The 54,084-nt window shown below is 67.0% G+C and carries 58 protein-coding genes and 1 pseudogene (1 of these 59 only partly in view); 27 read left to right on the forward strand and 32 right to left on the reverse strand.

Going from position 1 to position 54,084, the window contains the following annotated elements; genetic code table 11:
• Nucleotides 1-175: 175 nt before the first annotated feature.
• The 8 genes from BMX29_RS15310 to BMX29_RS15345 all read right to left on the reverse strand — a co-directional run bounded on the left by BMX29_RS15310 (nt 176) and on the right by BMX29_RS15345 (nt 5,352).
• Complete coding sequence (locus tag BMX29_RS15310; protein WP_092814478.1) at nt 176-628, reverse strand: thioredoxin domain-containing protein; 453 nt, start codon at nt 626-628, stop codon at nt 176-178.
• Nucleotides 629-723: 95 nt separating this feature from the next.
• Nucleotides 724-1,473, reverse strand: coding sequence for a VIT1/CCC1 transporter family protein (locus BMX29_RS15315; protein WP_092814480.1), 750 nt, complete (start codon nt 1,471-1,473; stop codon nt 724-726).
• Nucleotides 1,470-1,886 carry a c-type cytochrome gene (locus BMX29_RS15320; protein ID WP_092814482.1) on the reverse strand — a complete coding sequence of 139 codons (417 nt, stop codon included), beginning with the start codon at nt 1,884-1,886 and terminating at the stop codon, nt 1,470-1,472. The genes BMX29_RS15315 and BMX29_RS15320 overlap by 4 nt, the downstream gene beginning before the upstream one ends.
• A 43-nt stretch (nt 1,887-1,929) precedes the next feature.
• On the reverse strand, nt 1,930-2,223 hold the full coding sequence (locus tag BMX29_RS15325) for a hypothetical protein (protein WP_092814485.1): 294 nt from the start codon (nt 2,221-2,223) through the stop codon (nt 1,930-1,932).
• A gap of 37 nt (nt 2,224-2,260) precedes the next feature.
• Nucleotides 2,261-3,094: a universal stress protein gene (locus tag BMX29_RS15330; protein ID WP_175471207.1), complete on the reverse strand. Its 834-nt coding sequence runs from the start codon at nt 3,092-3,094 to the stop codon at nt 2,261-2,263.
• A 94-nt stretch (nt 3,095-3,188) separates the two neighbouring features.
• Entirely contained in the window at nt 3,189-4,022 is an 834-nt protein-coding gene (locus BMX29_RS15335; protein ID WP_092814491.1) for a universal stress protein, read from the reverse strand.
• 108 nt (nt 4,023-4,130) lie between these two features.
• A complete protein-coding gene (locus BMX29_RS15340) occupies nt 4,131-4,706 on the reverse strand; it encodes an NAD(P)H-dependent oxidoreductase (protein ID WP_092814494.1) in 576 nt (191 codons plus the stop codon).
• A 289-nt stretch (nt 4,707-4,995) separates the two neighbouring features.
• Entirely contained in the window at nt 4,996-5,352 is a 357-nt protein-coding gene (locus BMX29_RS15345; RefSeq protein WP_092814497.1) for a hypothetical protein, read from the reverse strand.
• Between the two features lie 101 nt (nt 5,353-5,453).
• Between BMX29_RS15345 and BMX29_RS15350 the strand changes: the two genes are divergently transcribed.
• From BMX29_RS15350 to BMX29_RS15370, 5 genes are all read left to right on the forward strand, one after another.
• On the forward strand, nt 5,454-5,885 hold the full coding sequence (locus BMX29_RS15350) for a c-type cytochrome (protein ID WP_092814500.1): 432 nt from the start codon (nt 5,454-5,456) through the stop codon (nt 5,883-5,885).
• Nucleotides 5,886-6,090: 205 nt separating this feature from the next.
• Complete coding sequence (locus BMX29_RS15355) at nt 6,091-7,236, forward strand: DUF8173 domain-containing protein (protein WP_092814502.1); 1,146 nt, start codon at nt 6,091-6,093, stop codon at nt 7,234-7,236.
• Nucleotides 7,237-7,332: 96 nt separating this feature from the next.
• A complete protein-coding gene (locus BMX29_RS15360; protein WP_175471208.1) occupies nt 7,333-7,803 on the forward strand; it encodes a DUF3775 domain-containing protein in 471 nt (156 codons plus the stop codon).
• A 97-nt stretch (nt 7,804-7,900) separates the two neighbouring features.
• Complete coding sequence (locus BMX29_RS15365) at nt 7,901-8,296, forward strand: c-type cytochrome (RefSeq protein WP_092814508.1); 396 nt, start codon at nt 7,901-7,903, stop codon at nt 8,294-8,296.
• Nucleotides 8,293-8,967 (forward strand): DUF6639 family protein, encoded by a 675-nt coding sequence (locus BMX29_RS15370; RefSeq protein ID WP_092814511.1) that lies wholly within the window; start codon nt 8,293-8,295, stop codon nt 8,965-8,967. The genes BMX29_RS15365 and BMX29_RS15370 overlap by 4 nt, the downstream gene beginning before the upstream one ends.
• Nucleotides 8,968-8,994: 27 nt before the next feature.
• Here BMX29_RS15370 and BMX29_RS15375 read toward each other — a convergent pair whose 3' ends face one another.
• Entirely contained in the window at nt 8,995-9,771 is a 777-nt protein-coding gene (locus BMX29_RS15375; protein ID WP_092814514.1) for a Crp/Fnr family transcriptional regulator, read from the reverse strand.
• Between the two features lie 182 nt (nt 9,772-9,953).
• On the opposite strand from BMX29_RS15375, the gene BMX29_RS15380 reads away from it, so the two are divergent.
• Nucleotides 9,954-10,451 carry a baeRF12 domain-containing protein gene (locus BMX29_RS15380; RefSeq protein WP_051487667.1) on the forward strand — a complete coding sequence of 166 codons (498 nt, stop codon included), beginning with the start codon at nt 9,954-9,956 and terminating at the stop codon, nt 10,449-10,451.
• Between the two features lie 30 nt (nt 10,452-10,481).
• On the opposite strand, the gene BMX29_RS19310 is transcribed toward BMX29_RS15380, so the two are convergent.
• The 6 genes from BMX29_RS19310 to BMX29_RS15405 form a co-directional block, all read right to left on the reverse strand.
• Complete coding sequence (locus tag BMX29_RS19310) at nt 10,482-10,634, reverse strand: hypothetical protein (RefSeq protein ID WP_175471209.1); 153 nt, start codon at nt 10,632-10,634, stop codon at nt 10,482-10,484.
• On the reverse strand, nt 10,631-11,851 hold the full coding sequence (locus tag BMX29_RS15385) for a formate dehydrogenase subunit gamma (RefSeq protein ID WP_092814516.1): 1,221 nt from the start codon (nt 11,849-11,851) through the stop codon (nt 10,631-10,633). The genes BMX29_RS19310 and BMX29_RS15385 overlap by 4 nt, the downstream gene beginning before the upstream one ends.
• A complete protein-coding gene (gene fdh3B, locus BMX29_RS15390) occupies nt 11,848-12,447 on the reverse strand; it encodes a formate dehydrogenase FDH3 subunit beta (RefSeq protein ID WP_043844159.1) in 600 nt (199 codons plus the stop codon). Before fdh3B ends, BMX29_RS15385 begins: the two co-directional genes overlap by 4 nt.
• Nucleotides 12,448-12,461: 14 nt before the next feature.
• Nucleotides 12,462-15,614 carry a formate dehydrogenase subunit alpha gene (locus BMX29_RS15395; protein ID WP_244889259.1) on the reverse strand — a complete coding sequence of 1,051 codons (3,153 nt, stop codon included), beginning with the start codon at nt 15,612-15,614 and terminating at the stop codon, nt 12,462-12,464.
• 20 nt (nt 15,615-15,634) lie between these two features.
• Entirely contained in the window at nt 15,635-15,829 is a 195-nt protein-coding gene (locus tag BMX29_RS15400; protein ID WP_092814519.1) for a hypothetical protein, read from the reverse strand.
• Between the two features lie 186 nt (nt 15,830-16,015).
• The gene (locus BMX29_RS15405) at nt 16,016-16,849 is read right to left on the reverse strand and encodes a 3-oxoadipate:acetyl-CoA acetyltransferase (protein WP_092814522.1); all 834 of its coding nucleotides are present in this window, start codon (nt 16,847-16,849) and stop codon (nt 16,016-16,018) included.
• Nucleotides 16,850-17,065: 216 nt separating this feature from the next.
• Between BMX29_RS15405 and msrA the strand changes: the two genes are divergently transcribed.
• Nucleotides 17,066-17,695 (forward strand): peptide-methionine (S)-S-oxide reductase MsrA, encoded by a 630-nt coding sequence (msrA, locus tag BMX29_RS15410; RefSeq protein ID WP_092814525.1) that lies wholly within the window; start codon nt 17,066-17,068, stop codon nt 17,693-17,695.
• A 40-nt stretch (nt 17,696-17,735) separates the two neighbouring features.
• Here msrA and BMX29_RS15415 read toward each other — a convergent pair whose 3' ends face one another.
• A complete protein-coding gene (locus BMX29_RS15415; RefSeq protein ID WP_092814528.1) occupies nt 17,736-19,991 on the reverse strand; it encodes an NADP-dependent malic enzyme in 2,256 nt (751 codons plus the stop codon).
• 137 nt (nt 19,992-20,128) lie between these two features.
• Between BMX29_RS15415 and BMX29_RS15420 the strand changes: the two genes are divergently transcribed.
• Nucleotides 20,129-20,662 (forward strand): inorganic diphosphatase, encoded by a 534-nt coding sequence (locus tag BMX29_RS15420; RefSeq protein WP_175471210.1) that lies wholly within the window; start codon nt 20,129-20,131, stop codon nt 20,660-20,662.
• Between the two features lie 86 nt (nt 20,663-20,748).
• Complete coding sequence (gene mutS / locus BMX29_RS15425) at nt 20,749-23,406, forward strand: DNA mismatch repair protein MutS (protein ID WP_175471211.1); 2,658 nt, start codon at nt 20,749-20,751, stop codon at nt 23,404-23,406.
• A 36-nt stretch (nt 23,407-23,442) separates the two neighbouring features.
• Here mutS and BMX29_RS15430 read toward each other — a convergent pair whose 3' ends face one another.
• Together BMX29_RS15430 and hrcA are read right to left on the reverse strand one after the other, a co-directional pair.
• Entirely contained in the window at nt 23,443-24,015 is a 573-nt protein-coding gene (locus BMX29_RS15430) for a nucleotide exchange factor GrpE (RefSeq protein WP_043844145.1), read from the reverse strand.
• Between the two features lie 8 nt (nt 24,016-24,023).
• The gene (gene hrcA, locus BMX29_RS15435) at nt 24,024-25,091 is read right to left on the reverse strand and encodes a heat-inducible transcriptional repressor HrcA (protein ID WP_043844143.1); all 1,068 of its coding nucleotides are present in this window, start codon (nt 25,089-25,091) and stop codon (nt 24,024-24,026) included.
• Nucleotides 25,092-25,218: 127 nt separating this feature from the next.
• On the opposite strand from hrcA, the gene rph reads away from it, so the two are divergent.
• From rph to hemW, 3 genes are read left to right on the forward strand one after another with little or no spacing between them, the layout of a single operon-like run.
• Nucleotides 25,219-25,935, forward strand: a complete 717-nt coding sequence (gene rph / locus BMX29_RS15440; protein WP_092814533.1) for a ribonuclease PH — start codon at nt 25,219-25,221, stop codon at nt 25,933-25,935.
• A gap of 7 nt (nt 25,936-25,942) precedes the next feature.
• A complete protein-coding gene (rdgB, locus tag BMX29_RS15445) occupies nt 25,943-26,554 on the forward strand; it encodes an RdgB/HAM1 family non-canonical purine NTP pyrophosphatase (protein WP_092814536.1) in 612 nt (203 codons plus the stop codon).
• A 7-nt stretch (nt 26,555-26,561) separates the two neighbouring features.
• Nucleotides 26,562-27,731, forward strand: coding sequence for a radical SAM family heme chaperone HemW (hemW, locus tag BMX29_RS15450; protein WP_092814539.1), 1,170 nt, complete (start codon nt 26,562-26,564; stop codon nt 27,729-27,731).
• A gap of 3 nt (nt 27,732-27,734) precedes the next feature.
• Here the strand turns inward: hemW and BMX29_RS15455 are convergent, their stop codons facing one another.
• From BMX29_RS15455 to rho, 6 genes are read right to left on the reverse strand one after another with little or no spacing between them, the layout of a single operon-like run.
• Nucleotides 27,735-28,670, reverse strand: a complete 936-nt coding sequence (locus BMX29_RS15455; RefSeq protein WP_092814542.1) for a ParB/RepB/Spo0J family partition protein — start codon at nt 28,668-28,670, stop codon at nt 27,735-27,737.
• Nucleotides 28,671-28,684: 14 nt separating this feature from the next.
• Nucleotides 28,685-29,494 carry a ParA family protein gene (locus tag BMX29_RS15460; RefSeq protein WP_043844133.1) on the reverse strand — a complete coding sequence of 270 codons (810 nt, stop codon included), beginning with the start codon at nt 29,492-29,494 and terminating at the stop codon, nt 28,685-28,687.
• The gene (rsmG, locus tag BMX29_RS15465) at nt 29,487-30,101 is read right to left on the reverse strand and encodes a 16S rRNA (guanine(527)-N(7))-methyltransferase RsmG (protein ID WP_092814545.1); all 615 of its coding nucleotides are present in this window, start codon (nt 30,099-30,101) and stop codon (nt 29,487-29,489) included. The genes BMX29_RS15460 and rsmG overlap by 8 nt, the downstream gene beginning before the upstream one ends.
• Entirely contained in the window at nt 30,101-31,978 is a 1,878-nt protein-coding gene (gene mnmG, locus BMX29_RS15470) for a tRNA uridine-5-carboxymethylaminomethyl(34) synthesis enzyme MnmG (protein WP_092814548.1), read from the reverse strand. The genes rsmG and mnmG overlap by 1 nt, the downstream gene beginning before the upstream one ends.
• 2 nt (nt 31,979-31,980) lie before the next feature.
• On the reverse strand, nt 31,981-33,258 hold the full coding sequence (mnmE, locus tag BMX29_RS15475) for a tRNA uridine-5-carboxymethylaminomethyl(34) synthesis GTPase MnmE (RefSeq protein WP_092814551.1): 1,278 nt from the start codon (nt 33,256-33,258) through the stop codon (nt 31,981-31,983).
• A 10-nt stretch (nt 33,259-33,268) separates the two neighbouring features.
• The gene (rho, locus tag BMX29_RS15480; RefSeq protein ID WP_043844125.1) at nt 33,269-34,540 is read right to left on the reverse strand and encodes a transcription termination factor Rho; all 1,272 of its coding nucleotides are present in this window, start codon (nt 34,538-34,540) and stop codon (nt 33,269-33,271) included.
• 575 nt (nt 34,541-35,115) lie between these two features.
• Here rho and BMX29_RS15485 point away from each other — a divergent pair.
• From BMX29_RS15485 to dnaQ, 4 genes are read left to right on the forward strand one after another with little or no spacing between them, the layout of a single operon-like run.
• Complete coding sequence (locus BMX29_RS15485) at nt 35,116-35,715, forward strand: Maf family protein (protein ID WP_092814554.1); 600 nt, start codon at nt 35,116-35,118, stop codon at nt 35,713-35,715.
• Nucleotides 35,712-36,557: a shikimate dehydrogenase gene (locus BMX29_RS15490; protein ID WP_043844121.1), complete on the forward strand. Its 846-nt coding sequence runs from the start codon at nt 35,712-35,714 to the stop codon at nt 36,555-36,557. Before BMX29_RS15485 ends, BMX29_RS15490 begins: the two co-directional genes overlap by 4 nt.
• Nucleotides 36,554-37,138 carry a dephospho-CoA kinase gene (gene coaE, locus BMX29_RS15495; protein ID WP_092814557.1) on the forward strand — a complete coding sequence of 195 codons (585 nt, stop codon included), beginning with the start codon at nt 36,554-36,556 and terminating at the stop codon, nt 37,136-37,138. The genes BMX29_RS15490 and coaE overlap by 4 nt, the downstream gene beginning before the upstream one ends.
• A gap of 3 nt (nt 37,139-37,141) precedes the next feature.
• On the forward strand, nt 37,142-37,831 hold the full coding sequence (gene dnaQ / locus BMX29_RS15500; RefSeq protein ID WP_092814560.1) for a DNA polymerase III subunit epsilon: 690 nt from the start codon (nt 37,142-37,144) through the stop codon (nt 37,829-37,831).
• 7 nt (nt 37,832-37,838) lie between these two features.
• Here the strand turns inward: dnaQ and secB are convergent, their stop codons facing one another.
• A complete protein-coding gene (gene secB, locus BMX29_RS15505; protein ID WP_092814563.1) occupies nt 37,839-38,357 on the reverse strand; it encodes a protein-export chaperone SecB in 519 nt (172 codons plus the stop codon).
• Nucleotides 38,358-38,412: 55 nt separating this feature from the next.
• Nucleotides 38,413-38,946 carry an FxsA family protein gene (locus BMX29_RS15510; RefSeq protein ID WP_092814566.1) on the reverse strand — a complete coding sequence of 178 codons (534 nt, stop codon included), beginning with the start codon at nt 38,944-38,946 and terminating at the stop codon, nt 38,413-38,415.
• A 112-nt stretch (nt 38,947-39,058) separates the two neighbouring features.
• Here BMX29_RS15510 and BMX29_RS15515 point away from each other — a divergent pair, with 112 nt between their 5' ends.
• Genes BMX29_RS15515 through BMX29_RS15525 form a run of 3 tightly spaced genes read left to right on the forward strand, consistent with a single transcriptional unit; the run spans nt 39,059 to nt 41,402 of the window.
• Nucleotides 39,059-39,718, forward strand: a complete 660-nt coding sequence (locus tag BMX29_RS15515; protein ID WP_092814569.1) for a Tim44/TimA family putative adaptor protein — start codon at nt 39,059-39,061, stop codon at nt 39,716-39,718.
• Complete coding sequence (mltA, locus tag BMX29_RS15520; protein ID WP_092814572.1) at nt 39,715-40,800, forward strand: murein transglycosylase A; 1,086 nt, start codon at nt 39,715-39,717, stop codon at nt 40,798-40,800. The genes BMX29_RS15515 and mltA overlap by 4 nt, the downstream gene beginning before the upstream one ends.
• A complete protein-coding gene (locus tag BMX29_RS15525) occupies nt 40,797-41,402 on the forward strand; it encodes a Smr/MutS family protein (RefSeq protein ID WP_043844106.1) in 606 nt (201 codons plus the stop codon). Before mltA ends, BMX29_RS15525 begins: the two co-directional genes overlap by 4 nt.
• Nucleotides 41,403-41,465: 63 nt before the next feature.
• Here BMX29_RS15525 and bchO read toward each other — a convergent pair whose 3' ends face one another.
• The 4 genes from bchO to crtA are packed head-to-tail and all read right to left on the reverse strand — an operon-like array spanning nt 41,466 to nt 45,724.
• A complete protein-coding gene (gene bchO / locus BMX29_RS15530; RefSeq protein WP_092814575.1) occupies nt 41,466-42,338 on the reverse strand; it encodes an alpha/beta fold hydrolase BchO in 873 nt (290 codons plus the stop codon).
• A 4-nt stretch (nt 42,339-42,342) separates the two neighbouring features.
• Nucleotides 42,343-44,019, reverse strand: a complete 1,677-nt coding sequence (locus tag BMX29_RS15535) for a magnesium chelatase subunit D (RefSeq protein WP_092814578.1) — start codon at nt 44,017-44,019, stop codon at nt 42,343-42,345.
• The gene (gene bchI / locus BMX29_RS15540; RefSeq protein WP_092814581.1) at nt 44,016-45,017 is read right to left on the reverse strand and encodes a magnesium chelatase ATPase subunit I; all 1,002 of its coding nucleotides are present in this window, start codon (nt 45,015-45,017) and stop codon (nt 44,016-44,018) included. The genes BMX29_RS15535 and bchI overlap by 4 nt, the downstream gene beginning before the upstream one ends.
• Nucleotides 45,014-45,724, reverse strand: coding sequence for a spheroidene monooxygenase (gene crtA / locus BMX29_RS15545; protein ID WP_092814584.1), 711 nt, complete (start codon nt 45,722-45,724; stop codon nt 45,014-45,016). Before crtA ends, bchI begins: the two co-directional genes overlap by 4 nt.
• A 120-nt stretch (nt 45,725-45,844) precedes the next feature.
• Between crtA and BMX29_RS15550 the strand changes: the two genes are divergently transcribed.
• From BMX29_RS15550 to tspO, 3 genes and pseudogenes are all read left to right on the forward strand, one after another.
• A complete protein-coding gene (locus BMX29_RS15550) occupies nt 45,845-47,389 on the forward strand; it encodes a phytoene desaturase (RefSeq protein WP_092814586.1) in 1,545 nt (514 codons plus the stop codon).
• Nucleotides 47,386-48,423, forward strand: coding sequence for a 15-cis-phytoene synthase (crtB, locus tag BMX29_RS15555; RefSeq protein ID WP_092814589.1), 1,038 nt, complete (start codon nt 47,386-47,388; stop codon nt 48,421-48,423). Before BMX29_RS15550 ends, crtB begins: the two co-directional genes overlap by 4 nt.
• Nucleotides 48,424-48,428: 5 nt before the next feature.
• Nucleotides 48,429-48,887: pseudogene (gene tspO, locus BMX29_RS15560) on the forward strand (tryptophan-rich sensory protein TspO); the annotation flags it as partial.
• A gap of 26 nt (nt 48,888-48,913) precedes the next feature.
• Here the strand turns inward: tspO and BMX29_RS15565 are convergent.
• A complete protein-coding gene (locus tag BMX29_RS15565; RefSeq protein ID WP_092814595.1) occupies nt 48,914-49,948 on the reverse strand; it encodes a histone deacetylase family protein in 1,035 nt (344 codons plus the stop codon).
• A 169-nt stretch (nt 49,949-50,117) separates the two neighbouring features.
• A complete protein-coding gene (locus BMX29_RS15570; RefSeq protein ID WP_092814598.1) occupies nt 50,118-50,321 on the reverse strand; it encodes a hypothetical protein in 204 nt (67 codons plus the stop codon).
• Between the two features lie 173 nt (nt 50,322-50,494).
• Between BMX29_RS15570 and BMX29_RS15575 the strand changes: the two genes are divergently transcribed.
• From BMX29_RS15575 to pqqC, 5 genes are all read left to right on the forward strand, one after another.
• Nucleotides 50,495-52,072: a sensor histidine kinase gene (locus tag BMX29_RS15575; protein ID WP_092814601.1), complete on the forward strand. Its 1,578-nt coding sequence runs from the start codon at nt 50,495-50,497 to the stop codon at nt 52,070-52,072.
• Between the two features lie 10 nt (nt 52,073-52,082).
• The gene (locus tag BMX29_RS15580; RefSeq protein WP_092814603.1) at nt 52,083-52,766 is read left to right on the forward strand and encodes a response regulator transcription factor; all 684 of its coding nucleotides are present in this window, start codon (nt 52,083-52,085) and stop codon (nt 52,764-52,766) included.
• 98 nt (nt 52,767-52,864) lie between these two features.
• Nucleotides 52,865-52,954: a pyrroloquinoline quinone precursor peptide PqqA gene (pqqA, locus tag BMX29_RS15585; RefSeq protein WP_043844084.1), complete on the forward strand. Its 90-nt coding sequence runs from the start codon at nt 52,865-52,867 to the stop codon at nt 52,952-52,954.
• 26 nt (nt 52,955-52,980) lie between these two features.
• Complete coding sequence (gene pqqB, locus BMX29_RS15590; protein ID WP_092814606.1) at nt 52,981-53,877, forward strand: pyrroloquinoline quinone biosynthesis protein PqqB; 897 nt, start codon at nt 52,981-52,983, stop codon at nt 53,875-53,877.
• On the forward strand, nt 53,874-54,084 hold the 5' portion of the coding sequence (gene pqqC / locus BMX29_RS15595) for a pyrroloquinoline-quinone synthase PqqC (protein WP_043844081.1). Its footprint extends 539 nt past the window's final position; 211 of the gene's 750 nt are visible here — the first part of the coding sequence; its start codon is at nt 53,874-53,876; the stop codon falls past the right edge of the window. Before pqqB ends, pqqC begins: the two co-directional genes overlap by 4 nt.

Here is a 54,084-nt window from a genome sequence, read left to right on the forward strand (position 1 = left end):
CGGACCGGATATTCCTTGTTTTGCTGACCAAAACGGCTTTGGCGGTGCCTGTAACAGGAACAAGCTCGCGAAGCGCGTCCTATCACCGGCACCACTTCCAACATGGATGGTTTCTCGACCAGGTCCGGCTGGCTTCAGCCGTTTGGATCGGTGCGGGGTGTGCACGTTTGAGAGGTCACGCGCGGTCGGCCGAATGTGCATCGGCGAGACCTGATGCCCACTCGACGATGGCGTCCTGCGGCAGGGCGCCAACCTGTCGGCGAACCTCGCCGCCGTTGCGAAAGGCGATCATGAGCGGGATCCCACGGATGCCGTAGATCGCGCCCGCCTCCGGGTGGGCCTGCGTGTCGAGCTTGGCAAAGCGGGCGCGGGAGCCGAGTGTCTTGGCGGCACCGGCGAAGGCAGGTGCCATCATCCGGCAGGGGCCGCACCATTCGGCCCAAAAATCCACGACCAGTGGCAGCGTGTCGATGCGGATCGCCTTTTGCAGGATTGGAAGCGTCACCTCGACCGGCGCTGCGGACAAAAGCGGTGTGCCGCATGACCCACATTTCGGGCCGGCCTCGCGCCGCGTCTCGGGGACACGGTTGCCCTGGCCGCAGGACAGGCAGACGAGTTTCAGTGTCATGAGTGTCTCCGGACCGCTCGCGTGTGCACTTTCATCGTAAGCCACCGGCCCGACTCACGTCTTGCGCTGCATCAATCGTGAATGGCTTTCGCGTGTCACCCCGGGGGTGCCGCAAAACCGCTCAGGAGCGTGCCAACCGCGTAGGCGACCGCTGCCGCGGTGCCGCCGATGGCGAGTGTCTCGGCGCCCGCACGCCACCACGAGCGCAACGACCATCGGCTTTTGAGTGCGCCGATCGTGAAGAAGGTGGCGGCAGTGGCGATCGCCGAAGCGGCGAAGGGCGCCTCGAGTGGCAGGACGAACGGCAACAGCGGCACCGCCCCGGCGGCGAGAAAAGCCACGAAGGTTACGCCCGCCGACATCCCGGCCCGCGGCGGCGACAGGCTGCGACCGTATTCGTCGGTGACCATGAGGTCGATCCAGCTTTCGCGCCGGCGCGAGATCGCCGTCACCGCATCTGCCAGCACCTGGCCCTCGAGCCCCTTTGCCGCGAGAATCTGACGCAGCTCCTCGCGCTCGCCCTCCGGCACACGCTCGATGTGGCGGGCCTCGATAGTGCGAATGCGGGCGACCTCGTCCGCCTCGGTGCGCGTGGCCGTGAAGTTGCCCAGCGCCATGGACACGCCGTCGGCAAGCACGTTGGCGAGGCCGAGGATGACGATGACCGAAGTCGGCAGCCCGGCACCCTGGACGCCCGCCACGATGGCGAAGGTGGTCACGGCGCCGTCGATGGCACCGTAGACAGCGTCACCGAGGTGCCCCGGGCTGCGGGCCGCCGACAGCCGCGCGGCGATCTCGTCTCGTCCATGCCCGTGCTCGAGCGCGGGCTTTGCATCGCGATTCATTCGGTGCGCTGGATGGTTTCGATAAACGCGACAAGGTCGGCGACCGAGCCCTTGTTCACCACGGGCGCCCCGGTCCCGATCGGCCGACGTGCGGGTCCTCGGTCGAAGAGCGGTCCGAACACCGGCATGATCACCCCATGGCCGCGCACCTCGGCGCGACCGTCGATGGTCTGTTGCACGGCCTCGGCCGGAAACGCACCGCCATTCCTTTCCGCGATCGTGGTCAGGTCGGCGGGCTGGACCGACAGGAGGTCGGCAAAGTCGCCGTCACCCCGCGCCGCGGTGCCGTGGCAGCTTTGGCAGAAAACGTCGTAGACGGATCGGCCGCGCTCGGGCGACGGCGCATCGTCCTCTTGCGCGATGGCAAGACCGGGGAGGGACAGGAACACGATCGCGAGGCGTAGCAGGGTCATGGACGAACCTTTCGTGGGAAACCGGTGGGCGGGCGGGCGACAATCAGCCCGCATCCGGCATGCGCAGCAGGAAAAGGGTGCGCGCCCGGCCGCCGCGCGCGTGCCGCTCGCTTGCCAGGTAGATCAGCCGGGCACGGTGCAGCACGTCGATTGCACGCGCGCGCCGCTCGTAGGCGCCGCGCACACGCGATCCGCCATGACCCAGCGGCCATGCGTGTCGCGTGGCGATCCCGGGCACGAGACGCTCGGCCTCGGTCAACGCATGCTGCCAAGCTGCGTCGGCGTCAAGCCAGCGGCGGTAGGCTTGCAGATAAAGGCGTCGTGCGGTGTCGGTCATGCCTGTCCTCCTTGGGCGTTTCCCCTCGGGCGCCCCCTCACTTGGAGAACATCACCGGCAGCGCGCTGTCGGTGAGAAGCTCGCGGGTGACGGCCCCGATGACGAAGTCGTAGGCCCGGGAGTGACCGAAGGCGCCGGTGGCGATGAAACCCGCGCCGACCTCGCGCGCCTCGTCGAGGATCACCTGCCCGATGTGCCGGGCACCCGGCTCGCGGTGGACGACATTCACGGACACGCCGTGCCGGGTGAGCCCGACGGCAAGATCGTTCATCGGCCCGTCGGCAAGGTCGTGCGCGCTGGTCGCGCCCACGTTCAGAAGCGTCATCTCGGCGCCCGGTTCCAGCAGCATCAACGCGTCGAAGGCGGCGCGCGCGGCCTCGCGTGTCGGACTCCAGCCGATCATGGCCCGCTTGCACACATTCTCGAGCGTGGCGCCGTGCGGCAGCATAAGGACCGGCCGGCCCAGCCCCCGGATCACCTGCTCCTGGATGTCGTCGAGCTGATGCACGTAGCTCTCGGGCCGGGTCATCACCAACATGTCGGAACCGCGACCCGATTCGAGGATGCGCTCGGCCACGGTCTGCATCCCTGCACGCCCCACGCGCCATTCGCCCCTGACGTCCTCGGCCTTCACGGCGGCGTCGAAGACCTCTAGAATCGTCTCGGCCTTGCGCTCCTGTCGCCTGTCGATCTCGGCCAGGACCTCGGTAGCCATGTAGCCGTCGAGCGTCGGGTAATAGCGCGGATCCGAGGTCACCGTGATCCCGAGGAGATGCGCGTCGAGCCGCCGCGCCAGCGCCGCGGCCTCCCGCGCGAGGCGATCCGGGGTTTCCACCGTGGTAAAGACGGCGGCGAGGGTTCTGAGCGTCATGTCGGGCACCTCCGTTCCTGTCTTCGCCCAGTCTGGACCGCGCCAACCCCGTCCGCCTTGATCCCTGTCAAAACGGGGTCGGGGCGACGCGGGCTCACTTCGACAGCAAGACCGGACGTTTCGGCGCGTCGAGCAGGTCGCTCGTGACCGCGCCGATGACGAAGTCGTAGACCGCGGAATGGCCGAACGCCCCGGTGACGACAAGCTCGGCATCGCGCTCGGTCGCGACCTCCATCAGCGTGCGCGAAATCTCTCCGGCCGGGCCGTCGCGGTCGATCAGTTCGGCGCTGTAGCCCAGGCGGTCGAGGGCGGCTGCAAAGTCCTGACGCGCGTCCATTGCGTGGACCTCGGCGCGGCCACTGCGGACCGCCAGCAGATCGATCCGGGCCCCCGGCGCGGCGAGCGTCAGGGCGTCGTGCGCGGCGCGGGTGGCCTCGCGCGTGTCGCTCCAGCCGATCAGCAGACGGGACGGCGCGGCGGTCAGCGCGGCATCGCGCGGCATGATCAACACCGGGCGTCCCGAGAGCCGGATGATCGGAGCGCGCAAGCGGTCGGTCGGCTCGGACGAGCCTCCGTCCCCTTTCGGCGCCATGACGATGACGTCCGCGGCACGCGTGGCGGCCAATGCGAATTCCTCTGTCGGGGCGGCAACGCGCTCCTGCGCCCGGAACTCGCCGCGCACATCCGCGCGTCGTACGGCCTCCTCGAACAGGGCGCGGATCGCGTCTGTTTCCTCTGTCTGCCATTTGGCGATGGTCGGGATGACCACCGGGTCGAATCCTGCCGCGTCGTGGACGAAGAACGGCAGCACGGGCACCACTCCGATCAGGTGGGCATCGAGCCCGCGGGCTAGCTCGCACGCGGCGGGTGCCAGCCACTCGGCCTCGGCGCGGGTGAACAGGATGACGGCAAGGGTCTTGGTGGTCATTCCGGGTCTCCAGGATGTGGGGCGCGGATCCTCTGCCGCGTCCGGTCTCCCCGAAGATACGCCCGCGGCGCGGGTCGCTCCTTGCGCTCGATCAATCGCGCACGACCTTCAGCGGCCGGCCCGACCCAGCCGCATCACCCGGTCGAGCGCCCGCGCGCGGCGCGCCTCAGATGCCTCGACCCCGCCGATCAGCGTCCAGCGGACAGGCGCGATGCCGACGAACCGCAGCACGTTGCGGTCGAAGCTGCGCAACGAGAACGCCCCGAACCAGAAGCGGTAGGCCGGGGCGGGCATTGCCATGGTCACGATAACCCGCGCCGACCGGCCCCGCAGCAGCCGGCGAAAGCGCCCGTCGGCCTCCAGCCCGACGAAACGCGGTCGCATTACATGCTCGAGCCATGCCTTCAGCTTCGCCGGCATGGAACCGAGCCAGAGCGGATAGACGAAGACGATGTGTTCGGCGGAACGGATCGCGGCCTGTGCGGCCGGCACGAAGTCCGGCGGGTCGCCCCCGGTCCACTCCGCGCGCGAATGCAGGAACGACACCGCCTCTGCGCCGATGTCGATGACCTCGACCTGGTGGCCGCCTGCCCGCGCGCCCGCTGCATAGGCCTGCACCAGGCCGTCGCAGTAATGGCGGCCCGCGCCGTCAGGATGGCCGAGGACGACAAGGATGGATGCCATAAGCGCCTCCCGGGCCGCACAGACGCATTTTGTCTCCGGGAACACTGCCGACCGCTCGCGGCGCCCGCATTGATCCAGCGCAATCGTGCCTCCGCCTCGACCCGCATAAAGGCGCGATCCCCGTGGTGTTCCGGGGACTGAAGTATCGCACCGGTAGGGGCAGTAAGGGGCGACTCCGTTGGCGTAGCCTGTCCAGAGATTCGACCCTGTATAAGGCTAATTTGGCTCCGGGCCGCAGTTGCGACGGCCGGAGCCGTCAGGCCCGGCGGAGCGTCGCCATGGTCCCGTGCTACTCGTCCATCACCGCGGCCGCGCCCGGCACCGTGTGCAGCATCTGGACCAGTCGCCCGGCCTCTCGGTGATAGTCCTCCATCATCTTGTGCACATGCCGCATCAGCACCACCTGCGCGTCGATCGGGTTGGTGCAGTGGACCAGCTCGCGCTCGGTTTGCACGTCGGCGCGAATACGGTCGGCCCAGAAGGTCCACGCCTCGCTGCCGATCTGCATCCACGCCTCGGCCGCGCGCAGGCCGGGCCAATCCTCCGGGGATATGGCCCAGGGCATTGTCGCCGCGGTCCCGGCTTCCGTTTTCGGTGTCGCACTCATCTCGTTCATCCAGACCTCCTGCCGCTTGTTCGGGGTCATTCTATTGTCGGCGCGACGCCACCGCCTTGATCCGGATCAAGGCCACCGGACCTTGGTCGGGCTAGAGCGGTAATACGACCGCCGCGACACGGAGCCGGACCATGCGCATCCAAACGATCCTGCTGCCTCTTGTGGTGGCCGTTGCCGCCTGCGTGGCAGAGGAGCCCGTGATCGACACCTCTCTTGGGCAGGCCACGTTCCAAGACAATTGCGCAGCCTGCCACGGGGCGGGCGGCCGAGGCGACGGCCCTGCCGCCGATGGAACCGGCACACCGCCTGCGGACCTCACCCGGATCGCCGCGCGAAGGGGTGGCGTCTGGCCGATGCTCGAGGTCATGTCGATCGTCGACGGCTACACGAAAACGACCGAGCCACGCCCCGGGATGCCGGTGATCCCCGCGCTGACCGAGGGGCCTCGCGTCATCTTCGACACCGGAAACGGGCAGACGACAACGGTCCCGGAATCCCTCCTCGCGGTAACGCGATACCTCGAAACGATCCAGGACCCCCCGCCCCTGCGGCAGGTGCCGTGACAGCCGTCACGCGTGATTTGCGCCCTCATCAGAGACTGATCCGCCGCACGTCGCACTTAGGTGTGTCACGTGAAACACGCGCGGTATGCCCGGCTTCGCACGCATGGAGGAACGCCGCCCTTCGGCTGACCGGCCGCCTTGACCGCCGTCAATGTCTCGCAGGTCTCGATCGGCGAAGCTGTCCCGACCATACAGGACAGCCGCCATGCGTCATCTCCTACTTCTCTTCTGCCTTCTCGGCCTTTCCGCCCCGCGCCCTGCACAGGCGGACACCATGCTGGCCGGGGGTGATCTCTACGTCGCCGGCGCGTCCGAGGACGCCATTCCCGCAGCGGGCCGAGACCTGATCGCCACCGGGTTCCGGTTGCGTGTAACTGCCCCGGTCGCCGACGACGCCATGCTCTCTGGCGCGGCGGTCACTGTCAGCCAGTCCGTGGGCGGAGATCTCTCGGCCTTCGGTGGGCGGGTCGCGATCGAGGCCGAGGTCGGCGGAGACCTCTCGGTCAGCGGCTTTTCGGTCGAAACCGGCCCGGCAGCAGCCGTCGCCGGCAACGTGCGGCTCTCTGGCGGGTCCGTCGAGATTCGCGGGCCGGTGTCGGGTGCGCTGGTGGTGGCCGGTGGCGAGGTGACGCTTGACGCGCCGGTGGAGGGCGACGTCCGCCTGAGCAGCGGCGCGCTGAGCTTCGGCGAGGCGGCCCGCATCGGAGGGCAGCTGACCTACAGCGCGCCGGAACCCATCGATATCCCCGCTTCTGTGGTCCCGGGCGAGCGGGTCACCTTCAATCCGTTCGACGCGAGACATGACGGCGTACGCGGCGACCGGCACCCCGACTGGTCAATGCCGGGACGTGGCGCGATGATCGGCAGCGCCCTGATAGGCTATGTGTTCTTTCTCGTGGCGGGGGCGCTATTTTTGACCTTCGTTCCGGACACAGTCGGATCCCTTGACGCCCGGATCGCCACCCGGCCCGCGCTGACGTTCATGATCGGTCTCGCCGGGCTCGGGACCGCGTTCGGTCTCGTGCCGATCCTCGCGCTATCGGTGATCGGTATTCCGCTGATCCCGGTGATGCTGATGGCCATCGTGTTGCTGTGGATGGCGGGCTACCTGATGGGCGTCTACGCCATCTCTATGCGAATGCTCTCGGCAATGGCCGGTGACAGCGCGACGCCTGGCACCGCGATGCGCACTGGCGCCCTGGCGGCGGGACTGGCGGTCGCCATGCTGCTGAACTTCATCCCCGTGCTCGGCTGGGTGCTGAATTTCGCCGCCCTGCTTCTGGGCGTCGGCGCTATCGTGGCCCTTCCATTCGACACGCCTCAGGAGGCGGAAGAGAGCGGAACGTCATGAGCTGTTCCGATGACGGATATCAATGCGCCGGACTGGCGTGCCGTCCACCCTGACGGAACTCCGGCCCCAGGTACATCACGCAAGGAGCGGACGGTCATGACATCCGATAGCCCGCGACATCCCGCTCTCACCACCACTGAGGACCCGCTGGCCAAAATCGACGCGCCCGAAGCCACAGACGTCAGCGAGATCGAACTGTCCATCCCCCTCGACACCGTGTGCGCGATCATCGACCTTGCGCACGACCTTATGGGCAAGACCGCGAGCAGCGGTGACGACGACGAGCCCGACGAGGAAGATGTCCGCCTCTCGGTGCTCGAAGATCGCGGCGACGACCCGGCCGATCTGGAACTGCGCTCGGTCATCCATGACCTCGGAATCGAAGCCCGCGTCGATCTCGTCGCGCTCATGTGGCTTGGCCGGGACGGAGGCGACTGGGCAGAGCTACGCCAGATCGCGGAGGACGAGCGCAACGGACGGACGGCGGATTACCTCTGCGGCACGCCGCACCTTGCCGATCACCTGGCCTCGGGGCTCGATCTTCTGGGGCGCGGCTGTCCGGCCTGAAACCCGTTCAGCCTAAACCGTTGACCGCGGTCAATGATCGCACCGCCCGACGGGCGCACGGTGGTTCCACACCCCTGCAACCGAAAGGATCGATCCGATGAGACCCGTCTTCGCGCTGACCTCGCTCCTTGTCGGCTGTCTCGCCATCCCGGCAGGCGCCGACGAGGCCGGACATGCCGAGTTCATGGCCAATTGCGCCGTCTGTCACGGCGAATACGGCAAGGGACAGGGCGAGCTGGCCGACCTCCTGACCATCGAGATGCCCGACCTTACCGGGATCGCCGCACGCCATGACGGATCCTTCCCGATGCTTGATGTCATTCACATCATTGACGGACGCAGCGGGATGCGCGCTCACGGAACGAACATGCCGCTTTGGGGAGAAAGGTTCACTGAGCCCGTCGCCGAAGCGTCAGGTCCATACGCTGCCGAGATCGCCGCGCGCGGACGGATCCTGTCGATCGCCTACTACCTCGAATCGATCCAGGAATGATCCGCCGTGGCCTTCTGGCCGCCGCGCCCGTCTTTCTCTTCTCCGGCGGCGCGGCGGTGCCCGACACGGTGCCCTGCGAAACGCCCGGGCTGTCGGTCGAGGGAGCCACGCCCGAACTGTCGGACCGGATCTGCGGCGCGGCCGACGCAGCGGCGATACAGCTGGCCGCCTGCGCGCTGCCGCTGTCAGGGACGGTGACGATCTCGACCGCTGCGGCGCTCGAAAACGCCTGCTACGGTCTCTATCACGTCGATGGACGTTGCATCGAGGTTCTCGACCCCGCCTCAATGGCTGTGCATCAGGCGACCTCGCCCCTCTTCGCGCCCGTCTCGGCAGAGGCGTTCTTCGACAGCATCATCCTGCACGAACTGGTCCACGCGGCCTATGCCGACCGACCGTGCCCGATGGAAAGCTGCGTCGTCACCGCGGAATACCTGGCGTTCGGGTTGCAGATCATGTTCCTTCCCGAGGCCGAGCGCGCGCGGCTGGACACCTCTGCCCTGCCCGACCGGAAGATCGTGTTCGACGAGATCAACGCCCCCTACCTGTTCATGGCGCCCCACCGATTCGCGCTGAAAGCCTGGCGTCATCTGACCCAGCACGACGACGTGTGCGCCTTCGTGGACCTCGTGGCGCGAGGGAACATGGTGTTCGACCGGCCCCATCCCTGACCCTGTGCCGCGGTTGCGCGCGGGCGGTCAGCTCCGCGGGGGCCGGAGTTGCAGGGTCTCTTTCAGGTTCGGCGTCCCGCCAAGATCCTCGTCCCCGGCCTCGGCGACCAACGCCTCCATATCGAGGATGCGGATCAGGTCCGGCTTCAGCAGCGCGATCACACCGTCGCGGGCCAGCGCGTGAAATGCACGGGACACGGATTCGGGGCGCGTCCCCAGCAGGTGCGCAAGGTCGCCTCGGCCGATGGGCACATGCACCACGGGGCCGGACTCGCTGTTGCGGACAAGGTGATCGACCCGCGCGAACTGGGAACACATCACCACCAGGAACCCGGCGATGCGCGTGGTGATCTTCTGGCTCGACAGGATGATGAGCCAGTCGCGGGCACGGTCGAGTTCGTTGAGAATGTTGAGCATCACCACCCGCTCGAGGTCCGGCGAACGAGTCAGCAGCTTTTCGAAGGGAGCGCGGGGATAGGCACAGATCTCGGCGTCGGTGGCCGCCTCCACCGAGAAATGCAGTGCGCCATTGAACACCCGGCCGAACATGTCGCCCTCGACCAGAAGGCCGACGATATGCTGGCGGCCGTCGGCGAGGGTCTTCTGCATTCGCAAGACACCCGAGATCACGTTGCCCACGAGGTCGCTGTCGTCGCCATCGAACAGCACCGTCTGGCCGGAATGATAGCGGCGCACATGCGCCATGGCCGACAGAGCGCGGCGCGTGTCCTCGGTCAGGTCGGCCCGTTGCCGGAGGTCGACGAAGCGGTTCCGGCACGTGGCGGTGTCGTTCTCTACTGTCATCTCGTGCCGCACCTCGGCTGAGCCCGGCGACCGCGTCTGGCATCTGGCACGCCGCACCCGGTTCCCCGTCCGTTCAGATGGTTGCGATGGTAACAGGTTTGGGTGCTCGCGGAACTCTCTAACGCGGGCTGTCCAGCGCGGCGCATTGTGCGACGTCAATGCGCGGCAGGCAGGGACGGCGTATGGCACAGAGGCTGCGCTGCGCGCCCGAGTGGGAAATCACCATGTCCGTGACCTGGGTCCTTGTCTGTAACGGAAACCGCGCCCGTGTGCTGTGCGGCCTCGACGGCGCTTCGGCTTCGGCCCCGCTAGAGATCATCTGCCGCGCGCCCGCCCGTCATCTTCGTGCAGCGTTGTCCGAGCTGGACGCCCCGGCTCCGGAATGCACACCGCCGCGGCTCGAACCCGAAACCGACCTGGACCCGATCCGCAAGGACATGCACGAGTTCGCCCGCGAGACGCTGGAGATGCTGGCCCGTCGCTTCGTGGCGGGCGACTTCTCGCGGCTGATCGTCCTGGCGACACCGAAAATGCTGCGCGTTCTGCGACGCGAGATGCCGGCCGCGCTGGATGGCGCGGCAATCTCGGCGCGCTCGTCCAACCTGATCTGCGCGCCGGAGCACGATCTGCGCCGCGCCGTGATCCGGATGTTACAGCGAGAGGGGCTCACGCCCTCCTGATCGCATCCGGCCCGGTCGGGTGGGCGATGGTCAGTCCACCTCCCACGAGGTCGGGTGATCGAGCAGCACCACCGAACCGTCCTCGTAACGTTGCGCCGTGCTTTGGTCGAAGGTCACGAGGCCCACGTAGGTCAGCACCGCGCTGAAACCCACGACCGCTACTGCTGTCACGAAGGCCTTCATGGGGTGCGCTCCTTCTTCGGGTCGACCTCGCGCAGCCAGAGGCTGTGGTGCTCTTCCGCCCAGTTGCGGTCCACCTTGCCCGACCACATGGCATCGATGGCACCGTGCATCCCGACCGAGCCGATGTAGATGTGCGCGAGGAACACGGCGATCAGCAGAACCGCGATGGCCGCGTGGATCAACATGGCCCAGCTCATGCCCGCGAGGTCGAGCCAGTAATAGGGAAACATCAGCGTGACGCCGGTGGCCACCATGATGAGGCCGCCCAGGATCGCGGACCAGAACACCATCTTCTGGCCGGCATTGAACTTGCGCGCGGGCGGATGGTCACCGGAGTCCGAGAAGAAACCGCCACCCTTCGCGATCCACTGGATGTCGAGCTTCGAGGGCAGGTTCTTGGCGGTCCACATGACCGCCATCACGATCAGGCCGAGGAAAAAGGTAGGCGCGAACAGGACATGCCCCCAGGTCGACCACCAACCGAGCGTGCCCATTGCCCGCTCGCCGAGCGGAACGAACAGGGTCTCGCCGTAGGCGATGGCGATACCGGTGAAGGACAGGCCAAGGAAGCTGAGCGCGGTCATCCAGTGCGTTCCCCGCTCGACGAAGCCGAACCGGTGCACGCGGCGGCCGCTCTTGCCCTGACGGATCGGCACGCGACCTCGCAGGGCAAGGACCGCCGACAGCAGGAACGCCATGCCGAGGATCGCCAGCGCGCCCATGTGGGTGATGATGTCGGACATGCCGATCCGCCAGTCGCGCCCGAAAGGACGTTCGAAAAGCGCTGCGTTGGAATAGGGCAGCGACGAGATGCCCTCGATACGGTCCGGCTGATGCATCATCGCGGCCTCGTCCTCGGTCGGCACGGACCAGGCGCGGGTGTAGGCCGAGCCGTCCGTCATCGACTCGGAATCTAGGTTCGCGCGACCTTCGGCCAGCGCGGGCACCTCGGCCTCCGGTGACGGGCCGGTGCGGAAACGTTCGTCGAGGAGCCTGGTGCGCGCGGCCAGCGTCTCGGCGGCGATCATGCCGCTGTGCATCCCGGGACTGTCGCCCGCCGCACGGATCGCGACTTCGGGCCGGACGGTGGAGTCGGCCGCGAACAGGAGCACGACCTGCCAGGCGAGCAGAAACAGGAAGATCAGCGCGGCGATGGCGCCGGCGATGCGATACCCGGTGAAATCGCGGCCCCGGACGCCGCCCGCGCTGTCGCTCATGCTCCGTCCTCCTCGGGATAATAGGCCGTGTTCCAGCCCCACGCGCCCGACCCATAGCCCCGGTGGATCACGCGCTCGCGGTAGATTTCACCGATCATCTCGCCGTCACCGGCCAGAAGCGCCCGGGTCGAGCAGACCTCGGCGCAGATTGGCAGCTTGCCCTCTGCGATGCGGTTGGCCCCGTACTTGCGGTACTCCGCCTCGGAGTGATCCTCTTCGGGACCGCCGGCGCAGTAGGTGCACTTGTCCATCTTGCCGCGGCTGCCGAACATCGTGGCCTTGGGGAACTGCGGTGCGCCGAACGGGCACGCGTAGAAGCAGTAACCGCAGCCGATGCAGGTGTCCTTGTCATGCAGGACCACGCCGATATCGGTCTGGTACAGGGTCGAAACCGGGCAAACCGACACGCAGGGCGCATCGGTGCAGTGCATGCACGAGGTGGCGATGGACTTCTCGTCGGGCTCGCCGTCGTTGATCGTCACCACCCGGCGCCGGACGATCCCCCAGGGCACCTCGTGCTCGTTCTTGCAGGCGGTCGCACAGGCGTTGCACTCGATACAGCGCTCGGCGTCGCACAGAAACTTCGCTCGGGCCATGCGGCCTCCTTACTTCAGGCTTTCTCGACGCGGCACAGGGTCGCCTTCGTTTCCTGCATCTGGGTCACCACGTCGTATCCGTAGGTCTGGGCGGTGTTCGCGGCTTCGCCGTGGACGTATGGCATCGCGCCCTCGGGGTAGCGGTCGTAGTGGACCTCGCCCATCCACATGCCGGCGAAATGGAACGGGACGAACACCGTGCCGGGACCGACCCGGTTGGTGACCATCGCCGACACCTTGATCCGGCCCACCGGCGTCGCGACCCAGACCCAGCCGCCATCCTCGATACCGGCGTCGGCCGCGTCCTTCGGATTGATCTCGGCGAACATCTGTTGCTGGAACTCGGCCAGCCACGGATTCGACCGGGTCTCGTCGCCGCCGCCCTCGAATTCGACAAGGCGGCCAGAGGTCAGCGCGAGCGGGAACTCTTGGCTGTGGTCCACCTCCTGCACCGACCGATAAAGCGACGGCAGGCGCCACACACGGCGATCCTCGAACGTCTGGTACTCCGGCAGCAGATCCCGGCGGTTGGTGTAGAGCGGCTCCCGGTGGAGCGGCACCTCGTCGGGGAAGGTCCAGACGACGGCCCGCGCCTTGCCGTTCCCGAAGGGCGCAAGGCCGTGGGCGATGGCCACCCGCTGCACGCCGCCCGACAGGTCGGTCTTCCAGTTCACTCGCGCGATCTTCTCGGACAACGACATGCCGTCCGTCGGCTCGTTCTGGATGTTGGCCTGAAGGTAGGCCTCGATCGCCGTCAACGCGTTGTCGGGGTAGTTCGGAAAGAACGACCGTGCCTCGTCGGGCGGCATCCGGTCGCCTCCGTCGGGCGAAGAGTTCTGCCACGACCCATCGACCTGCGCCGGTGCGCCGTCGCCGGATTGTTCGTTGCGGACGGCCTCCTCGAGCGCCCGCATGGCGCCCGAGACGTCATCGTCGGACATCTCGAACATGTCCCAGCGGAACCGGTCGGCTGCGACCGCGACGATCATCAGCTTCTCGCGGTCGGTCAGCTCGTTCGCCCATCCGAGCGCTTCGAGCATGTTGACCGTGATCTCGGGATAGCCGTCTTCGATCTCGGAGCCCTTGGTCCAGCTGTCCTCGGCCAGGAGGTTCTGACCCTCGTGCTCCACGCCCCAGCGGGCGCGGAACGGCAGGCCGCCTTCAGAGACGGGTTTAGACACGTCATAGAGAAGCGGCGTGCCCGGATGGCCCTGTGCGGGTGTGCCCCAGGACGGCCAGGGCAGGCAGTAATAGTCACCGTCGATGCTGCCGCCCTTGGCCTGCAACGTGATCGAGTCGAACCGGTCCTGCTGCTCCATATGAGCCTTGAGGCGTTCCGGGCTCGCGCCGGTATAGCCGATGGTCCAGGTGCCGCGATTGATCTCGCGCAGCGTGTCCTCGGGGCTCGGCACTCCGTCATCCACGGCGATGTGCTTGAACATCTCGGATGCGAAGCCCAGCCGATCGGCAAAACGGTATATGATCTCGGTGTCGGCCTTGGCCTCGAAAACGGGGTTGATGACCTTTTCGCGCCACTGGATCGACCGGTTGGAGTTCGTGACCGACCCGGCCATCTCCAGCGTCGTGCCGGACGGCAGCAGGTACATCCCGTCCTCGAGATCGGCGTCCACCGCCGTCTGCGTCGGGTAGGGATCGACGACGACGATCAGGTCAGAGGCCTTCCACGCCGCCTTGCGATCGGGTCCACGCGTCTGGCTGTTCGAGGCATGGCCCCAGAATACCACCGCCTTCAACGGGGCCGGTTGATCGAGGGCCTCGCCCTCTTCCAACACACCGTCCATCCAGCGGCTGACCGGGATGCCCGGCGCCTCCATCAGGTCCTTCGATGCAAAGCGGCCCTTGAGCCAGTCGTAGTCGAGATCCCACACTCGGCCCCAGTGCTTCCAGGCGCCTTCGTTCAAGCCGTAATAAGCCGGTAGAGTGTCGCATGAGACGCCGAGGTCCGTCGCGCCCTGCACGTTGTCATGACCGCGGAAGATGTTGGTGCCACCGCCCGAAACCCCGATATTGCCGAGGATCAACTGCAGGACCGATGCCGCCCGGGTCTTGTTGTTGCCGATGGTCGACTGGGTCAGGCCCATGCACCACACCAGCGTTCCGGGCCGGTTCTCGGCCAGCGTCCGCGCGATGCGGTGAAGCTGCTCGGGCGGGATACCCGACACGCGCTCGACCTCTTCCTCGGTCCAGTGCGACGCTTCCTCGCGGATCTTTTCGATGCCGAACACGCGCTGACGGAGGAAGCCCTCGTCCTCCCAGCCGTTGTCGAAGATGATCTTGGCGAGGCCCCACATGAAGCCCACGTCGGCGCCGGGACGGATCCGCACGAACTCGTCGGCATGGGCAGCGGTGCGGGTGAAGCGCGGATCGACGACGATCAGCTTGGCGCCGTTCTCCTTGCCGTTCAGCACGTGCAGCATCGAAACCGGGTGCGCCTCGGCCGGGTTGCCGCCGATGATGATGATCGACTTCGACTTGCGGATGTCGTTGAACGAGTTGGTCATCGCGCCGTAGCCGAAGGTGTTGGCCACACCTGCGACTGTGGTCGAATGGCAGATCCGCGCCTGGTGATCGACGTTGTTGGTGCCCCAGAGCGCCGCGAACTTGCGGAAGAGGTAGGACATCTCGTTCGAGAACTTGGCCGAGCCGAGCCATTCAACCGCGTCGGGCCCATGCTCTTCGCGGATCCGCATGAGCTCGCTGCCGATCTCGTCCAGCGCCTGCTCCCACGACAGCCGGACCCACTCTCCGTTCTGACGCTTGAGGGGGTATTTCAGCCGGCGCTCGCCCAGTGCGACTTCGCGGGTCGCGGCGCCCTTGGCGCAGTGCGTGCCCTGGTTTATCGGGCTCTCGAAGGCCGGTTCCTGCCCGACCCATACGCCGTCACGCACCTCGGCCCAGATCGAGCAGCCGACGGAGCAGAATGGGCAGATCGTCTTGTGGCGCGAGGCTTCGGGAACGTTGGCGTGGCTCGGCTCATCCTGCTCCTGCGCGCGCGCAACCAGCCCGCCGCTGGCGCCGATGGCACTGAGACCGCCGATGGTGAGACCGGAGCGCTTGAGGAAACTGCGCCGATCGAACCCGGCGCGGTCAGGTCCGGCGGAAAAGGCGGGGCGGGCGGCGCGCGGTCCGGTACGACGTTTGAGCAAGCTGGCCTCCTGGTTCGAACTCAGCTGCGGGCGAGCTGGTAATAGGTCCGGACGTGATCGGTGTCGGACAGGACCGGGTCGTGGCGCGGCTTGCCATCGGGACGGGCGGCCTTCGGCGCGGGAATGGCCTCGGCGGCGGCTGCGGGCGCGATGGTCGCGGGCAGCACGGCGAGGCCGGTCAACACCGAACGGCGGGACGGGACATCTGAGGACATGGGACTTCTCGGGATCTGTCTTCCAACACTGTCGGAAGAGATGCCCGGCGGATTAGGTTCCGAAAAAATCCCGGGGCAGCACGGCTGCGTGAGGGACGCGCGCCCTCTCGGGATCGGGTCGTCACCGTGCCGCGACATCGATGCGCGCCGCCGAAACGGCGCGCATCAAAAGGGTTTGGGCAGGGCTCAGGCGGCCGACAGCCCCAGCATGTCGCGCGCGTCCTGCGGCGTTGCGACGCGGCGGCCGTGGCGGGCGACGGCCTCGGCTGCGCGCTCGACAAGTGCGGCGTTGGACGGCGCCAGCGTGTTGCGGTCGAGCCGGATGTTGTCCTCGAGCCCGGTCCGCAGATGTCCGCCCAGCTCAGCGGCCCAGTCGTTCAGCTCGGCCTGGTGCCGCCCTATCCCGGCCGCGCACCATGGCGTGTCGGCGCCAAAGAGGGTCTTCACCGTATCAACGTAGAACTCGAACACGCGCCGGTCCGCGGGCATGGCGTTCTTCACGCCCATGACGAACTGGACGTAAGGCCTGTCCGTGATCTCGCCCCGGTCGTGCATCAGCTTGGCCTGGTAGATATGCGACAGGTCGAACGCCTCGATCTCGGGCTTCACCCCGTAGGTCCGCATCTCGGAGGCGAGCCACTCCACAAGGTCCGGCGGATTCTCGTAAACCCGGGTGGGGAAGTTGTTCGATCCCACCGACAGCGACGCCATGTCGGGCGCCAACGGCAGCATCCCGCCCCGCGCCTGGCCCGCGCCCGACCGGCCGCCGGTCGAAAGCTGGACGATCATGCCGGGGCACGCGGCCTCGATGCCCTCCTTCAGACGGCCGAAGCGCTCGGGGTCGGAGGTCGGTTTGCCCTCGTCGTCGCGCACGTGACAGTGCGCGATCGAGGCGCCCGCCTCGAAGGCCGCGCGCGTGCTCTCGACCTGCTCCTCCACGGTGATCGGCACGGCGGGATTGTCGGCCTTCGTCGGCAGCGACCCGGTGATCGCAACGCAGATGATGGCGGGATGGCTCATGGTCGGTCCTTCTCGGCTGTGTCTCCTCGTGCCCCGGTATGCACCCGGACGGCGGAAACCGGAAGCACCGGACCAAAGGGGCTCGGCTGCGCAAAGCGGGACCGCGACCGACACACTCATGACGAACGCTCATATTGGCGTGACATTCCGCGACACATGTTGCCCGCTCGCCAGCCACGCGCCACCTTTTGCACACCCCCAGAGAGGAGCGCAGACATGAGACAGACCGCATTCGCACTTGCCATCGCCGCCGGAGCCGTCGGGATCGGGTCGGCCGCCTCCGCGGACGAGATCACCGTCGCAGGGGGGTGCTTCTGGTGCGTGGAAGCCGACTTCGAAAAGGTCGAGGGCGTGGGCGACGTCGTCTCGGGATATACCGGCGGCACCGTCGAGAACCCGAGCTACAAGCAGGTGACCGCGGGCGGCACCGGGCACTACGAGGCCGCCGAGATCGAATACGATCCGAACACCGTCTCGCGCCGGCAACTCTACGACCTGTTCTTCCGCTCGATCGACCCGTTCGACGACGGCGGCCAGTTCTGCGACCGGGGCAACAGCTACCGCACCGCGATCTTCGTCGACAGCGCCGAGGCCCGTGCCGATGCGGAGGCCGCAAAGCAGGCGGCAGAGCAGGAACTTGGCCGCGAGGTCGTCACGCCGATCATCGACGCGACCCCGTTCTACGAGGCCGAGGACTACCATCAGGGCTACTACAAGAGCACCGAGCGCACGCTGACGCGCTTCGGCTGGATCGACCGAGCGGACGCCTACGAGCAGTACCGCAATGCCTGCCGCCGCGACGAAAGGGTGCAGGAAATCTGGGGCGCGGACGCGCCGTTCGTGTGATGGATGACGCGGCGCGGGTCCGACCCCGCGCCGCGACCGCTCAGCCGACCTTGCAGGCGGCGAGCACGGCCATGTTGAGGATGTCGTTCGCCGTCGAATTGGTCGAGCAGATCTGGATCGACTGGTCGATGCCCGACAGGATCGGGCCGATGACGGTGGCGCCGCCCATCTCCTGCAAGAGCTTCACCGAAATCGACGACGAGTGCCGCGCCGGCACCACGAGGATATTGGCCGAACCGGTCAGCCTCTGGAACGGGTAGGCCTCGCGGGCGCGGGCATTTAGGGCCACGTCCACGGTCATCTCGCCTTCGTATTCGAAGTCCACGCCGCGGGCGTCGAGCACGTCGGGGGCGCGGTGCATCTTGTCCGCACGCTCGGACACCGGGTAGCCGAAGGTCGAGAACGACACGAAGGCCACGCGCGGCTCCAGCCCGAGGTGACGCGCCACGCCCGCCGCACGCTCGGCGATGTTGGCGAGGTCGTTCTCGTCGGGCCATTCATGCACCAGAGTGTCCGCGATCAGGACGATCCGTCCGTTCAGCACCACCGCCGTGACACCGGCCGCGCCATGGGCGGCGTCGGCATCGAACACGTGGTTCACGAGCCTCAGGACATGGGCAGACTTGCGCGTGGCGCCCGTCACCAGGCCGTCACCATGGCCATGCGCCAGCATCAGAGCGCCGAAGACATGCCTGTCGCGGGCCGCGAGGCGATGGACGTCCTGACGGTCCATGCCGGTCCGCTGGTTCCGGGTGTAGAGAAGCTCCTTGTAGGTCTCGAGGTAACGCGAGTTGCGCGCGTTCACGACCTCGATCTCGCGGATCGCGTCGCCGAGGCCAGCCGCCTCCAGCTTGTCGGCCACGTCCTGCTCGCGTCCGACCACGAGGGCCTGGCCGAACCCGCCACGCTGGTACATCACGGCGGCGCGCAGAACGCGCGGGTCGTCGCCCTCGGCGAAGATCATGCGCGCCTGCGCCTGCCGGGCCCGGGACGTGATGCCCTGAAGGATCGAGGCGGTCGGATCGAGGCGCTGCTTCAGGCTCTGGTCATAGCCGTCCATGTCGACGATGGGCCGCCGCGCCGCGCCGGTGTCCATGCCGGCCTTCGCGACGGCGGGCGGGATGGTGTAGATCAGCCGCGGGTCGAACGGTGTCGGGATGATGTAGTCCCGCCCGAAGGTCAGGGCCTTGCCATAGGCCACCGCCACCTCGTCCGGGACATCCTCGCGCGCCAGTGCTGCCAGCGCCTCGGCACAGGCAATCTTCATCTCGTCGTTGATCGCACGGGCATGGATGTCGAGCGCCCCGCGAAAGAGGTAGGGAAAGCCCAGGACGTTGTTCACCTGGTTGGGGTAGTCGGAGCGGCCGGTCGCCACGATCGCGTCGGGCCGGACCTCCTGCGCCTCTTCCGGCGTGATCTCGGGGTCGGGGTTGGCCATGGCAAAGATCACGGGCTTGTCGGCCATGGACTTGACCATGTCCTGGGTCACGGCGCCCTTGACCGACACGCCCAGGAACACGTCCGCGTCCACCATCGCCTCTTCGAGGGTGCGCAGCTCGGTCTTGACCGCGTGGGCCGACTTCCACTGGTTCATGCCCTCGGTGCGGCCCTGGTAGATCACGCCCTTGGTGTCGCAGCAGATGCAGTTCTCGTGTCGGGCGCCCATGCTCTTGAGCAGCTCGATGCAGGCGATGCCCGCGGCCCCTGCCCCGTTGAGGACGATTTTCACGTCCTCGATCTTCTTGCTGCTCAGGTGCAGCGCATTGATGAGGCCCGCCGCGCAGATCACGGCGGTGCCGTGCTGGTCGTCATGGAAGACCGGGATGTCCATCTCTTCCTTGAGACGCTGCTCGATGATGAAGCACTCGGGGGCCTTGATGTCCTCGAGGTTGATGCCCCCGAACGTCGGCCCCATCAGCTTGACGGCCTGGCAGAACGCGTCCGGATCCTCGGTGTCGAGCTCGATATCGATGGAGTTCACGTCGGCGAAACGCTTGAAGAGCACCGACTTGCCCTCCATCACCGGCTTGCCCCCCAACGCGCCGAGATTGCCGAGGCCGAGCACCGCGGTGCCGTTCGAGATCACCGCAACGAGGTTGCCCTTGTTGGTGTAGTCGTAGGCCAGTTCGGGATCGCGGGCGATCTCCTCGCAGGGGACGGCCACACCGGGGGAATAGGCCAGCGACAGGTCGCGCTGCGTCGCCATCGGAACGGTGGCCTGAACCTCCCACTTTCCGGGCGTCGGCTCCAGGTGGAAGGCCAGCGCCTCTTCGCGGGTGAACTTCTGTCGGGCCATGCGCGTCTCCTCCGTTCCGGCGGGCCCTGCTTATCGCGCCGGTGCACCTGGGGCCAGACGTTCCACGTGAAACCAGGCCTATGGGCGCTAGGTGGGTGGCGCAGCGCGAAATCCCTTTCCCGGCCCGGACGCCCCTCATGTTCTCGACCGCCATCGAAAGCGTCCCGTCCCGCACCGAGGACGGCGCCGTCAACGTCTTCATCGAGACGCCCAAGGGCAGCCGTCACAAGTACGACCTCGATTCCAGCGGCCTGTTCCGCATCGGACTCGAACTGCCAGAGGGCGTGACCTTCCCGTTTTCCTTCGGATTCGTGCCTAATACGCTGGCCGAAGACGGCGATGCGCTCGACATCATGCTGGTCACGGCGGGAAGCGTGCCCTCGGGCGCCCTGATCGAAAGCCGGCTGATCGGCGTGCTGAAGATGGAGAACGACGAGGACGGCAAGATGGCGCGCAACGACCGCGTGGTCGCGGTGGCCAACATGTCCCGGATCTTCGGCGGAACGACGACCCTGTCCGAGATGCGGGACGGTTTCGCGTGGGATCTCGAAGAGTTCTTCGACACCTACAACCGGATGATCGAACGTCCCTTCCGCATCATCGGCCGCGGCGAAAAGGACGAGGCGATGGACATGCTCGAAAAGGCCGAGGCGCGCAAGCGCGAGGCCTGACCGGCGCGCCGCCGGCTTCCGGAAAACCCGCTTTCACGCCCTGCGCGCGCGTTCTACTGTCCGCCTTCGAAACAGCGGAGGCAGGCATGACCGCGGTGACGCCGATGATGGCGCAATACCTGGAGATCAAGGCGCAGAATCCCGAGGCGCTGCTGTTCTACCGGATGGGCGACTTCTACGAGCTGTTTTTCGACGACGCCGCGGCGGCGGCCGAGGCGCTCGACATCGCGCTGACCAAGCGCGGCAAGCACGAAGGCGGCGACATTCCCATGTGCGGCGTGCCCGTCCACGCTGCCGAGGGCTACCTGCTGACACTGATCCGCAAGGGCTTTCGCGTGGCGGTCTGCGAGCAGATGGAAAGCCCCGCCGAGGCCAAGAAACGTGGGTCGAAATCGGTAGTCCGGCGTGAAGTCGTGCGGCTCGTGACGCCCGGCACGCTGACCGAGGACACGCTGCTCGAGGCGCGGCGGCACAACTACCTTGCCGCCGTGGCCGAAGTGCGTGGGGACTGGGCCATTGCCTGGACCGACATCTCGACCGGCGCTCTGCACGCCATGCCGCTCGCCCAGCCGCGCATCGGCGCCGAGCTTGCGCGGCTCGCGCCGTCAGAAGTTCTGATGACCGACGCCGCCGCAGAGGCGCTGCGGCCCGTGACCGACGATCTGGGGATCTGGCCGACGATACTGGGGCGGGCCTCCTTCGACAGTCAGTCGGCAACGACGCGGCTCACCGAACTTTTTGGCGTGAAAAGCCTCGAACCGTTCGGGGATTTCTCGCGCGAGGAACTTTCGGCGCTCGGCGCGCTGGTCGACTATCTCGACATCACCCAGAAGGGGAAGCTCCCCCGTCTCGGCACGCCACGGCGCGACAGCACCTCCCGGCTGTTGCAGATCGACGCGGCAACGCGGCGGAACCTCGAACTGACGCACGGCGCCGGCGGCGGTCGGGCCGGGTCGCTTCTGTCAGTGATCGACCGCACGGTGACGGCCGGCGGCGCACGCCTGCTGGAAAGGCGTCTGTCCGCACCGTCGGCGCATCTCGACACGATCCGTGCGCGGCAGACGGCGGTGGCGTGGGCGGCCGAAAATGCGACCCTGACAACCGAGCTGCGCGACGCCCTGCGCCGGGTACCGGACGTGGAGCGGGCCCTCTCGCGGCTGTCGCTGGACCGGGGCGGACCGCGCGACCTCACCGGCGTTCGGGCGGCGCTGACGCAAGCCGCCGCGCTTTCGGAACAGCTTGCCGACGCTGACCTGCCGGAGCATCTGGCAGAGGAACGCGACGCGCTCACCGGCCACGAAGCGCTTCTGGATATGCTCGACGCAGCGCTGGTGGCCGAACCACCGCTGTTGGCCCGCGACGGCGGTTTCGTTGCGCCCGAATTCGACGCCGATCTGGACGCCGCGCGCGAATTGCGAGACGAGGGCCGCGGCGTGATCGCGCGGATGCAGGCGGACTACGCCCGCGATACGGGGATTACCTCTCTGAAGATCAAGCACAACAACGTGCTGGGCTACTTCATCGAGACCACGGCCACCCACGCCGCGAAAATGCAGTCGCCGCCGCTGTCCGAAACCTTCATCCACCGCCAGACCACCGCCAACCAGGTCCGCTTCACCACCGTGGAACTGTCCGAGCTCGAGACGCGCATCCTGAACGCGGGTGGGCAGGCGCTGGAGATCGAACGGCGCATCTTCGACACGCTGCGGACCGCGATCCTCGACGCCGCCGCCGAACTGGGCCTGCTGGCCGCCGCGCTGGCCGAGTTCGACCTTGCCACCGCGCTGGCCGAACTCGCGCGGTCGGAGGACTGGGCCCGTCCCAAGATAGACGACACCCGCGCCTTTGCCATCGAGGGCGGCCGGCACCCGGTCGTGGAGCGCGCGCTGCGCCAGCAGGGCGGTCAGCCCTTCATCGCCAACGGCTGCACCCTGTCGCCCGACGGCGACGGGGCCGCGCTGGAGCTGCTGACCGGACCGAACATGGCCGGTAAATCGACCTACCTGCGCCAGAACGCACTGATCGCGATCCTTGCGCAGATGGGGGCCTTCGTGCCCGCGCGATCGGCGCATCTGGGGGTGGTCAGTCAGATCTTCAGCCGTGTCGGCGCCTCGGACGACCTGGCCCGCGGCCGCTCCACCTTCATGGTCGAGATGGTCGAAACCGCGGCGATCCTGAACCAGGCCGACGCCCGCGCGCTGGTCATCCTCGACGAGATCGGGCGCGGCACCGCAACCTATGACGGCCTGTCGATCGCCTGGGCGACACTGGAACACCTGCACGACGTGAACCGGGTGCGAGGGCTTTTCGCCACGCACTATCACGAACTGACGGCGCTCGCGGGCAAGCTGGGCGGCGTCACGAACGCCACAGTCGCGGTCAAGGAATGGGAGGGCGAGGTGATCTTCCTGCACGAGGTCCGCACCGGCGCTGCAGACCGCTCCTACGGCGTTCAGGTGGCGCAGCTGGCCGGCCTGCCGCGCGCGGTGGTGTCGCGGGCCAAGTCCGTTCTGGAAGCACTGGAAGCCGGGGAGCGGGGTCGGACATCACCCAAGGCGCTGATCGACGACCTGCCACTCTTCGCCGCGGTGGCGGCCGAGCCCGTGCAGGCCCCGGCTGCGCCGTCCGGTCCGTCGGAGCTGGAGGAACGGCTTGCCGCCCTCCATCCCGACGACATGAGCCCGCGCGAGGCGTTGCAGGCTCTCTACGACCTCAAGGCTGCGGCCAGCCCGAAGGACGCGTAGCGGCGGCGCAAGTTCGGTCCCTGCCCCGCCGGACTCTCAGGACGCCGGAGTCGAGCTGACACCGACCTGCGCCGGACGGAGCAGGCGGTCATGCAGCATGAAGCCAACCTGCGAGACCTGGATGATGTCACCAGCCTTGGTGCCGGGCACCGGGGCCTCGAACATCGCCTCGTGTTCCTTGGGATCGAAGCGGTCGCCCACGGCCGGTGCGATCTCGGTGATGCCGTGCTTGTGGAACACGTTCACCAGCTCTTTGAGCGTCAGCTCCACGCCCTCGATCAGCGCGGCGTTGCCCTCGCCTTCGGCCTCACCCGCCGCGGCCAGCGCGCGATTGAGGTTGTCATAGACGGGAAGAAGGTCACGCGAGAGCCGGGTGCCGCCATAGGCTTCGGCATCGCGCCGTTCCTTGTCGGCCCGTTTGCGCGCGTTCTCGGCGTCGGCCAGGGCGCGCATGAAGCGGTCGCGCATGTCGTCACGCTCGGCGCGCAGGCTTTCGACCTCGTCGGCCTCCATCGCGGCGGCGTCAGGTTCCTCTGTCTCGGCCGCGTAGGCTTCGGCCTCGGCCTCTTCCACGTCGTCGAGAAAGTCGTCGTTCTTCGGATCTGCCATCGTCGTCCCTAACTGCGGTCGGAAATCAGTCGTCCGACCAACTGTGCCGTGTAATCCACGATCGGCACGATGCGCCCGTAGTTGAGCCGTGTGGGTCCGATGACCCCGACCGCGCCGATGATTTTACGATCCGCGTTCATATAAGGAGAGACCACCAGAGAGGAACCGGAAAGTGAGAAAAGTTTGTTCTCCGAGCCGATGAAAATGCGGACTCCGTCGCCTGTTTCGGTCAACTCGAGGAACTCGGCAATGTCCCGCTTGCGCTCAAGGTCGTCGAAGAGGGCGCGAATCAGGTCCAGCTCCTCTTCGCCGGCCCCATCCTGCCCCAACAGATTCGCGCGTCCCCGCACGATGAGCCGCTCGGGCACCTGCCCGTCGTCGGCCCAGGCCGCGACGCCTTCCTCGACCAGCTGACCGGCGAGGCTGTCGATCTCCTGTCGGCGGGCGGCGATGGCGGCGCGCACCTCTCGACGCATCTCCGACAGCGTCTTGCCCTCGACCAGGGCATTAAGAAAGTTTGCCGCCTCGCGCATGGACGACGGCGTCTGCCCCGGCGCGGGCGTGAACACGCGGTTCTCGACGTGGCCGTCTGAGAACACCAAGACGACCAGTGCGCGTTCGGGACCTAGGCTCACGAACTCGATATGCCGGATCGGCGCCTCGTGCTTGGGGCTGAGGACCAGCGACGCGCCCTGCGTCACGCCGGACAGGGCAGAGCCCACGCGGTCGAGAAAGCCGCTCACGTCGTCGGTGTTGGAGCCAAGCGTGGCATCCAGCGCCTCCCGGTCACCTGGCCCGAGCTCTCGCACCTCCAAGAGACCGTCGACGAACATCCTCAAGCCAAGCTGCGTCGGCACCCGGCCCGCGCTGATATGCGGGCTGTCGAGCAGGCCAAGGTATTCCAGGTCCTGCATCACGTTGCGGATCGTCGCCGCGGACACCTTCTCGGACAGGGTCCGCGTCAGCGTGCGGGATCCCACGGGCTCCCCGGTTTCCAGATAGCCTTCGACAACGCGGCGAAAGACTTCGCGCGTGCGGTCGTTCATGTGGTCGAGTTTCGGCGCTGCGTCAGTCATCTCGTCGCGTTCAGTCCTGGCGCTCATGGAAAACCCGGTCAGGCACGCGGGTCAATCGCCCTTGGCAGCCTAGATGGGAACCGATACTCCCCCGGCCAATTGCCGGTGAATTTTCGGAGGGATCCCCATGCGGCCGTCGGGACGGAAGCTAGACGAAATGCGCGCGGTGTCCATCGACACCAACGTGACCAAGCACGCCGAGGGCTCGTGCCTGATCCGGATGGGCGACACGCACGTCCTGTGTGCCGCAACGGTCGAAGAGCGTGTGCCACCGTTCCTCAAGGGATCCGGCCTCGGTTGGGTCACCGCCGAATATGGAATGCTGCCCCGCGCCACCACCACGCGGATGCGCCGGGAGGCGACCGCGGGCAAACAGGGCGGCCGCACCGTCGAGATCCAGCGCCTTATCGGTCGGTCGCTGCGCGCCGGCGTCGATCGCGTGGCCATGGGCGAGCGCCAGATCACCGTGGACTGCGACGTGCTTCAGGCGGATGGCGGCACCCGTTGCGCCTCGATCACCGGCGGCTGGCTGGCGCTGCGCCTTGCGGTGAACAAGCTGATGAAGGCGGGCGACATCAAGACGGATCCGCTGATCGCGCCGGTGACGGCGGTAAGCTGCGGGCTCTATGCCGGGCAACCCGTGCTGGACCTCGACTATGCCGAGGACAGCGAAGCCGGCGTGGACGGCAACTTCATCCTGCGCGGCGACGGCCGGATGATCGAGATCCAGATGTCCGCCGAGGGCGCGACCTTCTCGCGCGGCGAGATGGACCAGCTCGTGGGCCTTGCCGAGAAAGGCACCGGAGAGCTCGTGGACGCTGTTCAGGCGGCAGCGAAGGGGTAAACGACTGATGACCCGGAAACTCGACACGGACCGGCTGCTGGTGGCCACGCACAACCGCGGCAAGCTCGAGGAGATGGCCGCGCTGCTGGAGCCGCGCGGCATAAAGGTCGTCGGCGCGGCGGAGACGGAGCTGCCCGAACCCGAGGAAACGGGCACCACCTTCGTCGAGAATGCCCGGATCAAGGCGCACGCGGCCGCGAAGGCCACCGGCCTCCCTGCCCTTTCCGACGATTCCGGCATCGAGATCGACGCGCTCGACGGTGCTCCTGGCGTCTATACCGCCGACTGGGCCGAGACCGCTGATGGCCGCGATTTCGTCATGGCGATGGAGCGGACACACGAGAAGCTGGTCGCATCGGGCCGCCCGGAGCCGTGGACCGCGCGCTTCTGCTGCACCCTCGTCCTTGCCTGGCCCGACGGCCACGACGAGGTGTTTCCCGGCGTGATGGAAGGCCGCGTGGTCTGGCCGATGCGCGGCGACCAGGGCCACGGCTATGATCCGATTTTCCAGCCTGACGGACACGACATAACGTTCGGCGAGATGGACCGCTGGGCCAAGAACGAGATCAGCCACCGTGCCCGCGCCGTGGCGCAGTTCGTTGCAGGCGCGCTTGACTGATCGCGTCATGGAGGACTGGGAGCACGGGGGCTTCGGCCTCTATCTGCACTGGCCCTTCTGCGAGGCCAAGTGCCCCTACTGCGACTTCAATAGCCACGTCACCCGCGAGGTTGACGAAGACCGCTGGGGCCGCGCCTTCGAGGCCGAGATCGCCCGTGTCGCGGCCCGCACCGGGCCACGGCGCCTGACGTCGATCTTTTTCGGAGGCGGGACACCAAGCCTGATGTCGGCCGACCTCGTGAACCGCGTGCTGGAGGCCGCGCGGCGCGCGTGGGACCTGCCGAAGGACGCCGAGGTGACGCTTGAGGCCAATCCCCGATCCGCGGAGGCAAACAAGTTCCGTGGCTTTGCCGATGCGGGGGTGAACCGCCTCTCCATGGGGCTTCAGGCGCTGAACGACGCGGACCTGAGGCGCCTGGGACGTCTGCACAGTGTCGCCGAGGCGCGCGTGGCCTTCGACGCCGGCCGCGACGTGTTCGACCGCGTAAGCTTTGACCTGATCTACGCCCGGCAGGGACAGGACGAGGCCGCGTGGCGCGCGGAACTGACCGAGGCGCTCTCGATGGCCGTCGATCACCTGTCGCTCTACCAGCTGACCATCGAACCCGGCACGGCGTTCTTCGAACGCGCCCGGCGTGGTCAGCTCAAAGCCCTGCCCGACGAGGACCGCGCGGCCGATCTCTACGAGGTCACGCAGGAGATCTGCGACGCGGCGGGCCGCCCCGCCTACGAGGTCTCGAACCACGCGGTGCCGGGAGGTGAATCGCGTCACAACCTCGTCTATTGGCGCGGCGGCGACTATGCGGGGATCGGGCCCGGAGCGCACGGGCGGCTTACGGTGAACGGTCAGCGCCGCGCGATTTCGCAGTGGCGCAACCCGGGTGCCTGGCTGGACCACGCCGAGGCGGGAAATGCCGATCGCATAGACGAAGCGCTCTCTCCCCAAGATCATGTTGGAGAATACCTGATGATGGGGTTGCGCGTTCTGGATGGCGTCGATCTTGCGCGCATTGAGACTATTTGCCCGGGCGCCATCACGGCGGAGGCGATTCATCCGCTCGAAGAAATCGGAATGCTGGAGCGGTCGAACGGCCGGCTTCGCACCACGCGGGCCGGCCGTCTCGTCCTCAATTCGGTCGTGGCCGAGCTTCTGCCGGAGCTCGACACGGCGTCCTGAGCGTCAGTCGCCGCCGCCGGTCCCCAGCATCCCGCACAGCGCATCCAACTGCTCCAGCGTTTCGTAGGTCACGGTAAGGCGGCCGCCTTCCGCGCCAGGCGCATGATCCACTGTTACCTTCATCCCCAGCGCCGCCGACAGATCACCCTCCAGCGCCCTAGTATCCGCATCCTTCTCGCCCTCGCCGCGCGTCCGACCGCCGGACTTGCGCGGTTTGTTCGCTTCCTCACCGCCCATCTTGGCCAGCTTCTCGGTATCGCGCACCGACAGCTTCCGCGCGACCACCTGCCGCGCCAGCGCCGAGGGATCCTGCGCCGTCACCAACGCCCGCGCGTGCCCGGCCGACAGCGCACCGTCTGCCACCAGCGTCTGCACATCGTCCGGAAGGTTCAGCAGGCGAAGAAGGTTGGCAATATGGCTGCGGCTTTTGCCGAGAGCTTCGGCCAGTTTCTCCTGCGTGTGGCCGAACTTGAACATCAGCTGCTTATAGCCCGACGCCTCATCGATGGCATTCAGGTCAGCGCGTTGGATGTTCTCGATGATTGCGACCTCGAGAACCTCGGTATCGGTGAACTCACGAACCAGGACCGGCATTTCGTGGAGGTTTGCGAGCTGCGCGGCCCGCCAGCGACGTTCGCCGGCGACGATCTCGTAGGTGCCTTCGTCTCCTGGACGCGCCCGGACGATGATCGGCTGGATGATGCCCTTCGCACGGATCGAGGCAGCAAGCTCTTCCAGCTGATCCTGGGTGAAGGTCCGCCGCGGCTGGTCCGGGTTCGGAACGATATGTTCGATCGGAACGAATCGGTCCGCCCGGCGCGGCTCGGCCGATGACGGAGCTGCCGTCGCATCCGCGGGCGCAGGTGCCGCCTCAACATCCGCCATCAGCGCCGAAAGGCCGCGGCCGAGGCCGCGGCGGGGTTCACGTTTTTCTGCCATCTGTTCTTCTCCGCTCAGGCCGCGAGGCTTGTGTTCTTGCGCAGTAATTCAGCCGCCAGCGCGCGATATGCCGCTGCGCCCTTGGAGGCGCTATCATAGGACAGAACCGGCATCGCGTAGGATGGCGCCTCGCTCACGCGCACATTCCGCGGGATCACACATTCGAAGACGAGATCGCCAAGGTTCGCGCGCGCGTCCGCCTCCACCTGCTGCGACAGGTTGTTGCGCGCATCGTACATGGTCAGGACAACGCCCTCGATCCGCAGGCCTGGATTTGCCGATTGCCTGACCTCCCGCACTGTCAGCATCAGTTGCGACAAACCCTCCAGCGCGAAGAACTCGGATTGCAGCGGAACGAGTACGGAATGCGCCGCCACCATCGCGTTGACCGTCAGGAGGTTCAGCGACGGAGGGCAGTCGATCAGGATGTAATCATAGCCATACCGGTCGATGGCTGTCTGGCGCAGCGCGTCGTGCAACAGGAAGCTGCGCTTCTCGTTCGAGTAGAGCTCGATATCCGCCGAACTCAGATCCACGGTCGCCGGGATCAGCGACAACCGCTCGATTTCGGTCTTCTGGATAACGTCGGCGAGGTCGATGTCTTCCAACAGAAGCTCGTAAGTCGTGAACTGCCGGTCGTCCGGTTCGATCCCCAGGCCCGTCGAAGCGTTCCCCTGCGGATCGAGATCGACGATGAGCACCTTCATCCCCTGCTCGGTCAGCGCTGCGCCCAGATTGATCGTCGTCGTGGTCTTGCCGACACCGCCCTTCTGGTTGGCGATCGCGATGATCTTGGGCCCCACGGGACGCGACGGATCAGACATGGGTGACCTCTCCTATCTTCAGAATGACGGCTTCCGGGTGTGTCCTACTGCTATAGTGATCAAGCCGGAAAGACCACCTTTGGCGGGCCGCATCGACCTCATCCTTCCATCGCGCTCCCTTCGGAAAAAGCGCAACTCCGGATGGTTTCAGGTGCGGCTTCGCGTAACCCAATAGCGCGTCCAGATCAGCCAAGGCACGCGCACTGAGGACATCAGCACCGAGCGGTTGCACAGATTCAACACGGTCGGAAACGATTTTCGTCGTTGTTAGCCCCAGCTCCCGGGCAGCCGTGCGGAGAAACGTGGCCTTGCGGCGATCGGACTCGACGAGAGTGAACCTGGTTCTCTCGCCTTGCCCATCGGCCAGTATCGCGCAGACCAAGCCTGGAAACCCGGCACCGGACCCTAGGTCGACCCAGTGCTCCGGCTTCGGGGCCAACCCATAAAGCTGTGCGGAATCCGCGATATGGCGGACGTGAATCTCGTCTAGCGTGGACTTCGCGACGAGGTTTATCCGCGGGTTCCACTTCTGCACAAGGTTCGCAAAATGCTTGAACTTCTCCGATGTTTCACGTGAAACATCATTCGCGCCGCCTTGGGCATCCATCACGCAGAGCGCTTCCGTGAGTCCTGACGAAGGCGCGACAAAATCAACGTCAACGCCGCAGGCGTCATTCCGTCGACCCGTCCGGCTTGCGCGAGGTTTTCAGGTCGGGCCGCCCGCAGCTTGCCCTTCAGTTCGTTCGAAAGCCCCTGCAGCTGATCGAAATCGAAATCTGACGGGATGCCTGTCCCTTCCTCCCGACGGAGCGCTTCCACGTCACGCATCTGCCGCGCGATATAGTTCGCGTAGATCGCATCATTCTTTACCTGCCGAGCGATCTCGGGTTCCGTCCCCGACAGGCCCGGTTCAAGCAACACGACGTCTGAAAACCGGACATCTTGAAACGCGAGAAGATCCAAGCCGGACCGCCGGGACCCGTCCTGCGCCACCTCAATCCCGGCGGCCCGGACTTCTTTGGGCGTCAAAGACAACGCTCCCAGACTCTCCCGCACGCTACCGATCTTGGCAATCTTGTCCTCGAAAACGATCCGACGCTCTTCTCCGATACAGCCGGTCTCGATGGCCTTCGGGGTCAATCGCTGGTCGGCATTGTCAGCCCGAAGAGACAGACGGAACTCGGCGCGCGATGTAAACATGCGGTAAGGCTCTGCCACGCCCCTAGTAGTCAGATCGTCAATCATCACGCCAATATAGCTGTCGGTCCGGCTGAAGATCACGGGATCCCTGTCGAGCGCAACCGCTGCGGCATTCAAGCCGGCCACGAGTCCTTGCGCAGCGGCCTCTTCGTAACCGGTCGTGCCGTTGATCTGGCCGGCGAAAAAGAGGTTTTCGCAACTCGACACGGCCAACCGCAAGTCCAGCGCGCGAGGATCAACGTAGTCGTACTCGATTGCGTAGCCGGGCTGCACAATCTCGGCGGTCTCCAGTCCACGGATCGAATGGATGTAAGCCGCTTGCACATCCGCGGGCAGAGAGGTCGAAATACCGTTCGGATAAACCGTATCCGTTGTCAGGCCTTCCGGCTCCAGGAAGACCTGGTGGGAGTCCTTGTCGGCAAAGCGCACCACCTTGTCCTCGATCGACGGGCAATAGCGCGGTCCCACCCCGTCGATATGCCCCCCGTACATGGCAGACCGGCTGAGGTTCTCGCGAATGATCTCATGCGTCGTGGCATTCGTGTGGGTGATCCCGCAGGCAATCTGTCGTGCCTCTGCCTTTTCCGACAGGAACGAGAACAGCTCCGGTTCGGGATCCCCGGGCTGGCTTTCCAACACCGACCAGTCAATGGTCCGCCCGTTCAGACGCGGGGGCGTTCCGGTTTTCAGTCGCCCCAGCGGCAGGTTCAGCCCGTCGATCCGCTCCGCCAATCGGACAGAAGCCTTGTCGCCCATCCGACCGCCCACCTCGCGGCTATCGCCAATATGAATGACGCCGCGAAGGAAGGTGCCGGTCGTAAGGACAACGGTGTGCGCGCGGACCTCGCCTCCATCCGCCAAGGCGACACCAAAAGCGCGCTGTCCGGCGAAGAGGAAATCCACGACTTCGCCTTCGATTACGTCGAGGTTCTGTCGCGCATCCGTTTCCTCAAGCATCGCTGCCTTGTAAAGCGCGCGATCCGCCTGAGCGCGCGGTCCTTGAACCGCAGGACCTTTCCGGCGATTGAGCAGTCGGAACTGGATCCCGGCTCGGTCCGCGACGCGCCCCATCACGCCGTCCATCGCATCAATCTCGCGAACGAGGTGGCCTTTTCCGAGTCCGCCAATGGCCGGGTTGCAAGACATGACGCCGATGCCATCACGAGACATCGTGACAAGGGCGGTTCTCGCGCCCATGCGCGCGGCGGCGTGGGCGGCTTCGGATCCGGCGTGGCCGCCGCCGACCACGATCACGTCGTAATGTGCGTGTTTCACGTGAAACATCCTTACTTGCCGAGGCAGAAGTTCGAGAAGACGTCGTCGAGGATAGCTTCCACATCGACCCGGCCGACCACCGATTCAAGACGCCGAATCGCAACCCTTAACTCTTCCGCCGCCACATCATACAGATCAGGACCGTGAGCCACCACGGCAGACGCTTCGCTGAGCGCGGATCTGCCTCCGACAAGCGCGAGCCGGTGGCGTTCGCGTGTCACAAGGCCGGCCCCTGCAGCCCGATCCTCAAGCGCGCGGCGCAACTCGTCGATCACCCGATCAATACCCTGTCCGGTCACCGCAGAGATCGCCGCAGGATCCCCCGTCAGATCAGCCTTCGTACGGTACGACAAATCGCCGTCGCGCGCCGGCACGCCCTCCGCATCGTCCCCCAGGAAAATTCGAAGATCGGCGCCAATCGCGCGTTCGCGCGCAAGCGACACACCCATCGCTTCCACCTGGTCATCGGTCTCTCGCAAGCCGGCGGTGTCCAGAACGGTCACCGCAAGCCCGCCAAGGTCCAGCCGAACCTCGATCACGTCGCGTGTGGTGCCAGCGATTTCGGACGTCAGCGCAGCCTGTCTTCCGGCGAGGGCGTTCAGCAGGGTGGATTTGCCAACATTCGGAGCGCCGACGATGGCAACCTCGAAGCCGGTCCGCACCCGCTCCGCAGCGCCGAAACCAGCGAGTTCCGCATCAAGTCCCGCGGCGACCTTGTCGATCAGCGCGACCACCTCGACCGAGACATCCTCCGGCACCTCTTCATCCGCGAAGTCGATGACCGCTTCCAGAAGCGCGGCCGCCCGCACGAGATCCGCTCGCCACAACTCCACGCGCGCGCCGAGCGCACCGTCGAGCATCCGCTGTGCCTGGCGCCGCTGCGTTTCGGTTTCCGCTTCGATCAGGTCTGCCAGCGCCTCGACCTGCGCGAGGTCCAGCCGGCCGTTTTCCATCGCGCGTCTGGTGAACTCTCCCGGATCCGCCTGCCGCAGGCCTGGCAGATCGCCAAGTCGTGCAAGAACTGCCCGGACGGTCGCCATGGATCCGTGCACCTGCAATTCCGCCGCCCGTTCGCCGGTGAAGCTCGCGCCGTCGTCGAAAGTCAGGACGAGGCCATCGTCCAGAACCGTTCCGTCACCGTCGCGCAGTCGCAGAAGCGACGCGCGCCGAGCGTTGGGTACGCGCCCGCACAAAGTCGCGACGGCATCGTGCGCTTCTGGACCGGACAGACGGATGACGGCCACGCCTGCCTTTCCCGGCGCGGACGCCAAGGCAAAGATCGTGTCCATGGCTCGGAACTCAGGTGTTCATGGAGTCGAAGAACTCGGCGTTGCTCTTCGTCTGCTTCAGCTTCGAGATCAGGAACTCGATGCCATCGGTGGTGCCCATCGGGTTCAGGATCCGGCGGAGCACGAAGGTCTTTTGCAAGTCGCCCTTGTCGACGAGCAGTTCTTCCTTCCGGGTGCCGGACTTGAGGATGTCCATCGCGGGGAAGACGCGCTTGTCCGCTACCTTGCGGTCCAGCACGATCTCGGAGTTACCGGTGCCCTTGAACTCTTCGAAGATCACCTCGTCCATGCGGCTGCCGGTGTCGATCAGCGCAGTCGAGATAATTGTGAGCGAGCCGCCCTCCTCGATGTTCCGTGCCGCCCCGAAGAACCGCTTCGGGCGCTGAAGGGCGTTGGCATCCACACCACCGGTCAGGACTTTACCCGAGGACGGCACCACGGTGTTGAAGGCACGACCAAGTCTTGTGATCGAGTCAAGAAGGATCACAACATCTCGTTTATGCTCGACAAGACGTTTGGCCTTCTCGATCACCATCTCGGAGACCGCGACGTGGCGCGACGCGGGCTCGTCGAAGGTCGAGGAGATCACCTCGCCGCTGACGGACCGCTGCATGTCGGTCACCTCTTCCGGGCGCTCGTCGATCAGCAGAACGATCAGGTAGCACTCCGGGTGGTTCTTCTCGATCGAGCTGGCGATATTCTGCAGCAGCACAGTCTTGCCCGTCCGAGGCGGAGCCACGATGAGCGAGCGCTGCCCTTTGCCAATGGGTGCGACCAGGTCGATGATCCGCGCCGAACGGTCCTTCACAGTGGGGTCGTCCACCTCCATCTTGAGGCGCTCGTCAGGATAGAGCGGCGTCAGGTTGTCGAACGCGATCTTGTGACGCGCCTTCTCGGGCGCCTCGAAGTTGATCTGCGTGACGTCCATCAGCGCGAAGTAACGCTCGTTCTCCTCGGGGGCCTTGATCTGACCTTCGATGGAATCGCCCGTCCGCAGCGAGAACTTCCGGATCATCTCGGGGCTGACATAGATGTCGTCCGGACCCGGGAGGTAGTTCGCCTCGGGCGAGCGCAGGAAGCCGAAACCGTCCTGAAGCACCTCGAGCACACCGTCACCGTAAATGTCCCACCCCTCGTCCGCGCGTTCGCGGAGGATCTGGAACATCATCTCGCCCTTGCGCATGGTCGAGGCGTTCTCGATCTCCAGCTCTTCGGCCAGGGCGAGCAGCGCCTTGGGGCTCTGCGCCTTGAGATCGGACAAGTTCAGCTTTTCGAGGTTCATGCAGGTCTCCGATGCCACGAACGGTGTCGGGCGCTTGCCGGATAGCCGTGCCGGGAGGGGCACGTCGGGGTCGGGATGTCATCAGGATGGAACGCCACCGGACGGCAGCGAACCCGGAGGTAAGGCCGGCAGGGGAAAAAGTCAATCGTGCGGGATCCGGTGCTCCGGACGGCTCCGCCTCTTAAATAAGAATTAAAATTAAAGAGATGATGAAAGAAGTAGGAGAGCAGGATCCTTGTGGATTATGGTCCTGTCCCGGTCTTTTCCACGGATCCCAAAGCCTGTGCGGGCACGTGTGGACAAATCTCCGCTGTTCCTGACTTTCACAGCTTCAGTGGAGATTTTTCTGAGGTTTTTCGCATCTCACCGCAAGATAGACCGGTGTATAAGGTTGGGGATCGTCGGATGAGGGATCCGGCCATCCACATCCACCGACTTGTCCCGTTCACATCGGGAGGATCCGTCCTGAACGGGTGCAGAACCCGGGGAGTCATCCACCGGGTTGCAGCAAAGCCCGAGTTTCCCCAGAAGCATCGCAAGACCTGTCCGCCCGCTTATCCACGGATCCGTCCCCCATGAATCAGGACCTCGTCCTCGCATCAGCCTCCGCCATTCGCGCCGAGATGCTTCGAAACGCAGCCGTGCCGCACCGAATCGTTCCGGCACGAATCGACGAGGACGCCGTTCAGGCCGCCCTCGCAGCCGAGAATGCCTCCCCCCGAGACACCGCCGACGCCCTTGCGGAGACGAAGGCGCGAAAGGCGGCGCACAAGGAGCCGGGGGCGCTGGTCCTCGGCTGTGACCAAATCCTTGCCTGCGACCGTGAAGTCTTTGTTAAGCCGGACAGCCGCGACGCGGCAGCGGAACAAATCCGCGCGCTGTCGGGGAGGACGCACCATCTTCTTTCGGCGGCGGTGCTCTACGAGGACGGGGAACCGGTCTGGCGCCACGTCGGCGTCGCGCGGCTGACCATGCGCGACGTCGGCGAGGCCTACCTGTCGGAGTATCTCGACCGGAACTGGCCGGATGTCGCCACCTCGGTCGGCGGCTACAAGCTGGAGCGCGAAGGCGTGAGGCTGTTCACCCGGATCGAGGGTGACCACTTCACCATCCTCGGCCTGCCCCTTCTGGAACTCTTGAACCATCTGACACTTCGGGGCTTTCTTCCGTCATGAGTAGCGACAGCCCCCTGCCCCGGATCCCGCTGGCCGGCGTGATCGGCCACCCGATCGCGCATTCGCGGTCGCCACGCCTGCATGGCCACTGGTTGCGCAAATACGGGCTGCCCGGGCATTACGTGCCGCTCGACGTGGCGCCGGGGCGGCTGGAGGACGTGATCCGGCTGATGCCGGAAATGGGGTTCGTCGGCGCCAACGTGACCATCCCGCACAAGGAGCGCGCTCTCGAGATCGTTGACCTTGTTACGGACCGTGCGACGCTGATCGGGGCGGTGAACACGCTGATCTTCCGCAAGGACGGAAAGATCCACGGCGACAACACGGACGGCTACGGATTTCTCGCCAACCTTCGGCAGCAGGTGCCGGACTGGCAACCGGATGCAGGTCCGGCGGCAATCCTCGGTGCGGGCGGTGCGGCCCGGGCGGTTCTGGCGTCTCTGCTCGAAGCTGGTGTCCCGGAGATCCTGCTGACCAATCGCACTCGCCTTCGCGCCGACGCGCTGCGTGAGGATTTCGGCCACCGCGTCCGCGTCGTGGACTGGGTCCAGGCCGGAAATATGCTCGACGACGCGGCCCTCGTGGTGAATACGACCTCGCTCGGGATGGTCGGCAAGGCCGAGCTTCGCGTGCCGCTCGACGGCCTGCGGCGCGGCACGGTGGTGTGCGATCTGGTGTATGCGCCGCTCGAAACGCGGCTGTTGCGGGTGGCGGCGGAACAGGGTGCGACGCCGGTGGACGGGCTGGGCATGTTGCTGCATCAGGCCGTGCCGGGCTTCGAACGCTGGTTCGGGATGCGTCCCGAAGTGGACGAGACGGTGCGCGCGGCGGTTCTGCGATGACGTTCCGTCTCGGCCTGACCGGATCGATCGGCATGGGCAAGTCGAGCACGGCGTCCATGTTCGCCGACGCCGGCTGCGCGATCTGGGATGCGGATGCGGCGGTGCACCGCCTTTACGGCGAAGGTGGCGCGGCGGTCGAACCGCTGCGCGCTCTGTTTCCGGAGGCGATCATCGACAATGCCGTCTCGCGCGCGGCGCTAAAGACAGAGATCGCCGCGGACCCCTCCGCGCTCAAGCGGATTGAGGAAGTGGTCCATCCCCTTGTTAGGGCGGACCGCGCGGCTTTCGCGGAGCAGACAAGAGCGGACATCGCCGTGTTCGACATCCCGCTTCTTTTCGAGACCGGGAGCGAGGAAGAGATGGATGCCGTCGCCGTCGTGAAGGTTTCACGTGAAACGCAAGCCGAGCGCGTGCTCGCCCGCGGCACCATGTCCGAAACGGAGTTCGAGGCGATCCGCGCCAAGCAGATGCCCAGCGACGAAAAGTGCGCCCGCGCACATTTCGTCATCGACACCACGACTCTTGAGACCGCCCGGCGGGACGTGGCACATGTTCTGAAGAGCATCCGACGCGAGGCCTGAGATATGCGAGAGATCGTTCTCGATACCGAGACCACGGGCTTCGACCCCGAAACCGGCGACCGGATCGTCGAGATCGGCGCGGTCGAGCTGTGGAACCACGTGGCCACCGGGCGGACCTACCACCAGTATATCAACCCCGAGCGGGGTATGCCGCAGGAGGCCTTCGAGGTTCACGGCCTCGGCGACGACTTCCTGCGCGACAAGCCCGTGTTCGCCAAGATCGCGGACGAGTTCCTGGCGTTCGTGGGTGACGCGACGCTGGTGATCCACAATGCGCCGTTCGACATGAAATTCCTCAATGCCGAGCTGCGCTGGTGCAAGCGGAAGCTCCTGCCGATAGAGCAAGCGCTGGATACCGTGGCGATGGCGCGGAAGAAGTTTCCCGGAAGCCCGGCGTCGCTCGATGCGCTGTGCCGTCGTTTCGCCATCGACAACTCGTCGCGGACGTTGCACGGCGCGCTTCTGGACTCCGAGATTCTGGCCGAGGTCTACCTCGAACTGATCGGCGGCAAGCAGCCCGATTTCGGGTTGTCGCAAAGCCAGTCGTCCGGGGCTGCCGCGGCGGCCGATGCCGACTGGCGCCCGCGTCCGCGGCCCGAGCCTCTGCCGTCCCGGATCACGGACGAAGAAAAGGCGGCTCACGCCGCCTTTGTCGAGAAGCTCGGGGACAAGGCCCTCTGGGCCCGGACCTGATCCCGGATCAGGCCTGGCCGGAGGATTCGCCCGATGCCGCCTGCGCCTGCTGGCGGCGCTGGATCTCGGAGCGGTAGAGCTGCACGAAATCGATGGTCTCGAGGTTCAGCGGCGGGAAGCCACCGTCACGCGAGATGTCGGACACGATGCGGCGGACGAACGGGAACAGCATCCGCGGGCACTCGATCAGAAGGAAGGGATGCAGCTGGTTCTCGGGCACGTTCTCGATATGGAAGATGCCGGCGTATTCCAGTTCCATCAGGAACAGCTGGTCGCCCGAGCCCTTCGCCTTGCTGTCGATCTTGAGCTTCATGACCACTTCGTACTGGTGGTCGGGCTGGCGCTTTTTCGCGTCCAGGTTCACCTGCACCTGCACGTCGGGCTGCGCTTCGCCCTTGGTGCCCTTCTGGGCAAGGATGTTCTCGAACGACAGGTCGCGGATGTATTGCGCCAGCACGTTCATCTTGATCTGCGGGGCCTGCTCGGCGGCCCCGTTCTCGGTCGGATTGGTGGTCGTGTCGCTCATGTCGAGGTTCCCTGAAATTCGGTCCCGACTGGCTTAGCAACACTCCCGCGTCGGCTCAATGCTTGGTCCAGCCCGAGCCCTGATGTGTCGGCCGCTTGGACTGTGGCGTCACCTCTTCATATTCGGCGTCGATGACGTCGGGCCGACCACGCGATCCGTCGCGGCGCGGACCGTGCGGACCGCCCTGCCCCGGCCGCGCGCCGAACGGGTCGCCCGGGCCAGGCCCCATGCCGGCCCGCGACACCTTCACGTGTTTCTTGGCGCACCGCATCGCCGCCAGCCGGACCGGAGGCGTCAGGAGCGCAAAGCCCACGATGTCGGTGAAGAAACCTGGCGTCAGCAGCAGTGCACCGGCGAACAGGATCATGGCGCCGTGGGCGATCGGCTCGGTCGGGTCAGACAGGTCGTTGAACGACCGCTTGATGTCCCGCATCGCGAGCGCACCCTGCGATCGGACCAGCGCGGTGCCGAGCAACGCGGTCAGCACCACGATGCCGAGCGTCGGCCACAGGCCGATCAGCCCGCCGACCTGAATGAACAGCGCGATTTCCACCAGCGGAACCGCGAGAAACGCTACGAATAGCCACATGCCGAACGGCCTCCTATCCACGGCGGCGCCGGTAGACTTGGCACCGCCCAGCCCCTACATAGGAGCGCGACCCATTGCTTTCCATGCACCCCGATCCCGACACGAGGCGCTAATGAACTCCCCCATTCTACAGCTTCTGGTACTTGCCGGGATCGCCGTGTTCCTCATCCTGCGGCTGAAGAACGTCCTCGGCACCCGTGAAGGGTACGAGAAGCCGCCCGCCCCGCCCACCAGTGCGCCGCGCAGCGACCGGCGCGATTTCGAGGTGATCGAGGGCGGACCGGACCGGGACATCGTCGATCACGTCCCCGAAGGAAGCGAGACCGCGAAGGCGCTTGCCCAGATGAAGAAGGCCGAGCCCTCCTTCGGCGTCGCCGACTTCCTCTCCGGCGCACGCGGCGCCTACGAGATGATCCTGATGGCGTTCGAGCGGGGCAAGATCGACGAGATCGAGCCGTTCCTGTCCCAAGACGTCTACGACAGCTTTGCCGAGGTGGTCGCCGCACGCGAGGCACAGGGCCTGACCATCGAGGCCGAGTTCGTCGGCGTCCGCGAGACGAAGCTGGTCGAAGCGACCTACGAGGACGATATGGGGCACGCCGAGATCACCGTGCGCTTCACCGGCGAACTCACGCAGGTCGTGAAGGATGCCGAGGGACAGGTGGTCGAAGGCAGCGCGACGCAGGTTAAGCGCCAGCGTGACGTGTGGACCTTCGCCCGTCGCGTGGGCTCGGACGATCCGAACTGGCAACTCGTCGCCACGGGCGAATGACGACACGGTTCGGCGCGGTCCTCGCAGCTTGGGTCGGCGTGCTGTCCGTGGACAGCGTGTCGGCCGACGATGCCGAGGAGCTTCCCGCGCCGCCGCATCATGCCATCCTCGATTTCGATGATCTCGATGGCTGGGCCGAAGACGACCACGCCGCGGCGCTGGAGGCCTTTCTCGTCACGTGTGGCGACCTGAGGGATCCCGATTGGCGCGCATTGTGCGGCCTCGCCGAGGATCACCGTGACGACGCCCGCCTGTTCTTCGAGCTGTTTTTCCGTCCGGTGATGATCACCGATGGCGCCCGCGACAATCCCGAAGGCCCCGCCCTGTTCACCGGCTATTTCGAACCCGAGCTGACCGGATCTCCGGAAGAGACGGAGCGCTTTCGCTATCCGCTTTATCAGATGCCGGACGAAGCCCGCGACGCCCAGCCCTGGCTGTCGCGCCGTGATATCCTGACGACGGATGCGCTTGCCGACCGAAATCTCGAGATCGCCTGGGTTGATGATCCGGTCGAGCTGTTTTTCCTGCAAATCCAGGGGTCCGGGCGCATCCGCTTTCCCGACGGCCGCGTGATCCGCGTGGGTTATGGCGGCGCGAACGGTCACGAATACAAGTCGATCGGTCAGGAACTCGTCCGCCGCGGCACCTACGAGGCGCATGAGGTCTCGGCCGAAACGATCAAGAACTGGGTGCGCGAGAATCCCGAGGACGGCGAGGAGCTTCTGTTCCACAATCCATCCTACGTCTTCTTCCGCGAGGTCAGCGAGGTGCCTGCGGATCGCGGTCCGCTGGGGGCCATGAACCGCTCGGTCACGCCCATGCGCACGATCGCCGTCGATTCCGAGTACACCCCGCTCGGCGCACCGGTCTGGATCGAGAAATCCGGCCGCACGGAGCTGAATCGCTTGATGGTCGCGCAGGACACCGGGTCCGCGATCAAGGGTGCACAGCGTGCGGACGTGTTTGTCGGCACCGGCGACGAGGCGGGACAGGAGGCTGGCACATTCCGCGATCCGGGTCGCATGGTGGTGCTGCTGCCGATCCAGCGCGCCTACGCCCTGCTGCCGGATCTCGTGCAATGAAGAAGGGCCGCCGTCCCCGCCGCGACGAGCTCGACCTCTGGAACCAGGTGGCGCGGACCGCGCACAAGATGCCCGGTCGGCCGGAGCCCGCGCCCAGCCGCAGCCCGACCCCGACTCGGCGCGGCGGCGCGTCCGAAGAGCCCGAGCGGACCCCCACCGATATCCCGTCCGCGTTCGGGGTGGGCGCCCGTGCACCGGCGCGCAACTCGGTGGCGCTGCCGCAATCGACCTCGGACCGGCTGGCTCGAAGCCGCGTGGACATGGACGCCAAGTCCTACGGCCGCATGAAACGCGGCAAGCTGGTGCCCGAAGCACGGATCGACCTCCACGGCATGACGCTGGACGAGGCGCATCCGGCCCTCGTCGGCTTCATTCTGTCGTCGCACACGCGCGGCCTGCGGCTGGTGCTGGTCATCACCGGCAAGGGCCAGCGCGAGGATCCCTACGATCCGATGCCGCGGCGGCGGGGTGTGCTGAAGTCGCAGGTGCCGCAATGGCTGAAAATGCCGCCGCTCGGCCCCGTCGTGCTTCAGGTGACCGAGGCGCATATCCGGCACGGCGGCCAGGGCGCGCTCTACGTGTACCTGCGCCGGCGGCGCTGAAGACCGAACGACGCTCGCCTGTAGTTCCCTGTTCAGGCTCTCGGCTTGGCCTGCCGCTTCGTCTCAGCCGCTCGGGATCAGCGTCGCGCTCAGATGGCGCGCGATCCGCTCGGCGGCGAGGTCAGGCGCCTCCTCGTGCGCGAGATGACCCAGCCAGGCCAGCCATGTGCACGCGGCGTCCGGCATCTTCGCGGCCGCGGTCTCGGTCGTTTCCGGCGGCACGGTCCTATCCTCGGCGCCGAGCAGGAACAGGCAGGGAGATCTGATCTTCGGGAGGTCCGGCAGAAGCCCCTGCAACGACCACTGCGACATCATCAGCAATGCGCCCTCGACATGCGCCCGGTCCTGCAGCAGCCGCCGGTAGAGCGCCACGCCTTCGGGGGAGAGGTGCGAGCCCGTTCCGGCAAGAAGCGACTCGACCCGGGCGGGCGACACCACGGCCATGCGGATCAGGCTGGTCGCGAAGGGCGTCACGGCGATGGTCCGCGCGAGCATGGGGAACAGGACGCCGGCGATCCCACGGAACGGCTCGAGCGCCGGGTTGAAGCCCACGATCGGCACCCGCCAGCCCGCCCGGCGCACCAGTGCGAGCGCCACCGCCGCACCGGCGGAATGGCCGACGATGGCGCGCGGGTGCCAATCCTCGTGCCGGATCAACCGGTCGAGATCCTCTGCCATGAACGGCAGCGAGGACCGGAACCGGGTCGAGAGCCGCGAGAAACCGTGCCCCGGCAGGTCCACGGCGATGCATCGGTAGCGGTCGGCGAGCAACGGCATGATATCCCGCCAGGAATGGGTCGCGCCGCCCGCGCCGTGCAGGAACAGCAGGTCCGGCCCCTCGCCCATGATCTGGACATGCCATCGGTGAGGACGCACGGCGATCTGGCGTGAGCACTCGGCATGGGGCCAGCCGGTGAGGTCCGCAGGATAGTCCATTCGCTCAGGTCCCCAGGGCGGCATCGAGGCCGGATTTCAGCCGGTGGGCATCGGCGCGCGGCAGGGCGAGGCATGGCAGGCCCATCGCGGCTGCCAATTCAGCCAGTTCCGGCCGGGGGCGGGCGCCGGTGTCGATTACCGCGCCGTCGAGGCCAAGCGCGCGGATCCTCTGCGCCGCGGCGCGGGCATCGTCCATCGCGGCGGCCCGGTCCTGCGCCCCCGAGAGCGCGACGTTCGCGCGCCCGTCGGTCAGAAGGGCGAGCGCGGGCGCCTGCCCCGCGCGCCGGGCGCGGTCCGCGACGGCCCGTGCCGCATCCAGTCCTGCGGCCAACGGCGTGGCCCCCCCACCCGGCAGCGCCGCGAGACGGCGTTTCGCCTGCACGAGGGACCGCGTCGGCGGCAGAAGCAGATCGGCGCTGTCGCCGCGAAAGGCGATCAGGGCCACGCGGTCGCGCCGCGCGTAGGCATCGGCGAGCATCAGTTCGACCGCACCCTTGGCCTCGGCCATGCGGGCGAGTGCCGCCGAACCGGAGGCGTCCACGCAAAAGATGACCAGCCGCTCGGTACGTCGCTCGAACCGGCGAAGATGGATATCCGAGGCGCGGACAATCACCCCGGTGCGGTCGGGTGCTTCCTGCCGGCGCAGCGCCTGCCAGGGCACCGCGGCGCGGAGTGTCGCCACGAGGTCGATCCGCGCGCCGCCGTGGCGCCGTCCGGGCCGCGACGGCAACGGCCGGCCTCGTTGCGTTCCCTTGGCACGGGCGCCCTGCCCGGTCCCGGCGGCCCTGCGGGCGGCCCGTGATGCGCGGCTTTCCAGAACACCCGGCGGCAAGAGAGCGCGGACCGCGTCCAGCACGACCTCGGGCGGCGGCGCGTCCATCGGGTCTTCGTCTGCGGCATTCTCGGTCGGCTCGGTATCCGCCGGGTCGGGGCTCTCGTCGGGGGCCTCTTCGTGCTCTGGCGGCAGTTGCGTGGCGCGCGAGGCGTAGACCAGCGCGGCGGCGATCTGAAGGTCCTCTGCCGCGACGGCGTCGCGCTGGCACAGGGCCGCATGCGCGCGCGCGGCGGCCACCGCCAGAAGGACGGCGCGCAGCCCCGGAATACCCAGTTGAATTGCCGCGCCGGTCAACTCGCGAAGCCCGGCGTCGGGCACCGCGATGTCGGGCAGGCGGAGGCGCGCCCTGTCGATCTCGTCCTCGCCGAGGGCCACGTCGGCCATGTCGGCCGCCCGCACCTGCTCGAGGTCGAGGTGAAAGGCCAGCCGGTCGCACAGGCCCTCGGGCGCCGCCTCGTCCGGCTCCGCGCCTTCATCGAGCAACACCAGCGGACCCGCGCCGCGGTCGAGCGCCTGGCCGAGCCGCGCCGAAAGATCCGGCGGACAGCGTTCCGCCATTGACAGGATCACGGCACCCGCCCGATCCAGCACACCGGCGGTCTCGATCCGACGGCCCGCCGCGAGGCTCGCCCCGACGTCGACGCCGCCGAGAAGTTGCGCATCGTCGATGCCGGGCGTGATCCGATGCCAGGGCGTCAGCACCGACGGCAACCCCGCAAGAAATGCGTCCCGAACCGGGCCCGCCCGCGCGCGCAGATGTATCCCGCCAAGACCGGCGGGATCGACCGCGAGCATCGTCGCGGCCAGTTGGCCGGCGACCCACGGCTCGCGCGTATCCTGCCTCATGCCAATACGTCGTCCACCGCGCGGCCGACGCGGGCCTGCGATCCCGCCTCGTCCAGAGGATCCCGCCGCAGCCGGTGCCCGAGCGCCATCGGCGCGACGGCGCGCAGATGCTCGCGTTCGATCCGGTCAGCCCCGGAATAGGCCGCAAGCGCGCGGGCCGTGCGCGCAAGGGTCAGCTCTCCGCGGAGTCCGTCGGACCCGAGCGCGAGGCACAGTTCGGCGCAATCGCGCAACGCGACGTCCGGCATGTCGACCCCGGCGAGCGCGCGACGCCCGGCAAGGATCCCGTCACGGATAGCGGCGTCCTCCGGTGCCCATTTCGAGACGAAAGCCGCCGGATCGGCTTCGAAGGCCACGCGGCGGCGGATCACCTCGATGCGTTCCTCCACGTCGGTGGGCGATCCGACCTCGACCGAGAGACCGAACCTGTCGAGCAACTGCGGCCTCAGCTCGCCCTCTTCCGGGTTGCCGGATCCGACCAGAACGAAGCGTGCATCGTGCCGGACCGAAAGACCCTCGCGTTCGATGACGTTCTCGCCAGACTGGGCCACGTCCAGCAGCAGATCGACGACGTGATCCTCCAGAAGGTTCACCTCGTCGATGTAGAGATACCCGCGGTTGGCGCGCGCCAGCAGACCGGGCTCGAAGGCCTTCTCGCCACGCGATAGGGCGCGTTCGATGTCGAGTGCGCCGACTACCCTGTCCTCGGTCGCGCCGAGCGGAAGGTCGACCACGGGCGTCGGTACCTCGTGCAGAGCCTCGCCGGGCGCCTCCCAGTCCGCCTGCATCTCCGGCGCTGCGGCGTTGGTGGGCGATCCCGCGACGACTTCGATCGGCGGCAGCAGCGCGGCAAGCGCGCGAACGGCGGTGGATTTGCCGGTGCCTCGGTCGCCCAGCACCAGCACACCGCCGATGCCGGGATCGACCGCGGTGAGGATCATCGCGCGTTTCATGGCGTCCTGCCCGACGAGGGCCGAGAACGGATAGGCGTGTCTCATGGAGTCACCTCTTGGGGGATGCGAGGGCTTTGGCCCTCCCACGTGCCGGCCTCTCCGACGACTCGGAAGCGGGCGTAAAGCTCTTCGCGGAACCAGTCGCCGTCGCGCACGGCGCGGATGGCGCGGGCATGGGGGCCGTCCGTCCGGGCGAACCGCGCCATGGCCGCGGCGTCGGGCCAGACCGAGACAGTGATCTGCCGCATCAACGGCACCTCCCCGATCCCGGCCTTGAAGATCACGGAGGGATCCTCGCCGATGGCGCGGCCGATGTCCGGTTGCGCCTTCCAGAACTGCAGCAGCGCCCGGGGCCGCAAGGTGGCGCGGGTGAGCGCCGCCAGCGGACCTGTCCCGGACTGGGTCGCCCGCGGCTCGAACGGGGCCTGCCCGCTCCAGGCGCCGCGGCTGGAAACAGGCGAAAGGAAAAGGGTCCACGCTTCGACCGCGCGGGCCTGGTATCGCTGCCAGAGCGGTGCATCGGCAACCGCCATGCGCGCAGTCTCGAGGTCTGGCCAGGTGGCGAGGATGGCATAGACGCCGGTGTTCGGGATCGGGGTGAAACCCTCTCCGGTGCCGGAGCCGCAGAGCTTCCAGAAACCGATTCCCGGTGTGCGGGCCAGCGCGCGGCGCCCCAGCCCCATCATGGCAAAGGCCCAGAGCCGCCCCGGCAGGTCCGCGAAGCGAAAGAAGCTCAGGCTGACCGTCTGCATCGCTGTCCCGTTCAGGTCTCGTGTCAACCAAGGCTGACACAATGACGCGCGTGTGAAAAGCCTCGTGGCGCATTGTCGCGGTGATTGTCAGGTTGACTGGACACCGCTACGCTTCATGCCATGACCGAGTTCGACCCCAGCCTCGCGCGCACGGAGCGAACCACGCGGCCCCATGCCGTCGTGATCGGCGCCGGGCTGGGCGGGCTTGCGTCCGCCATGCGGCTGGGCGCTTTGGGCTACCGGGTCACCGTGCTTGACCGGCTCGACGTCCCGGGCGGTCGCGGCTCGGCACTCTGGCGGGACGGGCACAGGTTCGACCTGGGGCCGACCATCGTCACCGTGCCGCAGGTGTTCAAGGAACTCTGGGCCGCCACGGGCCGGCGCTTTCACGACGATATCGATCTGCGCGCCCTCGATCCGTTCTACGAGATTCGCTGGCCGGACGGGTCGCGCTACGCCGCGCGGCAGGATCCCGACGCCATGCGCAACGAGGTGTCTCGTCTCTCGCCCGGTGATCTGCCGGGATACGAAAAATTCCTGAAGGACGCCGAAGCGCGCTACTGGTTCGGGTTCGAGGACCTCGGTCGCCGTTCGATGCACAAGCTGCGGGACCTGTTTGCCGTCCTGCCCACCTTCGCGCGGATGCGGGCGGATCGCTCCGTCCATGCCCACGTGGCGCGTCGGGTGAAGGATCCGCGGCTTCGGATGGCGCTGTCGTTCCACCCTCTCTTCATCGGCGGCGATCCGTTCAATGTGACGTCGATGTATACGCTCGTCAGTCATCTGGAGAGCGCGTTCGGTGTGCACTACGCCATGGGCGGCGTGGCCGAGATCGCGCGCGTGATGGCCCGGATCGTCGGAGAACAGGGCGGTCTGGTGCGGCTCGGGGCCGAGGTCGACGAGATCGTCGTGCGGGGCGAACGCGCGACGGGTGTCCGTCTCGCCGGAGGAGAGGTGATCGACGCCGACATCGTGGTGTCGAACGCCGATGCCGGGCACACCTATCAGCATCTGCTGCGCCGCACTCACCGCTGGCGCTGGACCGACGACAAGCTCGACCGCTGCCGATGGTCCATGGGCCTTTTCGTCTGGTACTTCGGCACCAGGGGCACACGCGAGCTGTGGCCTGATGTCGGTCACCACACGATCCTCAACGGCCCGCGGTACGAGGGACTTGTGCGCGACATCTTCGACCGGGGCGCCCTGCCCGAGGACATGTCGCTCTATGTCCACCGCCCCAGTGTGACCGATCCGAGCGTCGCGCCCGAAGGCGACGACACCTTCTACGTCCTGTCGCCGGTTCCGCATCTCGGCCACGCCGATTCCGTCGACTGGGAAGTGGAGCGGGAAGGCTATCGCCGCCGCGTGCAGGAAACGGTCGAGCGCCAGTTGCTGCCCGGTCTCGGCGAGCACCTCGGGGCGCAGGAGATTCTGACGCCCGCCGATTTCGGTACCCGATACCTGTCGCCGTTCGGGACCGGGTTCTCCATCGAGCCGCGCATCCTGCAAAGCGCATGGTTCCGGCCGCACAATGTCAGCGAAGAGATCGAGGGCCTGTTCCTCGTCGGCGCGGGCACGCATCCCGGCGCGGGCCTGCCCGGCGTGATCTCGTCGGCCGAGGTTCTGGCTCAACTGGTCCCCGATCCCGCAGAGGTGCGCGCATGATTCGTCCCGACGATCTGGAGGCCTGCCGAGAGGCGATCCGCCACGGCTCCCTGTCCTTCCACGCGGCCTCGCGCCTCTTGCCGGCGCGGGTCCGGGATCCGGCGCTGGCGCTCTATGCGTTCTGCCGCCTGGCCGACGACGCGGTGGATTTGCGCGCCGACAAGGCCGCGGCGGTGGATCGGCTGCGCGACCGCCTCGACCGGGTCTATGCCGGACGCCCCGAGGACGCTGCCCCCGACCGGGCCTTCACCGCGGTGGTCGAGTCCTTCGAGATGCCGCGCGCCCTGCCCGAGGCCTTGCTCGAGGGGCTCGCCTGGGATGCGGAAGGTCGCCGCTATGCGACGCTGTCCGATGTCCACGCCTACTCGGCCCGTGTCGCGGCGGCGGTGGGTGCGATGATGTGCGTTCTGATGCGGGTGCGCGATCCGGACACCCTCGCGCGGGCCTGTGATCTGGGCGTGGCGATGCAGCTGACCAACATCGCCCGGGACGTCGGAGAGGATGCGACCGAAGGGCGGATCTATCTTCCGACGGACTGGCTTCATGACGCGGGCATAGATCCCGATGCCTTCATCGCCGATCCGAAGCCCGGTCGCGCGGTGCGCAAGATCGTCCGCGACCTCGTGGTGCAGGCGAACCGGCTCTACTGGCGGGCCGAGGCCGGGATCGGCGCCCTGCCCGTCTCGTGCCGCCCGGGGATCTACGCCGCCCGGCACATCTATGCCGGGATCGGCGCAGCCGTTCTGGATCGCGGATGCGACAGCATCGGCGGTCGCGCCCGGACCACCCGCGCGCAAAAGCTCGGCTGGCTCGCGCTGTCCTCGGGCCGTGCGACGGCTTCGCTGGTGATGCCGCGCTCGGCGGTCCTATTCGCGCGGCCCCTGCCCGAATGTGCGTTTTTGATCGACGCCGCGGCGGCTCGGCCGGCCCAGCGGGAACGTCCCGATACGCTGATGGATGCGCTGGCCAACGCCACGCGCACCCGCCGCGCGGCGCGATCCGCCTTGATCCGCGCCTCGGCGCGCTCTAGCTGACGCTCATGGTCTGGGTCCTTTTCGTGATCTTTCTCGCCGCGTGCTTCGCGGCCGGCACGACCGGGGCGATGTTTCCCCCGGGAGAGTGGTATCGCACCCTGAACAAGCCCTCCTGGACGCCGCCTGACTGGCTGTTCCCGGTGGCATGGACCACGCTCTATCTCTGCATGGCGACCGCCGGCGCCCGCGCCGCGCTGGCCGAGGACAACGCGCTGGCCATGGCGCTGTGGTCCTTGCAGATCGCGCTCAACACGCTGTGGACGCCGGTGTTCTTCGGGCTGCGCAATATCCGCGCCGGAATGGCCGTGCTCGCGGCGCTCTGGCTCGCCGTCGCGGCCAGCTGCGTGGCGCTGTGGGACGTGGACTGGATCGCGGGCCTGCTGTTCCTGCCTTACCTCGCCTGGGTCACGGTCGCCGGTGCGCTTAACGCGGCCGTCTGGCGGCTGAACCCGGACGTCGCGCGCGGTGGCGGGCCGCCACCGCCTGAAGATCAGCCCGAGCGGACCATGCTGCACACGCCGTCCATGAAGGACGACAGGGCCGATGGCAGGCTGTCCGACAGGTAACCACCCTCTTGCACGAACACCGTCGGGAGCCCCGCGTCGGCGATCAGAGCGCCCGCCCGCGTGAAGCCCGAGTCGTCCACCCGCATCCCCTTGAGCGGATCGTCCGTGTGCGCGTCGAGGCCGAGACTCACGACCAGCGCCCCGGGGTCGAACGCGATGATCCGCTCGAGCGCATCATGGATCGAGGCGCACCAGCTGATGCCCCCGGTGGTTCGGGGCAGCGGCAGGTTCAGCGTCGCGCCCACGCCGTCACCCGCACCGGTCTCGTCCGCGAAGCCGGTGAAGAAGGGGTAGTAGTCCGACGGGTCCGTGTGCACCGAGGCGAAGAACACGTCTCCCCGCTCCCAGAAGATATCTTGTGTACCGTTGCCGTGATGGGTGTCGATGTCGAGGATCGCCACCCGCTCGTGCGTTTCTCGCAGATGGGCGGCGGCGATGGCCGACACGTTCAACAGGCAATGACCGCCCGCGACTTCGGCGCTGGTGTGATGTCCGGGCGGACGGCAAAGCGCATAGGCCGTCCGCGCGCCACCGAGAACCGCGTCTGCCGCGGCCAGCGCGCAGTCGGCCGAACGCCGGGTCGCGGTCCAGCTGTGCGGCCCGATCGGGGCGCTGACGTCCGCCGCGTGCCATCCCGCACGCGCCACTAGCCCGGTCGGATACCGCGCGGCGGCATTGCGCGGGAACGCGTTGCCGATCACCTCCGGCCCCGCATCCGGCAGCGCCTGCCATTCGTCCCAGCACGTCTCGAGATAGTCGAGAAAGCGCGGCGTATGCACCCGCTCGAGCGCGCTGCGGGGATTGGTTCCGGGTTCCTCGGTTGTCAGACGGACCTCGGCCAGGCCCTTTTGCAGCAGCCGCGCGCGTTCGGGTCGCTCGGCGTTCTGCACAACCCGGCCATGGGTGATGCGAAAGGAGGGATCGTGCCCCTCGGTCTCGGGGGCGTAGAAACAGCGCATGAGGTCCTCCGGTTTCCATACAGGCAACGCCCGTGACAGCGCCGGGTCAACCGGGGGGACATGCAGACCCGCCGTCCGGGCAAGAAAAAAGGGCCCTCGGGCCCATCCTGTCCGCTTCGGATCGGGTGTACGCGGCCACAGCCTCCCCTATTCGGGGCCGCGCACGGGATCAGGTCTTCTGTTCGGCCACATTGGCCCACTGGCAGCGCCATTCGGAGATGCGGTAGCCGGGGTGGGTCAACGCCCACTTGGCCAGCTCGGGCTGAGCGCCCATCATGCAGGTCATCGGCGTCACGTCGGTGTAGAGCAGGCTGCGTTCCTGGCATTGCTCGGGGGCCGTGCTGAGACAGGCCACGAAGAGGAGTTCTATCATGTGTCACCTCGGTCGGGTTGCGGTATGCAAGCGCGACAAAGGTAGCGCGAAGACCTTAACGAACGAGGTTTCGGTCCGTCCGGTTATGCTGCACTGCAGCAAGATGCCCGCAAAATGAGCACCCGACGACCAGACGCCCACGAATTCGGCAGGCGCTTAACGCAGGGTCAGCCATGCGACTGAAGGTCCGGCTCGGGATCGGTGCCGCGCTTCTCGGGCTCGCGACGCTGGCGACGGCCGCGCTGCTGGTGGTCGGCATGGCGCGGATCGGCGACCGGCTGGACGCGGCGCTTGCCGCCGAACGCCGGGTCGAAAGGTACTCTGCGCTGTCCACGCAGGTCTCGACCTTCCTGATCGTGGCGACCGAGTCGATCCAGACCCAGCTCAGTCCCGCGCAGCGTGCCGACCGGCTGGAATTGCTGACCGAGGACATCCTGCGCACCTTCGACCGGCTGCAATCGGATCTTGCCACCGCGGTCGAGGAGGCCCGGCGTCTCGGGCTGGACGCGCAGTCGCAGCGGGCCACGCAGTCCATCGGCATCGCGCGGATGCAGGCGCTGTTTGTCGCGGCGCGCGACGGCTTCCTCTCCGAGACGCAGGACCGCGAGCGTCTGCAGGGTTTCATCGACATTTTCGCCACCGGAATCGATCCGCTCCTGAACGAGGCGGTGGTGACCGAGATGCGTTTTCGCGAAGCGATCCTGCGCGGAATCGCCGACCTGCGGCAGCGGCTGGTGCTGGCGGCCGGCGTGATCGCGGCGTTGACCGTGGCGCTGTTCGGACTTTTCTACCTCGGCCTGGTGCGCCCGCAGTTCAGGCGCCTCGACCTCTTGCGCGACGCGGCCCGACGGATCGGGCAGGCGGATTTCGCGGTAAGCCTGCCGGTGGACCGCCGGGACGAGATCGGTCACCTCTTCGCCGAGACCAATCGAATGGCCGACGCGCTGGCCACCCGAGAGGCGAGCGTCGCCGACGACTGGGCGCGGCTGAACGACGTGGTGGCCGAGCGGACCGAAGCATTGCGGGCGGCGAACGACCGGCTGTCGCGGATCGATGGCGACCGCCGCCGATTCTTCGCCGATATCAGCCACGAGCTGCGCACCCCCCTGACCGTCATCCGCATGGAGGCCGAGCTGGGCCGTGCCGGGGCGCCCGAACCCGAACGGTCCTTCGCGGTGATCGAGGCGCGCGCCGAGCGGCTCAATCGGCGGATCGACGACCTGCTGCGGGTGGCGCGGTCCGAAACCGGCCAGCTGAGCCTCGACAGCACCGAGTTCGACCTTGCCGAGGTCGCACGTGCCGCGACGGAGGACCTGCGCGCCGAAGTCGAAAGCGCCGGCATGGTCCTGACCGTGGAGGCGGAAGGCAGCGCTCCGGTCACCGGCGACCGAAACTGGACGCGGCAGGTGATTTCATCGCTCGTGCGAAACGCGGTCCGCCACGCGCGCGGCGGCGGGCAGGTGGCGGTCCGGGTGACGGATACCGGCGGGGGCGATGGTCACACCGTTCACGTCGTCGACAACGGTCCGGGCATACCGCCCGAAGCCGCAGACACCTTGTTCGACCGCTTCGTGCAGGGGCGCAGCGACACGCGGGCCGAGGGCTTCGGCATCGGACTCGCCTTGGCCCGCTGGGTGGTCGAGGCGCAAGGCGGTGCGATCCGGCTGGTCAGCCCGGTTCCCCCGACCGAAGCGCTGGGCGAGGCACCCGGAACGAACGTCGCCGTTTTCCTCCCGGCGCGGGCGGCCTAGGGTCCGGCGCATGACCGGACCGCGCATCCTGATCGTCGATGATGATCCCGAGATCACCTCGGCCCTCGAACGTGGGCTGGCGCTGCACGGCTACGACGCGGTGTCCGAGCACCGCACCGACCGTGCGCTGGCGCGGCTGCGCGACGGTGACCTGTGCGCGGCGATCGTGGACGTGATGCTGGGCGGCGAAAGCGGCCTGGACCTGGTGCGCGCGATCCGCACCGCGGGACATCCCCTGCCGGTGGTGATGCTCTCGGCGCTGGCCGAGGTCGAGGACCGCGCGGCGGGATTGGAGGCCGGCGCGGACGATTACATCGTCAAACCGTTCTCGTTCGAGGAACTGGTCGCCCGCCTCAAGGTGCAGGAGCGCCGGGCCGAGGCCGCGCGGCCCCGTCCGGCCACCATCGACGCGCGCTCGCGGCAGGTCATCGGGCCCACGCGCGACGTTACCTTGACCCAGCGGGAATTCGATCTGCTGGCCTTTCTTTGCACCACGCCCGGTGAGCCCTTGTCGCGTGGCGCGATCTTCGATGCGCTTTGGGGGGCGGACGGCTCCACGAACGAGAACGTGGTCGACGTCTACCTCGGATACCTGCGGCGCAAGCTGGATCCGTCCTCGGATTTCGGATTTGAAATCAAGACGGTGCGCAACCGCGGCTTCCTGATCGAGGGGATCGTGCCGGTCCGGCCCTAAGACCATCGGAGGGGTGCCTCTTAGGATATAAGACTCGCAAGATCACCCTCGGCTACGCACATTCTAGCCAGTCAAAGCCAAGACCGAAGGAGGAGATCATGGCCTGGACGAAGCCCATCATCCGCGAAGTCGAGTGCGGCATGGAAATCAACATGTACGGTCCCGAAGAGGACGGCGTCCTCTTCTGATGACCCTGTGCGCGGGAGGTCTGTGAATGGCGTTCCGCGCGCATATCCTTGGGGCAGCTGCCGGTGGCGGTCTGCCCCAATGGAATTGCGGGTGCGAGAACTGCAATCTCGCCCGCGTCGGCACCATCCCCCCACAGACGCAGTCCTCGCTTGCCGTGACCGGAAACGGAACGGATTGGGCGATCCTGAACGCATCGCCGGATATCCGTCAGCAGATGGCCTCGGCCGCCCCGCTACATCCGACGGGGCTGCGCGATTTGCCGCTGTCCTCGGTTCTTCTGACCAACGGTGACATCGACCATGTCGCGGGGCTTCTGACCCTGCGAGAGGTTCAGCCGTTCGACCTGTTCGCGACCCGCGGGATCCACGAGGTCATCGCCGGGAACCCGATCTTCGGCGCCCTTCGGCCCGACGTGGTGACTCGCCGCGAGGTGGCGCTCGACACCCCGGCCGAGATCGCGCCGGGCCTGACCGCAACGCTCTTCGCCGTGCCCGGCAAGGTGCCGCTCTACCTCGAAGGCGAGACCGTCGAGACAGAGATGCTGGGCGAGCAGACCGTGGGTGTCGAGCTGCGGGCCGAGGGGCGCACCGCCTATTACATTCCCGGCTGCGCCACGTTGACCGATGACTTGCGCGCGCGGCTCGACGGGGCGACCACGGTGTTTTTCGACGGCACCCTCTGGACCGACGACGAGATGGTACGCGCGGGCCTTGGCCAGAAGACCGGCAAGCGCATGGGCCACATGTCCATGAGCGGTTCGGACGGGTCCATCGCGGCCTTCGCCGACCTCGATGTGGCCACCCGCGTCTTCGTCCACATGAACAACACCAACCCCGTCCTGAGACCGGATTCGGCGGAACGGGCCGAGGCAGAGGCCGCCGGCTGGATCATCGGGCAGGACGGTATGGAGATCGCGCTATGACCCAGACGAGAGACGAGTTCGAGGCACGCCTGCGGCAGATCGGCGCCGAGCGGTATCACGACCTGCATCCGTTCCACGATCTGCTCCATGGCGGCGGCTGCACGCCCGACCAGGTGCGGGCATGGGTCATCAACCGCTACTACTATCAGCACTCGATCCCGATGAAGGACGCGGCCTTCATGTCGCGCGTCGAGGACCCGGACCTGC

The sequence above is a fragment of the Roseivivax marinus genome (genome assembly GCF_900109705.1).
Taxonomy (GTDB): Bacteria; Pseudomonadota; Alphaproteobacteria; order Rhodobacterales; family Rhodobacteraceae; genus Roseivivax; species Roseivivax marinus.

Excerpts from the sequence above, each read along its gene's own strand:
- BMX29_RS15350 (WP_092814500.1), top strand. The coding sequence starts at position 5,454 with ATGCGCATCCAAACGATCCTGCTGCCTCTTGTGGTGGCCGTTGCCGCC.
- BMX29_RS15490 (WP_043844121.1), top strand. The coding sequence starts at position 35,712 with ATGAGTAGCGACAGCCCCCTGCCCCGGATCCCGCTGGCCGGCGTGATC.
- BMX29_RS15570 (WP_092814598.1), bottom strand. The coding sequence starts at position 50,321 with ATGATAGAACTCCTCTTCGTGGCCTGTCTCAGCACGGCCCCCGAGCAA.
- bchI (WP_092814581.1), bottom strand. The coding sequence starts at position 45,017 with ATGAGACACGCCTATCCGTTCTCGGCCCTCGTCGGGCAGGACGCCATG.
- BMX29_RS15420 (WP_175471210.1), top strand. The coding sequence starts at position 20,129 with ATGTTCTCGACCGCCATCGAAAGCGTCCCGTCCCGCACCGAGGACGGC.
- BMX29_RS15550 (WP_092814586.1), top strand. The coding sequence starts at position 45,845 with ATGACCGAGTTCGACCCCAGCCTCGCGCGCACGGAGCGAACCACGCGG.
- BMX29_RS15355 (WP_092814502.1), top strand. The coding sequence starts at position 6,091 with ATGCGTCATCTCCTACTTCTCTTCTGCCTTCTCGGCCTTTCCGCCCCG.
- BMX29_RS15375 (WP_092814514.1), bottom strand. The coding sequence starts at position 9,771 with ATGACAGTAGAGAACGACACCGCCACGTGCCGGAACCGCTTCGTCGAC.
- BMX29_RS15365 (WP_092814508.1), top strand. The coding sequence starts at position 7,901 with ATGAGACCCGTCTTCGCGCTGACCTCGCTCCTTGTCGGCTGTCTCGCC.
- BMX29_RS15580 (WP_092814603.1), top strand. The coding sequence starts at position 52,083 with ATGACCGGACCGCGCATCCTGATCGTCGATGATGATCCCGAGATCACC.
- msrA (WP_092814525.1), top strand. The coding sequence starts at position 17,066 with ATGAGACAGACCGCATTCGCACTTGCCATCGCCGCCGGAGCCGTCGGG.
- BMX29_RS15370 (WP_092814511.1), top strand. The coding sequence starts at position 8,293 with ATGATCCGCCGTGGCCTTCTGGCCGCCGCGCCCGTCTTTCTCTTCTCC.
- BMX29_RS15340 (WP_092814494.1), bottom strand. The coding sequence starts at position 4,706 with ATGGCATCCATCCTTGTCGTCCTCGGCCATCCTGACGGCGCGGGCCGC.
- BMX29_RS15565 (WP_092814595.1), bottom strand. The coding sequence starts at position 49,948 with ATGCGCTGTTTCTACGCCCCCGAGACCGAGGGGCACGATCCCTCCTTT.
- BMX29_RS15310 (WP_092814478.1), bottom strand. The coding sequence starts at position 628 with ATGACACTGAAACTCGTCTGCCTGTCCTGCGGCCAGGGCAACCGTGTC.
- hemW (WP_092814539.1), top strand. The coding sequence starts at position 26,562 with ATGGAGGACTGGGAGCACGGGGGCTTCGGCCTCTATCTGCACTGGCCC.
- pqqB (WP_092814606.1), top strand. The coding sequence starts at position 52,981 with ATGGCGTTCCGCGCGCATATCCTTGGGGCAGCTGCCGGTGGCGGTCTG.
- dnaQ (WP_092814560.1), top strand. The coding sequence starts at position 37,142 with ATGCGAGAGATCGTTCTCGATACCGAGACCACGGGCTTCGACCCCGAA.
- BMX29_RS15330 (WP_175471207.1), bottom strand. The coding sequence starts at position 3,094 with ATGACGCTCAGAACCCTCGCCGCCGTCTTTACCACGGTGGAAACCCCG.
- BMX29_RS15405 (WP_092814522.1), bottom strand. The coding sequence starts at position 16,849 with ATGAGCCATCCCGCCATCATCTGCGTTGCGATCACCGGGTCGCTGCCG.
- BMX29_RS15430 (WP_043844145.1), bottom strand. The coding sequence starts at position 24,015 with ATGGCAGATCCGAAGAACGACGACTTTCTCGACGACGTGGAAGAGGCC.
- BMX29_RS15360 (WP_175471208.1), top strand. The coding sequence starts at position 7,333 with ATGACATCCGATAGCCCGCGACATCCCGCTCTCACCACCACTGAGGAC.
- crtA (WP_092814584.1), bottom strand. The coding sequence starts at position 45,724 with ATGCAGACGGTCAGCCTGAGCTTCTTTCGCTTCGCGGACCTGCCGGGG.
- BMX29_RS15515 (WP_092814569.1), top strand. The coding sequence starts at position 39,059 with ATGAACTCCCCCATTCTACAGCTTCTGGTACTTGCCGGGATCGCCGTG.
- BMX29_RS15535 (WP_092814578.1), bottom strand. The coding sequence starts at position 44,019 with ATGAGGCAGGATACGCGCGAGCCGTGGGTCGCCGGCCAACTGGCCGCG.
- rho (WP_043844125.1), bottom strand. The coding sequence starts at position 34,540 with ATGAACCTCGAAAAGCTGAACTTGTCCGATCTCAAGGCGCAGAGCCCC.
- fdh3B (WP_043844159.1), bottom strand. The coding sequence starts at position 12,447 with ATGGCCCGAGCGAAGTTTCTGTGCGACGCCGAGCGCTGTATCGAGTGC.
- BMX29_RS15460 (WP_043844133.1), bottom strand. The coding sequence starts at position 29,494 with ATGTCTGATCCGTCGCGTCCCGTGGGGCCCAAGATCATCGCGATCGCC.
- secB (WP_092814563.1), bottom strand. The coding sequence starts at position 38,357 with ATGAGCGACACGACCACCAATCCGACCGAGAACGGGGCCGCCGAGCAG.
- BMX29_RS19310 (WP_175471209.1), bottom strand. The coding sequence starts at position 10,634 with ATGAAGGCCTTCGTGACAGCAGTAGCGGTCGTGGGTTTCAGCGCGGTG.
- BMX29_RS15325 (WP_092814485.1), bottom strand. The coding sequence starts at position 2,223 with ATGACCGACACCGCACGACGCCTTTATCTGCAAGCCTACCGCCGCTGG.
- BMX29_RS15485 (WP_092814554.1), top strand. The coding sequence starts at position 35,116 with ATGAATCAGGACCTCGTCCTCGCATCAGCCTCCGCCATTCGCGCCGAG.
- rsmG (WP_092814545.1), bottom strand. The coding sequence starts at position 30,101 with ATGGATGCCCAAGGCGGCGCGAATGATGTTTCACGTGAAACATCGGAG.
- mltA (WP_092814572.1), top strand. The coding sequence starts at position 39,715 with ATGACGACACGGTTCGGCGCGGTCCTCGCAGCTTGGGTCGGCGTGCTG.
- mnmG (WP_092814548.1), bottom strand. The coding sequence starts at position 31,978 with ATGTTTCACGTGAAACACGCACATTACGACGTGATCGTGGTCGGCGGC.
- BMX29_RS15315 (WP_092814480.1), bottom strand. The coding sequence starts at position 1,473 with ATGAATCGCGATGCAAAGCCCGCGCTCGAGCACGGGCATGGACGAGAC.
- mnmE (WP_092814551.1), bottom strand. The coding sequence starts at position 33,258 with ATGGACACGATCTTTGCCTTGGCGTCCGCGCCGGGAAAGGCAGGCGTG.
- BMX29_RS15400 (WP_092814519.1), bottom strand. The coding sequence starts at position 15,829 with ATGTCCTCAGATGTCCCGTCCCGCCGTTCGGTGTTGACCGGCCTCGCC.
- BMX29_RS15345 (WP_092814497.1), bottom strand. The coding sequence starts at position 5,352 with ATGACCCCGAACAAGCGGCAGGAGGTCTGGATGAACGAGATGAGTGCG.
- mutS (WP_175471211.1), top strand. The coding sequence starts at position 20,749 with ATGACCGCGGTGACGCCGATGATGGCGCAATACCTGGAGATCAAGGCG.
- BMX29_RS15335 (WP_092814491.1), bottom strand. The coding sequence starts at position 4,022 with ATGACCACCAAGACCCTTGCCGTCATCCTGTTCACCCGCGCCGAGGCC.
- BMX29_RS15385 (WP_092814516.1), bottom strand. The coding sequence starts at position 11,851 with ATGAGCGACAGCGCGGGCGGCGTCCGGGGCCGCGATTTCACCGGGTAT.
- BMX29_RS15510 (WP_092814566.1), bottom strand. The coding sequence starts at position 38,946 with ATGTGGCTATTCGTAGCGTTTCTCGCGGTTCCGCTGGTGGAAATCGCG.
- bchO (WP_092814575.1), bottom strand. The coding sequence starts at position 42,338 with ATGGACTATCCTGCGGACCTCACCGGCTGGCCCCATGCCGAGTGCTCA.
- BMX29_RS15455 (WP_092814542.1), bottom strand. The coding sequence starts at position 28,670 with ATGGCAGAAAAACGTGAACCCCGCCGCGGCCTCGGCCGCGGCCTTTCG.
- crtB (WP_092814589.1), top strand. The coding sequence starts at position 47,386 with ATGATTCGTCCCGACGATCTGGAGGCCTGCCGAGAGGCGATCCGCCAC.
- pqqA (WP_043844084.1), top strand. The coding sequence starts at position 52,865 with ATGGCCTGGACGAAGCCCATCATCCGCGAAGTCGAGTGCGGCATGGAA.
- BMX29_RS15380 (WP_051487667.1), top strand. The coding sequence starts at position 9,954 with ATGGCACAGAGGCTGCGCTGCGCGCCCGAGTGGGAAATCACCATGTCC.
- BMX29_RS15525 (WP_043844106.1), top strand. The coding sequence starts at position 40,797 with ATGAAGAAGGGCCGCCGTCCCCGCCGCGACGAGCTCGACCTCTGGAAC.
- rph (WP_092814533.1), top strand. The coding sequence starts at position 25,219 with ATGCGGCCGTCGGGACGGAAGCTAGACGAAATGCGCGCGGTGTCCATC.
- BMX29_RS15415 (WP_092814528.1), bottom strand. The coding sequence starts at position 19,991 with ATGGCCCGACAGAAGTTCACCCGCGAAGAGGCGCTGGCCTTCCACCTG.
- rdgB (WP_092814536.1), top strand. The coding sequence starts at position 25,943 with ATGACCCGGAAACTCGACACGGACCGGCTGCTGGTGGCCACGCACAAC.
- hrcA (WP_043844143.1), bottom strand. The coding sequence starts at position 25,091 with ATGACTGACGCAGCGCCGAAACTCGACCACATGAACGACCGCACGCGC.
- BMX29_RS15575 (WP_092814601.1), top strand. The coding sequence starts at position 50,495 with ATGCGACTGAAGGTCCGGCTCGGGATCGGTGCCGCGCTTCTCGGGCTC.
- BMX29_RS15320 (WP_092814482.1), bottom strand. The coding sequence starts at position 1,886 with ATGACCCTGCTACGCCTCGCGATCGTGTTCCTGTCCCTCCCCGGTCTT.
- coaE (WP_092814557.1), top strand. The coding sequence starts at position 36,554 with ATGACGTTCCGTCTCGGCCTGACCGGATCGATCGGCATGGGCAAGTCG.